Source organism: Psychrobacillus soli, assembly GCF_006861775.1.
GTDB lineage: Bacteria > Bacillota > Bacilli > Bacillales_A > Planococcaceae > Psychrobacillus > Psychrobacillus soli.
Map to the genome: position 1 here is coordinate 1 of NZ_VDGG01000022.1, position 57,671 is coordinate 57,671.

Here is a 57,671-nt window from a genome sequence, read left to right on the forward strand (position 1 = left end):
GAAACGAACTTTATCCTAAGTAAATACTCTACTTATTTGGAGAAAGCATTTTCTAATTAGCTTTAATAAATATTGCGTAGTGAATCTAATCAATTTAAAGCTCTGATAACAGTAGACGCAAAATTAGCAAGAAATTCCCATGGATTTTCGCTGTTGGGAGGCGACTCCAGTGGAGGCCAACAAGATGTTGGTCACGAAGGCGTTGCCACACGATGTGGCGTTTTTAGCCTTTGTTCCTCTGTGTGAGCAAAATGAGACTTCACAACGGACGCGCGCAGGCGCGGCGGTGAAGGCTCATCGCTCACCCCACGGAAAGCGTCCGCCCAGCAGCGAAAATCCTAGCGGTCACTTCCTTACCGCGCAGCATCCTAAACAGTCGAGTACTACCTACTCTATAATTCCCTATAAAAAAATAAACGCCTTTGCAACTGAACATTGCAAAAGCGTTTTAAGTTAAAGTTCAATTAAAAAATCAGCTGGCTTTTCTAAATGAAGTTTTAAATCGCCTAACACTTCATCTGGAAAAATATTCTCAGGCAAACTTCTCATTTCAATTCCATAACTAGTTTTGCCCATTTTATATAAAGACATGAGCACGCCATCTTCATAGTAGTCGGCATATGCTTCTACTTTTTTCGAAGTCAACTCTGGCAAAACGATGTTGTTCTTCTTCCGCCAAAAAGCGGTAGATTTAGCTTTTTCACTAATTTGTTGATTAAACACACTAGCGACCAGAAGATTAAAGTCTTCTGTATCACGGAAATAAATTTTGGTTATTTGCTCTCCCTCATCCGTTAAATAAACGAACCTATTTTGAAGGTGATGATAAAATGGCAAGCGCAACGTCTCTTTTTTATGAGCAATATACAACAACTCTGCTTGCTCTTGAGGTGACAGCATATTTAACTTACGCTCGTCCGTAAAATCCAATAAACATAAAGCAGTTGGTCGTTCAGTAAAATCCTTTAAAAAGCGATTATATTGACCATGCACGACAAACTCTAACTGTGTATGAATATTAAAAGACGCTTCTTCATATTGATGTTTTAGTAATAAAAGAGCGGACAAATCCGAGAATTGCCGTATAAACTGATGAACAGAAATACCGCTAAACAACACAAAATGCTCTATTTCATTTACATGCACATATAAATGCGTTATATAATCCTCTATTTCTTTCTCTTTTTTTGCCACTGAATTCACTCCTTTATTCTACAATTTATAATAGCATTATTCTTCCAATGAAACATCCTTATTTCAATCATCGTCTCTTATACCTATAAGCAAAAAGCATTTTTTTACGCTATAATGAATAAGTGAAATCAGAAAGAAATTTAGGTGACTTTTATGGAAAACAAAAAAGGCTTTGCCGATCGCTTCGATTGGACGCTTGCTTTTATTATATTACTATTTTTGATCGTTAGCTTACTTGCAATTTCTTCAGCAGTAACTACTGGTCAATACGCAGGATATAACTTTGTAGCAAAACAAGTTTTTTGGTACGGCGTCGGTGCCGTCATTATCGGGCTGGTCATGTTTTTTGAACCGGAGCAGTACAAAAAAATGTCTTGGATCATTTATGGGATAGGAGTTTTTCTCCTTGTTGTTCTTTTTATCCTTCCAGGAAGCTTATCATTAGTCGAGCCACGAAATGGTGCGAAAAGTTGGTTCCACTTACCTATCGGAGATATTCAACCCGCTGAGTTTATGAAAACCTTTTACATTTTGGCTCTCGCTCGATTAATTACAAAGCATCATGAAATACATTTGATAAAGAGCGTAAAGACAGATTTTGTATTACTCATTAAAATTGCAATCACCATGCTTTTACCACTTACCTTTATTCTGCTGCAACCCGACCTTGGAACTGCCCTTGTGTTTTTTGCGATTACAGCTGCTTTAATCATAGTGGCAGGGATTACTTGGAAAATTATTTTACCACTTTTTGTAGGTGGAGCTAGTATCGGTGCCTTGCTTTTATGGATGGCTCTTTATATGCAGGACTTTTTAGAAGCGAAATTTGGCTTACAGGCCTATCAGTTTGCTCGCATATATTCTTGGTTGGATCCATATTCCTATGCTTCCGATGAAGGGATGCACTTAATCACTTCTTTGAACGCAATTGGTTCAGGTGAAATTTTCGGAAAAGGTTATGGTGGACGAGTGGTGTATGTCCCCGAAAATCATACAGACTTTATATTTGCGGTTATCGGGGAAGAGTATGGATTTATCGGAACAAGTATTGTCGTCAGTATTTTCTTCTTACTCATTTTTCATTTGACGAAAATTACGCTTCAGTTAAAGGATGCTTATAGTACGTATGTATGTGCAGGAATAATTGCCATGATTACATTCCATGTATTCGAAAACATCGGCATGACGATACAATTACTACCGATTACTGGGATTCCATTGCCATTCATAAGCTACGGTGGTAGTTCGCTTATGGGTAATATGCTCGCACTCGGCTTAGTCTTTAGTATGAAATTCCACCACAAAACGTATATGTTTGCAAAAAATGAAGATGATGACTAAGAAAAGCAGATGCGCCTAAAAAGAGTGGCTCGAAAGTTCATGTTGATCAGAACTTTTCGAACCACTCTTTTTAACTTTGCGTGTGTGGAGTTTGTGCTGGTGGTGCTAACGCTTTAAGTATGTCAAGTCTCGATTTTGTCATTGTAACAGTAACACCCAGCTTTGAAAGATTACTTACAATTTTCTTTAAATCAACTTCCTTTGCCATTCTATCCACCTCGTCCTCTCCATTTATTATTACGATTAATTATTAAAAAAGTTTCTTCTTTTGATTTTGTTTTTATCATACCACTTTTTTATTCATTTTAAACTTACTTTTACATTACATATTTTAAACTTTTGTAAACCAAGCTAGTAATGAAAATTGCGAACAAAAAGGAGTGATTTCATGAACGTGAAAGACGTGATGAGCCGAGAAGTAGTGACATGTAATCCACAAGATTACGTAAATGAAGTTGCAGATCAAATGCGAACACTTGATATCGGTTGTTTGCCAGTTGTTAACGACAAAAAATTAGTGGGCATGATTACCGATCGAGATATTGTGACACGATCCGTTGCAAAAAACGTGCGCAGTAAAGTGGAAGATGTCATGACGAAATCTGTTATCTCCGTCTCCCCTTCCGATACGACCACAGAAGCTTCCATCGTAATGGCTCGCAATCAAGTGCGCAGACTCCCTGTAATGGAGAATGGATTACTTGTTGGGTTTGTATCATTAGCTGATTTAGCATTTCCTTTTCCACATGTGCAAGAAATTTCTAATGCTATGGAAAGCATCTCCGAACCACGAGATTATTAAACATAAGAGCTGTCCCCAAATTTTCGTGGGATGGCTTTTTTGAGTTTGTCACGTTCTCTACCTATTTTTGTCTTACTCAGCCAAAATACAGATTTATTTACTACGACGATTTTTAATGAATACATAATAAAGCGACTTCATTTCTGATGTGCCAAACTGTATGGAAACGTGTAATATAGAGAGTAGAAGATTTGCGAGAAGGCAGGTTTATGCATGAAAAAGACTCTTTTTATATTAATGTCCATACAGTTTTTAGTTTATTTAGGTTTCGGGATTATCATTCCCGTGTTACCCGAAGTAATTTTACAGCAAAATTATCATGAAGTTCATGTTGGTGGTTTACTAACTGTTTACTCACTGGCTTCGTTTTTCACTGCACCACTATGGGGAATGCTATCTGATCGTGTCGGTCGAAAAACACTTATTTTAGTTGGACTAGTTGGATTTAGCTTAAGTTTTTGGCTGTTTTCTTTATTTTTCGATTCGCTGTTTATGCTTTATTTATCTCGTGTAGTGGGTGGATTGTTTTCTGGGGCACTTTACGCAGCAGTGACTGGATTTGCGGCTGATTTATCAAATGAAGAAAATCGCAATAAGTATATGGGCTTTCTTGGGATGTCGATTGGTTTAGGGTTTATTTTCGGACCTGCAATTGGCGGCGTGCTTGGACATGTTAACTTGGCATTGCCGTTTACTGCTTCAGCACTATTATTACTTTTGATTTTTGTATATGCACTTATTATTTTGAAAGAGCCAGCGCGTACCGGGGAAGCAAATAAACGTGCACTTCTCCCAAAAGGTGCTGCTAGTCTTTGGAGCTACCGTATTAAGTATTTGTTCTTATTTTCATTTATGGTCACTTTTTTACTTGCTGGTCTAGAAGCAACTTTCCAATTGTTCCAAATCGAAAGAATTGAAATTACACCGCTCCAAATAGGGTACTTGTTTATGTTTAGTGGATTTGTCGATGCAGCTATCCAAGGTGGGGTTGTGCGCCGAATTAAAAATGGTACCGAAACAAAATGGCTTTTATATGCACAGATTATGACGGCAATCGGTTTGTTTATGACCGTATTTACGCACAGTATTTTCTGGGCAGGATTATCATTATGTGTGTTCACTGCAGGAAATGCATTAGCAAGAACAACGATTGTTTCGCTTACTTCAAAAGAGTCAGGGGGACGCTACGGAACGGCAGCTGGGATGGCGTATTCAATGGATAATCTCGGGCGAATCATTGGGCCGTTATTATTCGCTTGGCTGTTTACCGTTCAACCGGATAATATTTATGTAGTATCAGGTGTCTTAGCGGTTCTGTCTGTTGGATTGATTTTTTCATTCCGCAATTCCACGAAATCTTTGAAAAATGTATCGTAAGATGGCATGCCAAGGAGGCGAAGAGTCGCTCCTTGGCATTTTCTATTTCAATTCAGGATGCGCAGTCCGCATAACAGATGGTCTTGCCAGTATTAACACGACTACTATTAATAACAAACTCGATACGATGAGAATGCCTTCAGCTGGTAGCAAATCATATAAAAATCCATATATCACCGTACCCAGTGGCATCAACGCCATTGCCATCGTTTCGATAATAGAAAATACGCGACCTTTATAGTCATCCTCTATCATTTTTTGCATCATTACTTGCATTGGGGTATTTGTAATAATCACTGCGGATCCTAAACAAAACATTAATATAGCATAGTAGCTAAACGTAACAGAATAAGACATGCTAATGAGTAACGGTGTAGCTACTGCACCCATGAGTATACCCATTACGATAATGCTTCTTTTAGAGAGCAGTAAAGGATATTTCACTTCATTTCTAGCAGAGAAATAAATGGACATGAGCAACATTCCTACAGCAAAAGCACCTTCTGTCAGACCAAAATGTTCCGATGCCATTTTCAACTTTTCGATTAAAATAAAGGAATAGCCTACCATATAAGCTCCAAATAAAAAATTGATGAAAAGGGAAATCCACACAATCGCTTTCAAAATAGGTTCGTTATTCAGATAACGCAACCCTTCTTTCATACTTTGAAGCATTGGTTCTTTTTCTTCCCCTTCTACCATTTCTTTTCGCTTTGCATATAGCTTAAAATCCATCGTTGACTCCAAAATCACTGCAATAGCGGATGCCACCAAGTACATTATAAGAAATACTGGCATAGAAACTGCCCCATATAATAAACCACCTAGCGCAGGACTTCCGATTGCTGCAAACGAAATCGACATTTGGTTCAACGACATCGCTTTTTGAATTCTGCCTTCATCCACTAAACCTGTAATGGAGGAACTAAATGTGACACTAGAAAATGTGGACGTTATCGATAAAATAACCGTCGTAGTGTAAATCGCTACTAATGATAAATTATCTGCGTTCAAACTAACAATAAGTAGTCCGGTTATCGCTAAAGTCGTTGCAATTTGTGCGACAATGACAATCATTTTCCTCGAATATCTATCCGCAGCATATCCTGCAAATGGGGCAATTAATGTTCTTGGTAAAATACTGCAAATCAAATTCAACGCAAAATTGGAAGCGGATCCCGTCAACTGTAAAATATAAAAACTAATGGCGAAAGCATACACTTGTGCACCAAAACTAGAAATCATCTTACTAATCGTAAATGTCCACAAATGATAAGTAGCTCTTTTTAGCTTTAACACTTCTCCCATTTTTATTTCCCCTTTGAAATGTTTAATTTAATTAAACAAATAATAGCATAGCATCCCTTTCATTTCAATCAAAAGTTTAATATAATTAAACTAATTGAATGAGGTGAAGAAAATGCCAACATTAGGTGAGCGAATACGCAAACTAAGAAAACAACAAAAGATGACATTGGAAACTCTTGCGGGCACAGAGCTCACAAAAGGAATGCTTAGCTTAATCGAAAACAATAAAGCAAACCCATCTATGGAAAGCTTAAACTATATAGCAGAAAGACTAAATGTGGACGTGACAGACCTTTTAATAGTAGTTAGCACCATCGAATTAAGGGAGATACTTGAAAAAGCGGAAATCCTTTTTAGCACGACGTATGAGGACTTAACAGATGAGTATGAGCAATTGATTGAATTAGTAAAACCATATGTACCTAAGCTTACAAAAGGATATGAAGCTGCCCGTTTAATGGAAATGTACAGTCGCTGTTTATCTTTTACTAATAATGATGACTCCGAACATCTATTAAAACGAGTTGCCGTGATGTATGAACAATTAAACTTAACTACGAGGCGTGCAAGTATAGGGGCAGCCCTTGCAGTAATTCCATATCGGAAGCACCAATATCAAGAGTCTCTGGACATACTCCTTCAAGAAAGAGCAAAACTGGAAGCAAATCCATTATGGATAGATCCTCTATCTCGTCTAGATTATGATTACTTAGAAGCTACTTTATATTTTGCTGTCGGCAAATATGAAGATGCTATTCGTGTAATGGAACATGCAATTCGGTATTCCAATAAACATAAAATATTTAAACAAGTGGATAATTTATATAGACTAGCGGCCGCTCAGGCAATGATGGCGGAAGATGAGGTAAAAAAAGAGTATTATTTAAATAAGCTTCTTGCATATAGTGAATTTGCGGATGATGAAGATTCGAAAGTTTTCATCTATTACGCTAAAATTCATTTCTTAAATTCCTATAAAAAAATGTACGAGGAAGCGGATCGTTTATACAATACACTTGCGATTAAAAATATAAACAAAAAACTATTCACACCTTTTTTCCTACTTGAAAGAGGAAAAACATTATTTGGTTTGGGTCAATTCGAGCGGGCAATTGAAAAATTAGAGGAAGTTGTCATTCCCGAAATTCTTCATCATCCAATCGATTTATCGATTTTCTATGAGAAAGATGCCTATATGGCATTATGTTACTTAGAACTTGGACAGAAGGATAAAGCAACGAAAGCAGTACAAGTTGCTTTAGATAATATTAATAAAATGCCAGACACTCCCTATAAGAAGTTTATCGAAAAAGCCTATAAAAAAGTGTCGTCTCTCCATCATAACTGACTGGAAGACGACACTTTTTCACTCTGCATGATATGCCCAGTAATTATCCATCCAATCTGTAAACTTAGACCAAGCATCTTCAAAATCTGGTTGAATACAAGAAACTTGTATCAATCCTCGTTCTACCAAATAATCACTTTTGTAATGAAGATCGAATCCAGACATACGAGCATCTTCCGCTAAATAGGGAAACGTTTTTTCATGCCAAGTAAAAATCATTGGGTAAGGATCATCTGCTAATAAAGGGATTTGATGCTTTTCCACTTCTGCCTCGATAAACTTCATCCGTTCTCGTAAAAGTGTATACCTTGCTCCTTTTTCATATGCTTTTAGTGCATATTCTAAGCTTTGTACAAGCTGGGATGACATCGTAAATGGAATCATATGGCTAGCCGTCAATCCAATATCTAAGTATGCAGGTATGTTATCGCCCGTCACTATTTCCGAGTTTGAAAAGACAAATGCTAAACCACTCATTGTTCCAATAGCTTTTCCGCTCACTCCAGTTGCTAAATATACTCCATCCATTGAAAATGGAAGTGCACCAAATGAACTTACACAATCTGCACATAACAACACATTATACTTTTTGCATAGCTTGGCTATCTCTTCTAACTTATTTAGCATTCCCGTCGAGGTTTCTCCATGCGTCATGAGTAACCAACTATATTCACCAGTTGCAAGTTGTTTTTCAATCGCCGCCATATCAAATGACGTTCCCCACTCGTAAGCTTGTGACTTGTAGGAAAGTCCCCATCTTGCTGCTTGCTTTTCCAGACGTTCTCCAAAAGCTCCGTTTGTGAGGATTAACCCCTTCTCACCCAGGACGTGTAACTGTGCAATCATCGCTTCGTTCGCAAGCGTTCCACTTCCAGCTAAAAGGTGTACGTGGGTCGCTTCACTCATTGTCAAAAGTCTATTTTTTACCCGCTCAAGCATCACTTTAAATTCGTGTGAACGATGAGATATTGGTTTTTCTAGAAATGCTTGTTGAATTTGCTTTGATTGTTGAACAGGTCCAGGGTAAAACGAGTATCTTTTTTGCTTGAAACGAGCAGCAACGGAACGATCAAATCGTTCTCTCGTTAACACCATTGGGACAAAAAGTGCATCGCCTGTTCCTACTGTTTCTGCAAAAGGTTCAAAGCCTAGCTGATTATATAATTTTTGCTCTCGGATGGTGCCAGAGATAACCGCTGCCCCGTATCCGTTCTCATACGCATAATCAGATAATGCACGTGCTAAATAGTAAAATACTCGTCCATTCCGATGTGCCTTATCGACCGCCATTAACCGTACTTCACATAGTAGTCCCTGAAGGGCATCTTTCGGAAGTAGATTCTCCACCGGTCCAAGCTTTAAATCTAAGGAAAAAGGACGGATTGCACGAAAAGCAACCATCCCTGCGAGTTCCTGATCCTTCAGCACAATCACATAGACGTTTTCATGATGGAACGGATCAACCCGCATACCACTCGGATCCGGTTCATATTGCGGAATTTCTTCCACAAAAGTTTGATAGTTTAATTTAGCAATTGCTTCAAATTCTTTTTCCGTTCGCGCAATTTTACACCAGTACATCTAAACACCCCTATCTACTCACTAGAATGGTATCGCTCTGTTCTTTTTTCTAGTAAAGTAATACCAATTACGATTAATAATGTAGCTAAAAGTATCATCATACTTATATACGTAATGACGCCGCCTAAAGTTTCCCCATAAATGGTCACTCTTTTTAAAGCTTCCATTCCATAAAAAACAGGAGATATCCACTTCATCGCAAGTAAACCTTCTGACTGCACAATTTCCAGTGGCCAATACGCTCCACCGATCATGGCAAAAGCTACCGCTAGCAAGGAAATGATCACACTACTTTGACTCACTGTTTTCACAAGCGAGATGACAAATAAAGAAAATGCCAGCACAAGCAATACGTAAAAACTACAAATAATAACTACTTTCCAAAAACCTTCGTACATATTTGTGCCAATGAGAAATCGAAACACTAAAATGACTAACAGCATTTGAATGAGTCCGATTACATAACTAAACGATAAATGGCCGAAGTACAATTGGAATCTACTAATAGATGCCAGTTTTAACCGATTCCATACACCAGAACGCTTATCTTCTAATATAAACTGCACGTTGATCGAAATTGTATAAAAAACGAAATAGAGCATGAATCCAAACAAACTTTGTAGCGCCCCATCGTATCTAAAAACTTGCGATTCATCCATGGAAGATTTATTAACTTGAAAAGACTGAGCTTCCACTAAACCTTTTTCTACTTCATCCCACTTACTCTCTCCACCTAACGCGATAACTTGATCCTGAAAAGCAAGCTCATTGTAGATCGTTTCAATTTCAAGAGATAGCATTCTTACTATATCCGATTCCGTATCTGCTAAAACCGAAAACGTTTTTTCACGAAGCAATAATCCGGTTTTATCTCTCTTATCCTTCATTACTTTTTGTAATTCCGCTTCCGTTAAAACAGTTATCGTATAGCCATCCTCCTTTTCTAGGATTTCTAAAACCCGATTGCTCATGTCCGAATCATCCGTTGCAACTAATAAAGTCAAACTACTACCGACACCACCGCTTAATACATACGCAAAAATAACAGTCATCACAGTCATCGAAATAAGTACAAGCGGTTTTCTTTTTAAATTTTGAAGTCTTGCAAGCCATATTCCCTTCATGACGTCACCCCTCTTTTTGGAAATAAAATAATGGCAAGCAACACGCAAAGACCAAGCCAAGCATATAAAACAGGCAGATGTGACCATATTACCTCTAGCTCTCGACCTTTCTGGATCGACAAAATAGCAGTCATCGTCGCCCCATTAGGTGTGAAGTTTCCAATATTAGCAAGTAAACTAGAGACATCCCCTATATTGAAAAATGAGCCGCCTAAAAAAGAAAATACAGAAACGACAAACCCCGTAAATACGGTAGATGCTCCTTCCGATTTCGTTCGCAATTGGATCGTTGTTAAGAAAGCAGAAAGTCCCCCTACAAATAAGCTATAGCTTAAAACGATTACAAGCATTGCGTCTAGCCCAATCCAATCTATTCCTAATACAAATCGTCCAAATAGTAATAGAATAGCCTGCTGAATAACGGCCACTGCCGTTCCAGTTAGGAAAATCGAACAGGCATATAAAGTCGCTGGTATACCCGCTAAAATGAGTCGATCATACACTTTCCATTGTACTTCCTGCAATGCAAATCCAGATAAAAACGCAGGAGTATAGAGTGCAAACATTACAAGCATTCCAACTGTGTAATACATAGAAGCTGGGATTTTCCGCTCTCCTTCTTCCAATACTTGTTCTATTTTTTCAACAGCTTGATTGCTCTGTATTACGACGCTCGGGGCAATCCCTGCTTTTGATAAGGCAAGTGATTTTGTATAACCAGTTTGCCAACTGTCGATAATCGATTGAATAATCGACGCTCGTATTTCATTTTCTTGACTTAAAAGTAATTCTAATTCAGGTGTTTGGTTATCCTCAAAGTAAGCGGATTTTATATAATTTGAACGAAAGTTAGACGGAATAGTTAGTATTCCATCGATTTCCTTATCTTTTCGCATCTCTTTTAAAACTACAGTTTGTTTCTTCTCCAAAACGATATAGTTACTTACATCTTCAGATACTAATATAGAGTTTTCTAAAATATAAATAGGATCATTGCGTTTAAATTCGTTTATTACACCATCTAGCGCAGGCCCATTAAGCCCCTGTTTTGCTAGAAAGCTACGGATAGATGCTTCTTCTTGTTCCCAGCTTGATTCATCGACTAATACTAGTCTTGCCTGTATAGCCATTTCTTCTTCATTATTCATTACACTAGCAAGTGCTGTAGATAAAATCGTAATAAGTACGACTGGCATAACTAGTAAAATGATTAGCGGTTGCTTATTGCGCAAGAGCATTTTCATTTGTTTTCCGATTAAACTACTTAACATAACAATCCCCCCTAGTCTCTTAGTGCTCTTCCTGTTAAATGTAAAAATACATCTTCGAGTGAAGGGATTTTGATAACTGCAGAAGTAATTGTTATGTCATTGGAAGCTGCTAGTGCAAAAATTGTAGCAAGCGGTTCCTCGTTTTTAGGCAAGGAGATGGAGAGTGTCTGTTCCACTTTCCTAATAGTTGCAGTCGGAAATTTATTTTGGAGGACCTCTTCAAATTCTGAAGAGAGAAGATGTGCTTGGAGCTCAATCGTTTGATTGTCTGAAACGAGCGATTTTAGCGCTTCTTTTGTTCCGTATGCGATAATTTCTCCTTGATCCATAATATAAATTTTGTCACAAAGCAGTTCGACTTCTTCCATATAATGACTTGTGTATAATAACGTCATTCCTTCTTCTACTAATTGTTTAACTGTATCCAAAATGTACGCTCTCGATTGAGGGTCGATTCCTACTGTTGGTTCATCCATGATTAATATCGAAGGTTTATGTAAAAGAGCTGCTCCGATATTAAGTCTTCGCTTCATTCCACCAGAAAACGTTTTGACTATATCGTTTTGGCGGTCGGTCAAACCGATTTTCTGCAATACTTCTTCCGTACGTTTAGCGAGTAATTTTCCTTTCAGCCCATAAATACGTCCGAAAAAATGTAGGTTTTCTTTTGCGGATAGCTCTGGATACAAGGCTATTTCTTGCGGCACTACTCCGAGTACTTTTCGAAGTGCTTCCGGATTTTTATTAATCGATTGTTCGTCCCAGATTACTTCCCCACTAGTCGGCATGATCAGTGAAGAAAGCATGGAAATGGTTGTGGATTTCCCAGCACCATTTGGACCAAGTAAACCAACAGATTCTCCCGTCGCAAGTCTCATATTAATATGCCGTACTACTTCCTTGCTTTTGTATTTCTTATGTAAATTAATTGCTTGTAGCATCCAGCCAGCTCCTTATTTGCATAGTAGTATAAATTATATCAAACTATTTCCATAATTCCCGCACATCCACCCGTTAAGTTTATGTAAAAAGGACACATAATATTTTAGAGAATAACGATAAAAAACTAACATTGTAAATGGATAGTTTACGCAGTTCAGGGAAAATGCTTGGTAGTAAGTCGACTAGTGACCGCTATGATTTCCGCTGCAGTCGAACGCTTTCCGCCGGGTGAGCGATGAGCCACCCCCGCCGCTTAGGCGTCGTAGGGATGTCTCATTTGCCCACTCATGCGGCTGGAGTCGTCGCCTGCAGCGAAAATCAACGGAAATTGCTTACTTATCAGCTTCGGCTCGTAATAAACAAAATTTTTTACAGTTTTTTCGAATGTGTAAATCCAGTAAATGGTTTAGAGCAACTAATTGGTCATTGAAAGCAACCAATTCTTAAAATAACAAGTTTACTTGGAGTGAGACGACGATGAATACGAGGTGTCATACCAATAAATGGTTGTATGAAACGAACTTTATCCTAAGTAAATGCTCTACTTATTTGGAGAAAGCATTTTCTAATTAGCTTTAGTAAATATTGCGTAGTGAATCTGATCATTTTAAAGCTCTGATAACAGTAGATGGAAAATTAGCAAGAAATTCCGTTGATTTTCGCTGCAGGGAGGCGACTCCAGTGGGATCAAGTGAGCAAAATGAGACTTCACAACGTACGCGCGCAGGCGCGGCGGTGAAGGCTCATCGCTCACCCCACGGAAAGCGTCCGCCCTGCTGCGAAAATCACAGTGGATACTTCATTCAGCTCACTACGTCGCACTACCCATATAATGTGATATAAAATGCAAGTCTACTTTGTCTTTGTCAAGAATAAAGGTATACAAAAATAAAATATATTTGACAATTTTGTGAACAAGGTGAATAATATATATATAAAGAGAGGATGAGTGAAATGGAATCAAACGTGAAAATGTTTCATGCTACTAAATACGTAGGAGCGACAGTGCTCACTATTGGAATTGCCATTTTCTTATACGGGGCTTTTGTAAGCGAATACAGTACGATGATGGGAATAGGTATTGGAACAGTGATGGGGGCTGTATTTACCTTTTTGATAGGCATGTTTTTAGTAGCTTCTGAAGAAATGATTAATAACTCTAGAAAATGCAAAAAAGAGAGCGCCTAAAAGACGCTCTCTTTAAAACGATTATTTACATATCCCAAACTAGTATTAATAATGTACCAAAAATGGTGATAAGCGCAATGATTAAACCGTAATATACGTTTAAATAGATAGAGTTTTTGTCATTGGTCTCACCAGCATGCATGAATACAACTAGCTGAAGGCCAGCTTGTATAAATGCAGTAACTAGAAGAATCGTCATCCCAATAGAAAATGACATATCCGTGAAGTAAACCATAAGTGCCACTGCGGTAAGGATCAACGAAAAGACAAAGCCCATTACTTGTTTAACAGGGAATAATTCTTTCATCTTACATCATTCCTTTCAAGTAGATGAAGCTAAAGATGAAGATCCAAATAACATCTAGGAAATGCCAATAAAGCGAAAAGATGAACGATTTATTGGTTGTCTCAGGAGTCAATCCACGTTTTTTAATTTGAATTAGGATAGCTATTCCCCAAAATAAGCCAAATGTTACGTGCAATCCATGTGTTCCTAGTGTAGTTAACAGAGCAGCAGTAAATGCACTAGTTTGTAGTGTTGCGCCTACATGAATATAGTGAACGAATTCATATATTTCAAAGCCTAAGAATCCAGCACCAAGTAGTAGTGTGATTGAAAAGAAGATCATCATTGCCTTTTTGTTACCTAAACGCATAGCATGAATCCCAAGACCGATAACAAAACTACTTGTTAAAAGTAAAATTGTTTCAACTAATACTGGTGTAATTTCAAAGATTTCTGCACCCGAAGGTCCATTACCAATACGATTTTCTAAAGTGAAATACATAGTGAACAGTGTTGCGAAAAGCATTATTTCAGCACCTAGGAAGATCCAAAAACCTAAAATTTTCAAGTTATTCTCTTCCGTACTATATTCAAGCGGAAGCGAGTTATCTATCTTCATTTTTTTGCACCTCGCAATTTTGCTTCAGTTTCTTCAATTTCTTCAACAGAAATATATCGACCGTGATCCTTCTCAAACGAACGGTAAACCAAACAACCTAAAATACCGATTAAAGTGACGATAGCAAGTGGCCATATGCTAAATACCATCGCAAATCCAAAGACGAAGAAAATACAACCTAGGATAAATGGCCAGCCACTATTATTTGGCATATGAATTTTTTCGATTTTACCTTTAAATAATTCATGCCCATTTTTCTTCGCATCCCAAAATGCTTGAGTTGATGCAACTTGTGGTGTAATAGCAAAGTTATATTCTGGTACTGGAGTATGAGTAGCCCATTCAAGTGAACGTGCATCCCATGGGTCATTACCAATATCTCTTGAAGCATAACGAATACTATAGTAGATATTGTAAACAAGTAAAGCAAAACTGATTGCCATAATTCCCGCACCGATAAATGAAACCATATTCAACATACTAAAACCAGTAGATTCAGAGTATGTGTACATACGACGTGCTTGACCATCTAACCCAGTAATATACATTGGAATAAAGGCTAAGACGAACCCAACTGACATCAACCATGCCGTCCATTTTCCAATTCTCTCATTTAACATGAAACCAAACATTTTTGGCCAATAGAAAGTAAGACCTGCAATCATAGCGTAAACTACTCCTGGAATAATTACGTTATGGAAGTGAGCAACTAAGAACATCGTATTATGATATTGGTAATCAGCAGCTGACATCGCAAGCATAACTCCAGTAACTCCACCTAATGTAAACAGTGGAATGAAGAGCATGGAATATAACATTGGAGTTGTAAATATGATTTTCCCTTTCCAAAGCGTGAATAGCCAGTTAAATATTTTAACCCCAGTCGGAATAGCTATCGCCATTGTTGTGATAGAGAAAATACTGTTTGTGAATGCACCTTGACCCATTGTAAAGAAATGGTGAGTCCATACTAAAAATGAAAATACGGAAATGACTACCATAGAGACAACCATCGATTTATAGCCATAAAGATTACGACGTGCAAAGGTAGCGATTATTTCACTATATAGACCGAATGCGGGTAAGATTAAGATATATACTTCAGGATGTCCCCAAACCCAGAACAAGTTAGCCCAAAGCATATCCATACCACCATTATCGGTTGTAAAGAAGTTTGTTCCAAATAATCTATCCATTGTTCCCAATGCAAGAAGTACTGTTAATACAGGGAAAGCAAAAACAACGATTACGTTGGCGATAAATGCAGACCATGTGAACATTGGCATTTTCATTAACTTCATACCAGGTGCTCTCATTTTAAGAATAGTCGTTATAAAGTTAATACCAGATATCATTGTACCCAGACCAGCTATTTGAATAGCGATCATATAATAATTCGTACCTACTGATGGACTGAATTCATTGTTTGCAAGTGGAAAATAAGAAGTCCAACCTGCATCAGGTGATCCACCTACGATGAATGAGATGTTGAATAACCCCATACCCATAAAGAATAACCAAAAACTTAGTGCATTTAAACGAGGAAATGCCACGTCACGAGCTCCGATTTGTAACGGAATAAGGTAGTTAAAGAAAAACGTGATGAATGGCATCGCCATAAATAGGATCATTACAATCCCATGTGTTGTGAAAACTTCATTATAATGTTGCGAATCTAGAAATGTGTTATCAGGCATTGAAAGCTGATAACGCATCATTACTGCGTCTACTCCTCCACGGAATAGCATAAGTAAAGCAACTAGTAAATACATAATACCAATTCGTTTATGATCTACTGTGGTGATCCATTCGCGCCAAAGGTATCCCCATTTTTTAAAATAGGTAATACCTAAAACAATTGCAATCATTGTTAGACCAATACCAACCATGGATGCGTATATTAAAAAGCTTGGATGTGGTACTGCAAAACGATCAAAGAAATCCATACTTTTGTAACTCCTTTCGAAAATCTATTGTTTGTTACGATACTTAAACTCTTTTATCAATGATGAGCGTGATCTGATTCCTCATCAGAATGGTTAGAATCATGATTTTCATGTTCAGAGTGATCTACTTCAGACTCAGTTGAACCATGGTTATGTTCAGGAGCTGGTGAGAATTCTAAATGTGTTCCTGTATAAGTAGAACGTCCTAGATGTCCTGGTTCTAATAACTCCTCAAACTTGTCTTCTGTAAGAGGTGTAGCTGTTTCGTGAACTTCTTCTACCCATTCGTCAAAATCAGCTTGAGACATCGCTGTAACTTCAAATGTATTTTTAGCAAATCCAGCACCGCTGAAGTTTGCGTTTCTTCCCATGAATTCACCTGGATTGTCTGCTGCTAAGTGTAAAGTTGTTACCATGTCAGCCATCGCATATTTTTGTCCACCTAGTTGTGGAATCCAAAAACTAGTAATAGGTCCATAAGAATATAGTTTAAATTCAATTGCACGGCCTGCAGGGATATACAAGTAATTCACTGTCTCGATATCCTCTTCCGGATAACTAAAATGCCATTTCCAATTGGAAGTAGAAGCATAAACAATTAACGGTTCTGTATCCTCATATGCTGCTGGAGTTGCCTCTACCTCGTAATTACTTTTAACTGAAACAAAAGAAAGGAAAATGACGATAACAACTGGAATACCAATACAGATTGCTTCCACAAGTGCACTCCCTTCAATGTGCGGAGGCTCGTAATCGTCCTTTTGGTTGGAAGCGCGATATTTTATTAACACGAATACTAATATTGCAAGTACGACAATTACAATACCTGACATAAGCAAGATGGATAACATAATATCATCAGCTTGCGTTTTTGCTTGTGGGCCTTTCGGATCTAATACTAATAATGGTTCACAACCAGTTAGCACAGTGGCTATAGTGAAAATCATCGTAAGTAAAGCCCATTTCACTTTTATTTTCATAGTTGTACCCCTTTCGATTATTTGAATGTAATAAACATGTACGAAGTTATCCGTATTCCGTTGCCTCTATCATATTTACAAACTTGCTTAATAACAACAGCAAAAAGTAGGCTTCACAAAACGTTCATTTAGATTTCTTTATAAATTCAACATTTGTTAACAAAGTTGTAACGAACGTCAAAAAGTTGTCACGCCTATGGATGAATATGTAAATGCAAAAAGAGCTTGGAAACAATTCCAAGCTCTTTTCGTATTTAAAACATATGAGGAAATTGCATGATGATTGCATGGGAAATCATCGAACGGGTATTGTGAATATGGAGTTCTATAAATAGGATTCTGTGGGGGAGAGGAAAACTCATTTGAATAAAAGTGCATGCTAAGGTTGTCAATCCTTTTTCCCTTAGCTTACTTTCTATCATTAGTGTGATTGTTGTATTGTATTAAAAAATGAGCCCAGTGGTCCGAAGATTACTGGGCTCATTCCTCCATCAGGTTAAATATATCCGTTTATACGTGATTTAGCTTCTGCGAGTATTTCAGCTCGTAAACCATCAATACTTTCCTCGCGTCGTTCATTTTTCTTTTTAATGGCTGCGAGTTCTTCGCCATCTGCAAATTCCATTGCGATTTCTGCTGCTTCCTTATTACGGATAGTTTTCTTCAATCTTTCTGTGTTTTTCGCTGTATCATTCGGTCCAGGTCCGTGTATGGTCATTACTATCCCTCCTTCTTTGGTAATAATCTTTCAAGATTTAGTGTTCCCAATACCCACAAAATTATTGAAGGTTTTTATTTCAAAACGAATAAAATGATGTAGTTTTGCCATAGTAAAGACGTATTGGTTTCTAAGAAAAGTGAAGGAGGAATTCATATTGGAAGATCACACACAGATGAGTTGGAAGGAAGATAATGTAATTGCCCGATTGCATAATTCTGTAGATAATGTCTCGCTAGCTGTAGGGCAAGCGCTTACGAATCCCTCGGAGCAGTCTATTCAAAACGCACAAAATATGATTGAACGTGCGAATCGTTCTGTCACGATGGCTCTAGAAAGCAGAGGAGATTTGGAACCAATTCACATGCTTCAGGAGCAGTTAAACCAAGATAAGGAAAAATTAAATAGAATACATTAATGAAGAAATGTATAACTCCTATTATGGGGCTGTCTCAAAAGTCATTGTTGACTTTGGTACAGTCCCAGTTTGTTATAGTATATCGTTCAAGATGATTTTCCCTTGTTAGTTTCCAATGTTCCTATTTTCTTGCTCCCAATTAGATATAACAACAAAATAGCAATCATAAAAGCAGCAGAATAACTAAAAGTCATGCCGTAGCCGAAACTTTTTGCTACGAATCCAAGTCCAACTGATCCAATAGCCATACCAAAATCCAAAAAAATAAGAAGCATCGAATTGGCAGTTGCTTTTTTCTCGGGTGGAATAAGGGTTAATGCCCATGCCTGGATAATGGGCTGGAGTATGGCAAAAGCGATTCCGAATAATGCCCCTGAAACGAGAACCATCCACATACTTGTAGAGAATCCTAAGAAGATCAAACCTACTGCCCCTGAGATTGAGGCGGGAATAATAAGGATTCTATGGCCGAATCGATCAAAAATTTTACCGGAGAAAGCACGAACCAGTACCATGGCAATCCCTTGTGCGATGAAAAACTGTGAAATACTACTACCAACATTTATCTATTTCCCAAATGACCCATAAAATTGACAGTTCCTGCAATTGCCATATAATTTAGCGCTACTAAAATACTCGGAAGAAGGACACGCTTATCGAACATGTACTTATAAAAAGGCTCTTTAATTGGCGGCTGTGTATTTTCCGTTTCTTCTTTAATTGTATATTTGGTAAAGAGGCTACACACAAATGAAAAAAACATAAGACTTAGAGTTAGAATCATCATAGACTGGAATGAATAATTTGCAAGATAAGAAATAGCAATTAATGGACCAATTGTCGTTCCAACGCTCGTAGACATTGCGAAAAACACGATGCCCTCACCTAACCGTGATTTAGGAACGATACTACTTGATATCGTAAAGACTAAATTTGTAAGCATACAAAATCCAATCCCTTGTAGTGCTCTAATGAATATTAAAAATCCGATGGAGTCGTTAACAAACGTAAGACCGATTGTACCCATAAAATATACGAGTGAAATAATGAGGAGCAATTTCATATTTACTTTTTGAATAATTACACTTGCAAAGAACCGTGTAATTAGCGATGCGGTCATTAAGGTCGTCGTCATGATTCCTGCAATTGCTGGGTTATCACTAATAGTTGATACAAAAATAGGGAATCCAGCGGTAATCATATAAAAAGAAGCAAACATGACTAAAGCTAATAATACAATCACTATATATTGGTTTGTCCATAGCTTTGTTTTTTCATTATCCATGGTGTAAAGACCACCTTTCAATACGATTGTATTCTTCCCTGATTTTTATAAAATATTTAGGCCGCTTTTTGATGGAAGTAATTAATAATGAAAATGCTTTCGTAGATGGTACACTTAAAAAAAGTATTAAATTCGGAGGTATTTGGAATGGACAAAAAATTAGAAGATATAATGATAAATGAAATTATACTAGATGATACATTCATTAAAGTAAATCGTTATGATTCAAAAAAAGTAAATGATTTGTATCAAATTTCTGTTGTTTTTAATGTTACAAGTGAGGATTATCACGATATAGCCGTTTTACTTTATAAAGGTACGTTCGATGTGAAAGTACCGGCGCAACATCTGTCTTTTAGAGGAAGCATTCATCAATATTCCACTTCGATTACAAATTTATATGAAAAAGGGCAAGTTGGAGAGTATAAGCTGAGCTTACTGGAAGTACAAAACTAAAGAAGGAGACACGAGGAGATGAATTTAAGTATTTTGGATCAATCCCCAATTTCATCCAATCAAGCGGCAAAAGATGCATTACATGAATCGATGGAGTTAGCAAAATTAGGAGAATCGTTAGGTTATACTCGCTACTGGATTACGGAACACCATGATTTAACGGGACTCGCAAGTTCTGCTCCCGAAGTGATGCTAGCGTACATTGGAGCGAATACAAATACAATACGTATTGGCTCAGGGGCTGTTTTGTTGCCACATTATAAGCCATTCAAAATAGCAGAAGTTTATAACACATTAGCTACTTTATTTCCTGATCGTGTGGATGTTGGTTTAGGTCGGGCACCAGGTGGTTCTGCGGAAGCTACGAATGCTTTGTCGGATAATTTCTTACAAAATGTGTATAAAATGCCTAGTTTGTTGAAAGAGTTTCTTCATTTTCTAAATGGAGATTTTCCTAGTGACCATGAATTTTCGAAAATTTCTGCTTCACCAGTTCCGGCAGTATCACCAGTACCATGGCTTCTTGGGACAGGTAAAAAGAGTGCTCTGCTTGCTGCAGAAAATGGACTTGCCTACACATTCGGTCAATTTATGAGTGAGGAAGATGGAGTGGCTATCGTTCAGGAGTATTTGGATGCTTTTAAACCTAGAAAAAAGGGGCAAAAACCCGAAGTGATTGTAACGGTTTCGGTTATTTGTGCAGAAACGACTGAAAAAGCGAATGAGCTAGCGACAAGTACGCTAGTTTGGGCGTTACAAAGGGCGAAAGGGGAGGGAAAGAGCGGGGTTCCTTCTATTGAAGAGGCACGGGAATATCTATTAGATGATTTGGAAAAAGAAACATTAGAAAATATGAAAAAGAAATTAATTATTGGTAGTCCAACAGAAGTGAAGGCTGCGCTAATTGAATTGCAAACTAGCTATAAAGCAGATGAAATGATGTTGAATACGATAACCTATTCTACGGAAGATCGTTGTAATTCATATAGACTAATAGCGGCCGAATTGCTGTAGAACGGTCAAAGTACTTCCATTTCATTGAGTACTGTATGGACTTCATTTTCTTCTAATTTGTCCGTTATTTCGTCTATCAAGTGTTGAATGAAGGCTTCTTCGTCGAAGTCTTCTGGATCTACATTGAAACTATCCAATTCAATTTGTACATCTTCGCGAACGTCCGTATTTATTTCTACAAGCTCAGTGAAGAAGAGCCAATATCTATTTTCTTCAAATAGTTTTCCATTAATGTGGACAATCGTGGAAGTTATCGTGGAAGATGGAACGGAATAGTTGTTTTTTATACGGATGAAAGTTTCATTATTATTTGCTGCAAATATCATCTCTAAATATCCAATATCAAAAGCTTTTTTGAAATCTACTTTTTTCAAAACTATCCCTCCAAACCTAATTTAGCAATCTATATAGATAGTATATAAATCAGGAGGATAGATTATTACAGATCCAAATAACGATAGAAAAAAAGAGAAACAGTAAGCAAAGCTTGGCTGTCTCTCTTTCATTTGCTTAAATCGCTTTTTTAGTCGAAAATTGGCTGTTATATAAATCTGCATAAAAGCCATTTTCCTCGATGAGCTCCACATGTGAACCTTGTTCAATTACTTTACCTTCGCTCATCACCAATATCAAATCGGCATCTCTAATAGTAGAAAGTCGGTGTGCGATAACAAAGCTCGTTCTTCCTTCCATTAAGCGATTCATCGCTTGTTGGATAAGTAGTTCAGTTCGTGTATCTACACTTGATGTCGCTTCATCTAAAATCATTATAGGTGGATTTGCAAGAACAGCGCGAGCGATTGTTAATAATTGCTTTTGCCCTTGCGAAATATTCGATGCTTCTTCATTTAAAATCGTTTCGTAACCATCTGGTAAAGTACGGATAAAATGGTCAGCACGTGCCGTTGTTGCGGCTGCGAAGATTTCTTCATCTGTTGCACCATCTTTTCCGAATGCAATATTGTCTTTAATCGTTCCATTAAAGAGCCAAGTATCTTGAAGGACCATCCCAAATGTTGTACGAAGATCCGTTCGGGACATTTTTCTAGTATCGTGTCCATCAATAGTGATTTTCCCATTGTTTAATTCATAAAATCGCATCAATAAATTAATCAACGTTGTTTTACCAGCCCCAGTTGGTCCAACAATTGCTACCGTCTGACCTGGTAATACATCGATATTCATATTTTCGATTAATAGTTCATCTCCGTAACCAAAGTCCACTTGTTCAAATGTAACGGCGCCTTTTGCTTTAGATAAACTTTCTGTTGTTACTTCTTTTTCTTCCTCTTCTTCGTCCAGTATTTCAAAAACCCGTTCCGCTGCTGCAATTGTCGATTGGATGATGTTGGCGATATTTGCTGTTTGCATGACTGGTTGTGTGAACTGACGTGTATACGTAATAAAGGCCTGAATATCACCGATAGAAATGGCGCGTTGGGTAACTAATATTCCTCCGACAACGCTAATGGCAACATAGCTTAAATTACCGATAAAGGACATCATCGGCATAATAATACCAGATATAAATTGTGCTCTGCGACCAGCATCATATAATTGTTCATTCACTGCATCGAACTCAGCAACCGCTTTTTTCTCGTGGCCGAACACTTTAACTACTTGGTGCCCAGTATACATTTCTTCGATATGCCCATTCAATTGACCAAGTGTTCGTTGTTGATCGGCAAAATGCTTTTGTGATCTTTTTAAAATTGGTTGAATGACGAACATTGATACCGGTAAACTTACAATGGAAATTAACGTTAATAATGGGCTAATCGTTAACATCATGATGATAATACCTACGATGGTTACCACCGAAGTAATAAACTGCGTTAAGCTTTGCTGAAGTGTATTTCCGATTGTATCTAGATCGTTCGTAACACGGCTTAACGTTTCCCCGTTTGGTCGACCATCATAATACTTAAGAGGAAGCTTTTCTAGTTTGCCATTTACTTCTTCCCTTAAATCATAAACCGTTTTTTGTGCGACACTCGACATAATATATTGTTGGATATACGTAAACAAGCTACTAATCACATACAAAGCTGCTAATAGAAGGAGTAGTTTCCCAATTGCATTAAAATCGATTGCTGCTCCTGGATCCCCGGTCATTTTTGCGTATGCACCTTCGAATAGTTTTGTAATTGCATTCCCCATAATTTTAGGGCCAACAATTGCGAATACGGTACTTAAAATAGCAGCGATAAACACGGCAATTAATTGAGTGCTTCGAGGTTTTAAGTAAGCTAGTAACCGTCGTAAAGTACCTTTAAAATTCTTTGCTTTCTGTCCACCCATCATCATCATGTTTCCTCCGCCAGGTCCTATTGGATGTCCGCCTTGAGAATGCGATTTTTTTTGCTTACTCATGCGATTTCCTCCTCCGAGAGCTGTGATTCAACGATTTCTCGATATACGTTATTATTTTCTAAAAGTTCTTTATGTGTACCTATTCCTGCAATTTCTCCTTTATCTAATACGATAATTTGATCTGCATCTGCTACCGTACTCACTCGTTGTGCAACAATGACAACCGTTGCATTTTTTGTCTCACTTTTTAGTGCTTCTCGTAAGTTTGCATCTGTTTTGAAATCAAGTGCTGAAAAACTGTCATCGAAAATGTAAAGATCAGGTTTCCGAACGAGCGCTCTTGCAATCGAAAGTCGTTGTTTTTGTCCTCCAGAAACATTCGAACCGCCTTGCGAAATAACAGAACCATAGCCTTCTTCCATTTTAATAATAAAGTCTTCGGCTTGAGCAATGCGTGCAGCATGTTCAATTTCAGCTTCGGTTGCATCTTGTTTACCAAAACGGATATTTTCTTTAATCGTTCCAGAAAAGAGTAGTGCTTTTTGTGGAACGAATCCGATTTTCGAACGAACCTCCTCTTGGGAAGATTCACGAATATCGACGCCATTTACACGAATCGTTCCATTTGTCACATCATAAAAACGTGGAATCAAATTCACAAGCGTAGACTTACCAGCACCGGTGCCTCCAATAATTGCTGTAATTTCCCCGGACTTTGCTTGAAATGTAATATTAGATAATGCGGATTCTTCTGCTCCTGGGTAGCTAAAAGAAACATCATCAAATTCAAGTGTTCCTCGTTCTTTGTTTGCTAATTTCGTTCCTTCGTTTAAAGATGTTGGTTTTGTATTCAGAACCTCATTAATACGGTTTGCAGATACTGCCGCACGAGGTACCATAATGAACATCATAGAAGCCATCACAAGTGCAAACATAATTTGCATAACATATTGGATAAATGCCATTAAATCACCGATCTGCATAGACCCTCCATTAATACGAATTCCACCAAACCAAATGATTAGTACTACGGTGATGTTCATGACCAACATCATAACGGGCATTAAAATTGCCATCACTTTGTTTACTTGAATAGAGACATCAGTCAATTCTTTGTTTGCTTTTTGAAGTCGAACTTTCTCTTGTTTTTCCCGATTGAAAGCACGGATAACACGAATCCCGGTTAAATTTTCACGTAATACAAGGTTTAACTGGTCTAATTTCGTTTGAACCGTTTTGAAAAGTGGTACACCTTTATACATGATTAATAATACGGCCCCAACTAACACAGGCGTTGTAAGTACAATGACAAGTGATAATTTAGCATCTTTAGATACGGCCATAATAATCCCACCAACTAACATGATAGGAGCGCTAACGACCATACGTAGCATCATGATGACCACTTGTTGCACTTGCGTTATATCATTAGTCGTTCTTGTAATAAGCGATGCTGTACCAAACTCATCGAAATCTTGAAGGGAAAATTGCTCTACATGCTTGAACACTTTACGGCGAATATCCCTACCAAAACCCATTGCAGCTTTGGAGGAGTAGAAGCTTGCTGTAATGGATGCGACAGCTCCAAGTGCAGCAACTAGAAGCATTAATCCTCCAATTTTCCAAATATAAGCTGTATCGCCAACTACTACACCTTTATCGATAATATCTGCCATTAGCGTTGGTAAATAAAGGTCAGCCATTGATTGTATAAAAACTAACCCTAACACGGAGAGAATAATCCACTTATACATAGTTAAGTTTTTCATGAGTTTAATCATTTTGGTTGTTCTCCTCTGAATTAGTTTCGTTTTCTAAAAAATCAGCGATATGAAGCAGTGTGGCTTGAAATTCCTCGAATTGTTTTTCAGTAAGTGTGTCCATAATGGATTCGATTGTACGATGAATGCTTCCTTTTTGTTGACTTATTTTTTCAAACAAGTTGATTCCTTTTTCACTGAGTATTAATTGCATTTTACGTCGATTGTCCGGAACGGGCTGTCTATGGAGCCATTCGGTTTGTACAAGTCCATCGACTGCCGTGCTTAACGTACTTTTTGGAATTTGTAATACTTCACCTAATTGTTTTTGCGTCATTTCTTTACGTGGCGCAATGGTCATTAGGATAGAATATTGTGGAATAGATAACTCATTTTCTAGTGCAGTTTTATGTATAAACCGCATCATATTTCTATTTACACGCCAAAAAGTATGCAAGAATTTTGTAGATCTACTATCAGGGGGAATGTTGCAATTCATTGTTATCACTCCGTTCTTTTTAGGATTGTTCATTTGTGAACAGTTCTATAGTGTTTAGTAAATTTACTCCTTGTTTGGAGAGAAGTCAACTAGAAAGATGAGGGGTTTTGCAAGAAATTATTGGAGATTAGAAATAGCTAGCTTTCATGCAACAAGATTAGGTATGGCGTTGTTTAGGGATACTGCGACGTAGTGAGTTGAATGGAGTATCCACCGGGTAAGCGATGAGCCTTCACCGCCGCTTAGGCGGACGCCCTGAGAAGTCTCATTATGCTCACTTATCCCACTGGAGTCGCCTCCCAGCAGCGAAAATCCATGGGAATTGCTTGCTAATTTTGCGTCTACTGTTATCAGAGCTTTAAATTGATCAGATTCACTACGCAATATTTATTAAAGCTAATTAGAAAATGCTTTCTCCAAATAAGTAGAGTATTTACTTAGGATAAAGTTCATTTCATACAACCATTTATAGGTATGANCAGAGCTTTAAATTGATCAGATTCACTACGCAATATTTATTAAAGCTAATTAGAAAATGCTTTCTCCAAATAAGTAGAGTATTTACTTAGGATAAAGTTCATTTCATACAACCATTTATAGGTATGACACCTCGTATTCATCGTCGTCTCACTCCAAGTAAACTTGTTATTTTAAGATTTGGTTGCTTTAAATGACCAATTAGTTGCTCTTCGCCATTTACTGGATTTACACATTAGAAAAAACTGTATAAAATTTTGTTTTTTTACGAGCCGAAGCTGATAAGTAAGCCATTTCCGTTAATTTTCGCTGCAGGAGGCGACTGCAGCCGGATGAGTGAGCAAATGAGACATCCCTACGACGCCTAAGCGGCGGGGATGGCTCATCGCTCACCCGGCGGAAAGCGTACGACTGCAGCGAAAATCACAGCGGATACTTTACTTCGCAGTATCTCTATACTACGTACAATATAAAAAATGCCATACCTTGTATTACTAAAAAAAGTTATACACATGTTTTAACTTTTGTAGCTTCCTAGGCAATAAAAAACCGTGAGCATATGTTGCTCACGGTTTTACTTTTAGTCTCCCTATTACTTTCACCGATAATTGCGTAATAATCTCTGCAAAAACTAAGCCCATCGCAATGGAGCCTGAAATGATAAGGGCAACTGATCCATATTCCACTGCCACGCTATAATCCTTCTCTATTACATTTCGCATCGCATTATAGGCTGATCCACCAGGAACTAGCGGAATAATGCCCGCTACACTGAAAATAATCATCGGCATTTTAAACTTTTTGGCCATCAAATGCGCAACAAACGCGACTGTAAATGCACCGGCGAATGAGGATTTTGCAGGGTCTTGACTTAAATCGTCTACATAAGCATATACAAGCCAGCCCGTCATACCAACAATGCCACAATAAAAAAGTGATTTTTTCGGCGCGTTAAATATAATCCCAAATCCAGCTGCTGCTGCAAAACTTAATATCCCCTGTAAAAAATATGACATAGCTAACCCTCCTCAAAATGACAAACCTAATGCAACCCCAGCACCAATGGCAAAAGCCGTAAGAAACGCTTCTGCTCCTTTTGATACTCCGGAAACAAAATGGCCAGCCATCAAATCACGTACGGCATTGGTTATGAGTAATCCCGGAACAAGTGGCATGACAGAACCGATAATTATTCTGTCGACTTCATTTCCTAATCCCCATGCAACCGAAAAAATCGCGATCAAACAAATAAATAATGCTGCCAAAAACTCTGCAAAAAACTTTACCCTCGTTTTCATTTCTAACAGCGTTGAAATAGAAAACCCAACACCCCCAGCTATCAATGCCGTCGGAACATCCTTGAATGTTCCGCCATATAACAAAAGAAATGAAGCAGATGCAACGGATGCAGCTACTATTTGTATCCACAATGGGAGCGTTTTATGTTCTTTTTCTATATTAACTAGCTCCGAATACGCTTCTGGCAAGGTAATATCCTTGTTAACGAGCTTTCTTGAAACGCTATTTATGAGCGCTATCCTTTCTAAATTGGTCGACCTATTGCTAATCCTTACTAGCCTAGTTGGAAGGCTATTACTTCCTGCAAATATGATGCCAGTAGGTGTTACAAAACTTTGTGATTGAGTTAGTTGCTGTGAAATCGCCATCCGATCCATTGTATCCTCGGCTCGGTACGTCTCCGCCCCACTTTCCATCATTAAACGACCCGCAAGTAAACAGCATTCTACGGCTAATTCAGTGTCTTGCGTCAATCGGAACACCTTCCTTTGTATAGTAAAATTCGGCTACGATAATCTTATCGAACGTTTAAAATAAATACAATGAAAACTAAAACTTTATTACCTATTCATCCGTCTAATCTAATATAATAAATAAGTACTAGAAAAGGAGAATCATTACCATGCCGGCGCATCCAAGATCCCAAAAAAGAGGACGTTGGATTGATATTACATTTATCATTACCATTCTTGCATTAAGTAGTTTAATGGTTTTTCTTCTGTTGCTTCCCAATCTTGCAAAAAAAGAAGTAGTATCAGCTAACCTTCCAACTGTTTCTAAAGAACAAATTAACGAAAGTGATTCCGTTTATCCAGGAATTCGTATTATTACGGAAACATCTAACGACGAAAAAACTCCGTATGCAATTCAATTTCCACAAAGTAATGTTCCAGAATTCAACGACATTGTAAAGTCTTATACAAAGGATTTAAAAGCATTATATTTAAACGAAACGGATTATTTAAATGAATCGAATATGCATCGCCATGGCGAACTGAATATTTCATTTGAAGTTTTACAGCATACAACAGGATATTATTCATTTGTTATTCATTCGTACATGAATACAGGTGGAGCAAACGGATTATCAGAAACAAAAGTTTTCCGTCTACATAATCAGTCTGGTCACATGCTCACTATTAATGACTTGCTCGCAAACAATGAAAAAGCACTTGTAAAACTTGCTACAAAAGTAAAGGATTCTATAATATCCGATGAACAATTGAATTCCTACTTACTTCAAGATAAATTTATCGAAAAAACAGCGCCTAGCTGGGATAATTATTCGAACTTTGCCCTAAAGAAAGATTCTATCGAATTTTACTATAATGAATATGAAATTACAGCTGGTGCGGCAGGATCTCCAATTGTTTCTATTCCACTAGAGGATATGAACAATATTTTTACTGACAGTTTTAAACTTCCAGAGGTCGCTATTCAACCACCACCTTCTATAACTGTAAAAGAAAATGAAAAACATTCAGAGGATAAACAGTACGAAGATACAGGAGTAAATCCATCCAAAAAAGTAGTTGCACTTACATTTGATGATGGACCAAATCCAGAGTCAACTAAACTGATACTTGATACACTAAAGAAGTATAATGCAAAAGCCACGTTTTTTATGCTTGGAAGTCGTGTTTCTTTCTATCCTGAAATTGTAAACGAAATGAAGGAAGCAGGACATGAGTTAGGCAATCATACTTGGAATCACGTAGACTTAACAAAAGCTTCTTCTGAAAAAATTGCTTTAGAGATAAATAATACGAGCGATGCAATCGAACAAGCAGCGGGTAGCAAACCAACCGTATTCCGTCCACCATACGGGGCTGTCAATAATACGGTTCGTTCTCAAACTTCCCTTCCGGTCGTTTTATGGGATGTGGATACGCTCGATTGGAAATATCGTGACGCTAATCATTTACTTACACATGTGAAAAAGCATGTAAAGGAAGGTTCCACTGTTTTAATGCATGATATACATATGTCTACGGCAGAAGGACTAGACGCTGTTCTTGCGTACTTGCAAGAGGAAGGATATTCGTTTGTCACTGTATCCGAGTTGAAAGGTTACAGCAATTGACGAAGCCTAACTAATTACACCATCGTATTAACTATATTTTACGCCGCTGAATATTGTTTAATATTCAGCGGCGTCTCACATCAAGTAAACCTTTTACTTTGAGAATTGATTGCTCTCGGCAATTGGTTGGTTGCTTTCAAGAGTAATTTAGTTGCTCTCGGGATAGAATTGATTGCTTTCGAGGGCGAGTCTGTTGCTCTAATCCATATACTGGAATAACCTTGCAAAAAAGAACGCATAAAATTTAGGATTTAGCGCAGCGGCGTAACTTTAACGCCCGCAGCACTAAATCCTATTAATTTATACCATTTTATTTATAGGTCAGTTTACTCAATTGGTCAAACGAGTTTAAATTGTAGCTTTTGATTTCTTTCATCGCAATTGTGTATAAAGAATCCTCCACATAAATCATTCGCTGAATGCTGCTTTCCCAATCTTCGTATGCTTGCGCAGGATTTTCTGGGTTTAATAAGTCCCCTTTTAGAACAATTCCATTTTCAGGTGTAATTTCATAGATCAATGCCCCATCTTGCTTAAACTCTGCATATTCTTTCCCTTTTCCATAAATAGATATAGGGAATCCATACAATCCTTTTTCTTGGTGCTCAAATAACGCATGGTGATCATATTGAACCGGAGAGTATGTTCCTTGATCTCCAATTATTTCTGTATCCAATTCTTTCGGTTTCGTAAAATCACTAACATCGAAAAGGGAAACCTTCATGCCTCCTGTCATTATAAGTGGTTGCTTACCACCTGACTGCGTATCTACAATTGTTTCATAGCCAAAACCGATTAAATGATCTTCGTCTAACGGGTGCAAGTAATTACTAAAGCCTGGAATCTTTAGTTCTCCTAATACTTTTGGTGCGGTAGGTTTTGCCACGTCAATAACGAATAATGGATCGGTTTCTTTAAACGTTACCATATATGCTTTATCTCCCATAAATCTTGCAGAATAAATTCGCTCGTCTTTTGCTAAACCTGTTATCGAGCCTACTGTTTTCATCTTATCATCGAGTATAAATAAATTATTTTCGGATACTTTATTTTCATCCCAGCTATTCCCTTTTGTCGTTACAGCACGGAAATAACCATTATGCTCATCCATCGAAAACTGATTTAATATCGTTCCTGTTAAACGACTCGACTCTACGAATTTGACAGATGTTTCGTTTAATGCAAACTTAAATACTTCCGTGTCCATTTCCCCTGGATTCCAAATCATTTTTTTCGCATTGGAATTGTTAGACTCATAAATAGTAGAAGTTAAGTATAGGTTATCTTTTGACATGTACAATTGCTCACTACCGCCAAGATATCCCTTCGTTTTCATTTCATTTTCTGCGGGATTGGATACATCGATAGCCGAAATAATACTGTAATTGCCTTCCATCGAGCTTGGTAGGATTGCGAGGCTATCGTAGCTCATCGGTTTTGCTTCCTTATCGGATTTGGAGTCAAAAGTAAACGGGCGTAACTCAGCATCTACGTTTTCATCCATCATCCAAAACTTCGGATAAACTGTAGTTACATAATACAAAGTGTTGCTCGTTAGCCGTGCACCATTCATATATCCTTCTGTCGCAATTTCTCTCGTTAGTCTTGGTTTTGCAGGGTTTGAAATATCATAAAAATATACAGTTGTCATGGAATCCATCGGCATCATGAGACTATCCATCTTTTGTGTACTTTCCGTCTCTAGCGTACGAAAGACGTTTTTCTGACCGATCACCATTAATGTTTGATCTGAAAGTAATAACTGTGTTGGATAAAAATCATTTTTAAAAGAGATTTTCGTTTCTTCTTTCATCTGCTTTGGATTCTTTACGTTTAAGATAACCACATTATTTTCAATTACGGAAAATATATGTGTACCATTTGTTTTTACTGTATCTGCTTCATCGACACCTTCTACTTGGTTGTTCGTTGTAGAGTAATCGCCCCCTTGGCTATTAGCGGTATCTTTAGCTTCCATCGTAGCAGTTTCTTCAGTTACCATTATCTCTCCATATTGTTTCTTTTGTAACTCTTTTACCTTTTCAAAATAGGCTTTTAATTGTTCTTTGGATTGAACAGTTTGAATTTCACTACTTTCTTTTAATGGTTGATTGGTTAATACGTTACGCTGGGCACTTATCTCTGTTTTAGATAAATAAAATGTACTTACCATTCCAACTATTACTAAGAAAGCAATACTAGATATAAACCACTTTTTCATTTTAATCTTCCTTTCTTATATTCATTGTTAATCCATTAGACTCAAATTTCTCCAATTGGTTTCACTCCAACAATTATTTTTTGATTTATTAAATTATTGTAAATTTAATAGTGTATTTTCTACCATTCAGCTATCATATAGTGTGAAGGGGATATATGAATAAACAAAGGGGATTTGTTGTGAAAACACTAACACGTTTTTCAAATGCTTTAATGGAAAGGTATTTACCGGATCCATATATTTTCGTAGCAATACTAACATTATTAGTTTTTTTACTTGGAGTAACGTTAACAGATTCGACACCGATTGAAATGGCAACTTATTGGGGAGACGGTTTTTGGGGTTTACTTTCTTTCACTATGCAAATGGTTGTCGTTCTTTTGGCAGGACATGTTTTAGCTAGTAGTCCTATATTCAAAAAATTACTTAGCGCGATGGCTAGTACGGCAAAATCACCTGGTTCTGCTATTATTCTTGTAACTGTCGTTTCTTTAATCGGATGTTGGATTAACTGGGGCTTCGGTTTAGTCATTGGTGCTTTGTTTGCAAAAGAGATAGCACGTAAAGTGAAAAATGTCGATTACCGATTACTTATCGCAAGTGCTTATTCTGGATTCATCGTGTGGCATGGCGGTTTAGCAGGTTCTGTTCCACTTTCCATCGCAACAGAAGGGCATCCTTTCGCGGAAAAAATGGGTGTTATCCCAACTACCGAAACATTATTTTCTACATATAACTTAGTTATAGTTATCGCACTATTCATTTCGGTCCCTCTATTAAATAGATGGATGATGCCTAGAAAAGAAGATACTTTCTCCATTGATCCTTCCTTAATAGAGGAAGATACGGAAGTTGTACAAGAAGAAAAAGAAAAGAAAACACCAGCTTCTCGATTAGAAGGTAGTTATATTTTAACTTTTTTAATCGGTTTACTTGGAGTTGTGTATCTTGTCCAACATTTCATCACAAAAGGTTTTGACTTAAACTTAAATATCGTTAATCTCATATTTATTACACTTGGTATTATTTGTCATGGAACACCTAAACGTTTCCTTGTTGCCGTTAAAAATGCAGCAAAAACAGTTGGTGATATTGTTATTCAATTCCCGTTTTACGCAGGTATTATGGGGATGATGGTCGCTTCCGGTCTAGCAGGAGTGGTATCCGAAGCATTCATCAACATCTCTAACGAGCATACTTTCTATTTATTCACGTTTTATGCTGCTGGAATTGTAAACTTCTTTATCCCATCAGGCGGTGGACAATGGGCTGTTCAAGCTCCAATTATGTTAGATGCTGCTTCCGCTTTAGATTTGAGTTACGCTAAAACGGCGATGGCTATTGCATGGGGTGACGCTTGGACGAATATGATTCAACCGTTTTGGGCACTTCCGGCATTAGCAATTGCTAAAAAGGGTTTTCTTGATATGCTCAAGAAAACCCTTTTTCCTATTCCTCAAACGGCCATTTAGGTAGCATATGGGAAAGCACTTTATCTTCCCTATACCCAAGCACGTATTCCGCTTGCATTATTGTGTGGATTTCTCTTGTTCCTTCGTATATAACAGGAGCTTTTGAATTCCGTAAAAATCTTGCCACTGGGTATTCATCTGAATAACCATATGCGCCGTGAATTTGCACTGCATCGTCCGCTGCTTTATTGGCAAAGTCACATGCTTGCCATTTCGCAAGAGACGTTTCCCTTGTGTTTCGTACCCCTTTGTTTTTCAATTCTCCAACTCGGTACACAAGTAAACGACTCATTTGAAGGCCAGCTTCCATCTTCGCAATCATTTGTTGTACAAGCTGATGCTTGCCTATTTCTTTTCCGAAGGTTTCTCGCTCATGGCAATACTTCACACTTGTCTCTAAGCACGCTAGGGAGAGTCCGACTGCTCCGGCTGCGACGGTGAATCTGCCATTATCAAGGGCGGACATGGCGATTTTAAAGCCTTCCCCTTCTTTTCCTAGAAGGTTCTCTTTCGGCACACGCATTTGGTCAAAAAACAACTCTCCTGTATTACCAGATTTAATACCGTATTTTCCTTTAATTGCTTTCGAAGAGAAGCCAGCCATCGTACGCTCTACGATAAATGCACTTATTCCATGATGTTTTTTCGATTTGTCCGTATAAGCGAATACGATAAAATGGTCTGCGATATCACAAAGGGAAATCCATGTTTTTTGGCCATTAATAACATAGTCATCTCCGTCACGTACTGCGACCGTTGACATTGCTGCAACATCAGAACCTGCTCCTGGTTCCGTTAATCCAAAAGCCGCTATTTTCTCCCCTTTTGCTTGAGGCGTTAAATACTGCTCTTTTTGTTGTTCCGTTCCCCATTGCATAAGCGTCATCGAATTTAACCCGGTATGCACCGAAACAGCTGTCCGAAAAGCAGTGTCCCCGCGCTCTAGCTCTTCACATACAATTGCAAGTGAATTATAATCCATGCCGCTCCCACCGTATTTTTCAGGAACGCATACCCCCATCAATCCAAGATCCGCCAAGCGTTTCCATACACTTTGATCAAATGCACCTTGTTCTTCCCATTTTGCTATATGTGGAATAATTTCTTGATCTACAAATTGTCTTACTGTTTTACGAAGTAATTGTTGTTCCTGGGAAAATTCAAAATTCATACGCGTTCACCTCTTAATATCGTTTCCACAATATTTACATCACGGGCAGCCATTTCTCTTATATATAATTCTCCCGGTACGATGAGTTCTGGAGGATAGACGCCTCGTTTTGTAATAACATTATTTCCAATCATTTGTGCAACCGCGGAAACCGTGTTAGCTGTCGCCCTTGCCATTGCGGTGGTCCCAGATATTCGATCTTTTTTCGTTGCTAATTCATATGTGTACGTAACATTTTCCTCATTTTCTATACCTGTTATGATGGCTCTGAGTAAAACAACATCCTCTTTATTACCTAATGATAATTGCGGCATCAATACTTCTCTTAATACGTCCCGTGCCTTTATTATATTTCCATTCAAATTGACTACTGTGTTTTTGTTAGTCAGCCCTAAGTCTACTAGCAGTTTAAATTTATCTGCATGCCCTTTGTATCGAATCGTTTTATATTCCAACGTATCTACGTTTGGAAAAGATTTCGCCAACGTAGATGTGCCACCTGCAGTATGGAATGCCTCCAGCTCACCATACTTTTTAAAGAAAATAGGTTCAATTTCCGAGAGTGATTCTACTTCTTGCAGCTTTCCATTCCGAATCACATGAGAGGGATCTGTATAATGATCAAATACGCCCTCTAAAGAAAAGACGACATTGTACTCAAAAATTCCTTCAGGTTTCTCTGGAATTCCACCAACGTACAAATGAATTCCTGATACTTCATCCAATTTACTTGCTCCGTAACCAGTAAGAATATTAATCATTCCAGGTGCTACCCCTAAATCAGGGATCAATGTGATACCTTTCTCTTCAGCCTTTTTATGAAGTGCAAGCACTGCATTTGTTGCTCCACCTATATGTCCACCTAAATCGATGGAATGCACACCAACCTCTACTGCAAGCTCTGCAATTTTTTCATTGAATGTATAAAAAAGCGCATTGATGACAACATCGACCCTTTTCATAATTTGTCGTATGCTATCGTCCTCATTTGCATCTAATCTGCACACTTCAATTTTGGCATTTTGGAGTCTTTCTCGGAACATATTTGCTTGTCCCACATCTAAATCACATAATAATACTTTTTCCACATTAGGACTTTTTACTAAATCACGTGCTGCTTCTTTCCCCATTAAACCTGCACCTAATACAGCAACCTTCATGTTGAGAACCCCCTATTATTTACGTGTCTATTTGTGCTCGTTGCAATTTCCCACTATAGTCGATGTAAATACTCTTCCACTCTGTATATACATCGAGTGCTGCAACTCCAGAATCTCTATGTCCATTACCCGTCCCTTTCGTCCCTCCAAATGGCAAGTGAATTTCAGCACCCGTCGTTCCTGCATTGACGTACACAATTCCTGTGTCTAGATCACGCTGAGCTCTGAATATCTTGTTTACATCTTGAGAAAAAATAGAACTAGATAACCCGAATTTCACCCCATTATTCACTTCAATCGCCTCTTCTAACGAGCTAACTTCAATGAGCGAAACAACCGGACCGAAAATTTCTTCTTGTGCAATTCGCATATTCGGAGCTACATCCGTGAATAATGTAGGCGCATAGTAATTCCCTTTTGCTAAATCTCCTTCTTTTAGTATATGCCCACCAACGAGTAGTTTTGCTCCTTCTTCTTGTCCTATTTTTGTATAGGAATGAATTTTCTCAAGTGCTTGTTTATTAATGACAGGACCGATTTTAACGGCTTCATCTAAGCCATCCCCGATTGTTAAATTTTCCATTTGTGCAAGCAGCATGTTTTCTAAATCACTCTTTACATCTTTATGCACAATCACTCGACTACATGCCGTACAACGTTGACCCGCTGTTCCGAATGCACTCCATAAAATACCCTCTACTGCAAGATGAAGGTCTGCATCATCCATTACGATAACTGCATTTTTTCCACCCATTTCAAGTGATACTTTCTTTAAATGACGACCTCCGAGCTCTGCTACTTTACTTCCTGTTTCTGTAGAACCTGTAAACGAAATAACTTTCACATCTGGGTGCTCTATCATTGCAGTACCGACTTCTGAGCCAGAACCAAACACAACGTTTGCAACTCCTGGTGGTAATCCGACTTCCTCGAAAATTTTCGCCATTTCATAAGCCATCATGGGTGTTTCCGTTGCAGGTTTCCAAATGAATGCATTACCCGCTACAATTGCAGGGAATGATTTCCACGTTGCAATTGCTACTGGAAAATTCCAAGGTGTAATAAGCCCAACTACTCCGATAGGTGCTCGGACGCTCATCGCAAATTTATCCGCAAGCTCAGATGGAGTCGTTTCTCCAAATAGCCGACGCCCTTCTCCTGCCATATAAAAAGCCATATCTATTCCTTCTTGTACTTCTCCTCGTCCTTCTTCTATCACTTTTCCCATTTCTTTCGTTAAAACTTGCGCTAAATGTTCCTTCTTTTCTTTCATTAGTCTACCAATTTCATATAAATAATCTGCTCGTTTTGGAGCTGGTACAAGCGCCCATTTCTTTTGCGCTTTCACTGCAGCCACAACCGCTAAATCCACTTCTTCTTTTGTAGACATTCTAACTTCCGCTAATCGTTCCCCGTTCGCTGGATTCAAAACTGCTGTATATTTTTCTTGTCCAGCCTCTTGCCATTTTCCATCAATAAAATTAGTTAACTTCATCTGTTTACCTCTTTTCTTATTCATTGAAAATGCTTACATTATTAATACATTCTATAATCTCTATTGAATCCCTTTAATATTGCGAAACTTTTTCTTTTGCTTTTCGTATACATTATTAATTCAACCAAGGAGGAAATAAAACATGAATAATCACGAAATTGACTACAAATTATATGGTGACGACATGCAATTTGTAGAAATCGAATTAGACCCACAAGAAACTGTAGTTGCTGAAGCAGGTAGTTTAATGATGATGGAAGATGGCATTTCCATGGAAACTATTTTTGGCGATGGTTCAAGTTCTTCCAATAGTAGCGGACTAATGGGAAAATTAATGGGTGCAGGTAAACGTATGCTTACGGGCGAAAGTTTATTCATGACTACATTTACAAACACTGGTAGTGGGAAAAGACATGTTTATTTTGCTTCTCCGTATCCTGGAAAGATTATTCCGATGGATTTGAGCAAATATCGCGGCAAAATTATTTGCCAAAAAGATGCCTTTTTAGCAGCAGCTAAAGGAGTTTCCGTTGGGATCGAATTTCAACGTAAGCTAGGGGCTGGATTTTTTGGTGGAGAAGGATTCATCATGCAAAAGTTAGAAGGTGACGGTTTAGCTTTCGTTCACGCTGGTGGTACCATTCACCGAAAAAGCTTACAGGTAGGAGAAGTTTTACGAGTAGATACAGGGTGTTTGGTTGCGATGACTTCTGATGTGGATTACAATATCGAGATGGTAAAAGGAGTAAAAACGGCACTGTTCGGTGGAGAAGGCTTATTCTTCGCAACACTACGCGGACCAGGTACTGTATGGATTCAATCGTTGCCATTTAGCCGTTTAGCTAGCCGCGTGTTTGCAGCTGCTCCTCAAACTCCAGGCGGTGGCTCAAGAGATGAAGGAAGTATCACAGGTGGACTATTCAACCTTTTAGGCGGGAAGTAATAGAGAAGAAAGGTACAAGTGACTGCTTGTACCTTTTTTTGTCGCTTTGGCAGATGTTTTGTCGTGTTGGCTGCGGTTTTGTCTCGCTTAGGCATATGCTGTAAATTCAATATGCAGTCAACAGTCCTTTCGACCTACAAAGGGTTTTCTTTTAGTTAGATATTGCTATTCGACTTGGAGAAAAGTTCTACTTTTGATGAATAGTTTGACGTACTCTAATGCTATTTTAGGCGTGCCCTTCTCTTTAATTTATACTCTATTATTCTTCGATATCCTCCAAATTGTTTATGATTTATAGACCCTCCCTTCATATACTAGTAAAAAGAACAATGGTGTCGTTTTTTAGCATTTTATTGTTCTTTCCAATAGCGAAAAGGAGGTGTTTGTGATGAAAGCTTCTTTAGGTAGTTGGATTGGCTGGATAGGAATTGTGCTGGCAATTGTAGGGTTCTTCTATTATCCATTATGGTTTGGTGGAGCTGCAGTAGTATTAGGCTTATTCGGTTTAACATTCCCTCAAAAATTCCTAGCTTGGATTTCCATTGTACTTGGAGCAATTGCATTCTTTCTTCCCATGTTGCAGTAACTGCTGGCTAATATATATTAAAAAGCTCGAGAAGTATTAACACTTCTTCGAGCTTTTTTGTATTTTTATTTACTTGCTTGATAAGCGTCCAAGAATTCTTGTACTTTTGCCGCATCTGAAACTAAGGAAAAGCGCCAATAAGAGAGGAAAAATTACTTATGATGGTTGGCTTATAACAACGTCATGCGATGCGTTATCCACCTCGTTTAAGACTTACCTATCTGTTTATTGTGCATAACTTATCGGTGGTTAAGCATATAAGTAATAGAGTTGCAGTGATGTATGCTGGAAAAAACATCATCGTCTCACTACAAGTAAACTTTCTATCTTGAGAATTGGTTGCTTTCACTGGCAATTTGGTTGCTCTCGTGCTGATTTGATTGCTTTCAGACTAGAACTAGTTGCTTTCAATGANCTAATTGGTTTCCCTAAGCCATTTACTGGATGCACGCAATAGAAAAACTGGCCAATATTTTGTTTGTTAGCGGATCCGCCCTGATAAGTATGCATCTCAGTTTGTCGTCTCACTCCAAGTAAACTTGTTATTTTAAGAATTGGTTGCTTTCATCGGCATTTTGGTTGCTCTCGGATTTGATTTGATTGCTTTCCGAATAGAACTGGTTGCTTTCACTAACAATTTGGTTACTCTCGGATTTGATTTGATTGCTTTCCGACTAGAACTGGTTGCTTTCAATGACCAATTAGTTGCTCTAAACCATTTACTGGATTTAAACATTCGAAAAAACTGTATAAAATTTTGTTTTTTACGAGTCAACGCGGATAAGTAAGCCATTTATGTGGATTTTCGCTGCAGGCGTCGACTCCTACCGAGGCTAACAGGATGTTGGTCACGAAGGCGTTGCCACACGATGTGGCGCTCTTAGCCTTTGTTCCTCGTGAGCAAATGAGCCACCCCTACGTCCGCCTAAGCGGCGGTGAAGGCTCATCGCTTACCCGGTGGAAAGGGTACGACTGCAGTGAAAATCCTAGCGGTCACTAGTCGACGCACTACCACGCAGTATCCCTATTATGTACGACATTACATTTATATCGTTGCCATTTGCTAAATCGGGCCAGAGACAGACACTTTAGCGCCTTTGTTCTGTTACTGAGTCAGCGTGGCTATAGGAAAAGCAGAAGTTATACACATGTTTGTGGACAACTTGTTATTAACTTTATTAATGTGCATGATAATTAACTATATTATTGATTTTTCTATGTGTATAACTTTATCCACAATTACACAAAGTATGAATAATGTCGAAATATATTTGAAGATAATTGAGTTGTAATGGATGCTATGCTAAAAAAAGGCATAAAAAAAGACACCCCTTAAATTCAACGGTTTAGTAGGTGTCTTGTAGAAAAGATATAATTTTTCTCAATAGATTGGTTAAAACTACTTGGAAATTATGAATAGACGATTAATGAGCGTCGGCAAATTTCATTTTCCAAGAGAGATATAAAATCAATAGAGAGTTTCAGCTCTTTTGCCCGTTTATAAGACTCTAATAATAATTCATCTGACATTTTACTCATTCTAATAACACCTCCTAATTATTTTAATCTCACTAAAATCTATTAAGAAAAATAAAAAAGAATAGTTTTTTCTATAATCTAAATTTAACAAAAATTATAGTTAAGAACAACCGTTCTATTGTCCACAGGCAAAGGTGGATAACCTGTTAGCAATTGTTAATAAGTTTACCTAAGTGGTTACATAGCGGTTGATATTTTGTGAATAACTTTATCCACAAAAGTAAATAACTCGAATTTTGTCGAAACATTTTTATAGAAACAAGCTACATATTAGATTCTAAATTAATCTTCTTGTGCATAAAATGCATTGGTTGTTACATTTATTAACTTTTTTCTATAAGTCTAACTTATAATGGTAAAATTAATGTGTATGCGTAGTGCTTATCCACAAGAAAGATATTATCCTTTCTTGCTTGTGAATATAATTTAAGTTATTCGCGATTTTTATCCATTACCTCTTCATCCGTATCTTCTACATCTTCTTTATCTACGTTTGTATCTTCTACTCCATCGTCCTCATTTTCAACATCCACATTTAAATCTACATCTTCTTCTACTGGATCATTCAGATCATTATCATCTGGATCGTCACCACAAGCGGCTAGTAATCCTACTGAAAGAAAAGTTGCTGCCCCGATTTTCCACCATTTTTGTCCTGCGATTGAATTCGTCGTCATCTTAAATTCCTCCCACTTATAGTTTTTGTTCTGCCGTACTAAGTTAGTATGTACCCCTTATTAACTGAAATATAAACTTGTCCAATGTACCATATGCAAAATAGGATAAAACTTACAGTTATAATTTGATTCATTATATAATAGTTCGGTTATTGTTTGTTTTAATGGATTTTATATGGGAATGAAATGTTTTTTTTATCAAAATCCGAATAATATATTGTGAAATTGATAAATGGTATGTATAATTTAAATTTATAAATGAGATTGGTGGTGATCCTAATCAATTCATTAGACGTCAACGAAACGAAGAAAAAGCTTTCGCATCTTTATAATGATTTATCGAAGGAACTTTTTGGATTTGGTACTTCACTGTTGAAAGTGACGATAGAGAATAATGTGATCACGTTTCAAGCCAAACATCGACGTGCTCCTAGGTCAGCTGCTTTAGAGGGGGAAGCTCCCAGCTTGAAGCAGGAGGTCGATTTTCATATGTCGCTTTTGTTTAAAAAGAAATTGAAGCAAAAGTTAGAAAAAGAAATGAATTGGAAAATTGAGGCTGTACTTAGGGATTATGATTCTACGACGCAACTAGCATTTACCAATATTGTAATAAACGATTAGCTTTTGGATTTCATACTCGGATTTATCTGAGAGAACGCCAAAAAATATAACCATTGGGATACATTTCTCTTTGTTTACAAAGAAAAGATGATCTTAGGTAGACTTTAATGTTCTATTTAAGATTGTCTTTTTTTCGTTTTTTAACACATACTAATAAAAAAATGGAGGTTTTACAAATGAAAAAATTATTGAAAAGTATTTTAGTTATGTCAGCTTTAACATTAGTCCTCGCGGCTTGTTCTTCAAAGGAAGGCTCAAAAGAGGAAAAGGAACCGGAAGCGGAACTTATTGTTTCAACTTGGGGATTCTCGGAGGACTTCTTCCGTGAAAATGTGTATGCACCATTTGAAAAAGAGCATAATGTCAAAATCGTTCTTGATACTGGAAACAATGCAGATCGTTTAAATAAAGTTCGTCAAGGAAACTCAGATGTGGATGTCATTTTCTTATCTGATTACTATGCACAGCAAGGTGTGGCAGAAGACCTTTTTGAAAAAATTGATAGTAGCAAAATTTCAAACTTAGATAAAATATATGATGTGGCAAAAGCTCCACTTGGTGAAGGCTTTGGACCAGCTTATACAATTGCACAATTTGGGATTGCTTACAATGCAGATGAAGTGAAACAACCGATAACAACTTGGAAAGATCTTTGGAATAAAGATTTAGCTAACAAAATTACAATTCCAAGCATTACATCTACTACAGGACCTATGTTCTTGGATGCTGCTTCTAAGATTAGTGGAAGTAAAGAATTTAATGAAGATCAAGCATTTGCCGAAATGAAGAAAATTATGCCAAACGTTGTGAAAGAATACGGACAAACTTCTGAATTCGTGAATATGTTTTCTCAGGGTGAGATTGTAGCAGGACCAATTATGGGAATGTACTTTGCTAGCTTACAAGAAGCAGTACCGAATGCAAAATTTGTTACACCGGCTGAAGGTGGATATGCGGTTATGAACACGGTGAATGTTGTGAAAGGTAGCGATCAAAAAGAACTTGCACAAAGCTTTATCAACTTTATGCTTAGCACAGAAGTACAGGAAAAATCTGCGAAAGCGAAAATCGATTCTCCAGTAAATACAGAAGTTGTATTGACAGAAGAAGAAGCTACAAATATGACGTATGGTGAAGAGCTCGTCAATAGCTTGATCACACTTGATATGAAATTTGTAAATGAGAAATCAAAAACTTGGATTGATCGTTGGAATAGAGAGCTTGTTCAGTAAGAAATGCGTAAGCACCTATGTCTGCCCCGACAGGCAAATGGGGGAAAGCGAGGAGGCGGCTCCACAGCCACCACAAGCGATTTTGTTTGCGACGAGCTTTGCGCAGGAGCAGCTTTTTCACATCTGACCCCGAGGGGCAAGGTGCTGGAGCTAGACAGTTACTAAGTAGAAAAGTTTATACTTCTTTTCTCTAAAAAAAAAGAGGTGTTCAATTATGAAACAAAAAATGATTCTTGATGTAGATACTGGAGTGGATGATGCAATTGGCATCATCCTTGCTGTAAAGAGTCGACAATTTGATGTGCTTGGCATCACAACGGTAAATGGGAATGTGTCCCTCGAAACAGCTACACGGAATACTTGTAAAATTCTAGACTTGCTAGATGAACAACATATTCCAGTGATTAAAGGGATGAACACTCCGCTTTTTAGAGAAACTTTTTTTGAGCATGCGGTTCATGGAGAAGACGGATTAGGTGGAGCATTGGTAGATATGGAACCTAAAAAAATGTCAGATGAAGGATTTGCACCTGATTTCATCATCCACTCGGTTTTAGGATTCCCTGGAGAAGTAACCCTTATTATGACGGGCCCATTAACGAACTTGGCGCTTGCTATTAAGAAATGTCCAGAAATGGTGAAGCATGTTAAAGAGGTTATTTTCATGGGCGGCGTCATCCAAGGTCCTGGAAATGTTACACCTACAGCAGAATATAACACGTACGTTGACCCGGAAGCAGCACGAATCGTATTAAAAGCTGGTTTTGAATCTATTACGCAAGTCGGACTGGATGTAACGAGGAAAGTGCTTTTGAAGGATGAACATATTGATGAACTTGAGAACGCAATGCTTGCTTCATATATAAAAGAAAGTACGGCTGATTATCGCAAAAGATACTTCGAGCGTAATAACATATCCGGCTGTGCGATGCATGATCCGTTAGCAGTAGCAGTGGCGATACAAAAAAGTCTAGTTGTGACAAAAGGATATTTTGTTGATGTTGAAACGAAAAGTGAACTCTGCGATGGACAGTTAGTTTGTGATTTTCAAAATAGGCTACAACAGCCTGCCAATTTAAGCGTGTGCGTCGATGTTGATGAACAAGCATTCTTTGATCTGTTTATTCGTATCATCAATTCGTAAAATCAACGATCAGGGGGGTTATTATGTCAAAAAAGTATATATATTTACTCCTTTTACCGGGCGTTCTATTTTTAACGATATTTATGCTCGTTCCTATTTTTATGACAATGGGGACAACTTTTTTTAGAGAAGACGGATTTACGGTAGAAGGTTATTTGCAATTTTTCAAGGATCCTTATTTCATGGGAATCTTATTTACAACGCTCCGTGTTAGTGTAATCACAACTATTATTAGTATTTTTCTTGGTTTCCCAGTAGCTTATTTTGTCTCTAAGATGGGTCCACGAAAAAAAGCATTTCTTCTTTTATTAACCATTTTCCCACTATTAACAAGTCCGGTTGTGCGTTCTTTTAGCTGGATGATTATTATTGGTAAAAATGGTGTACTGAATAATATCTTAACAGGAATTGGTTTGATAGAAGAGCCACTTTCTATCTTGTACACGCCGACAGCCATTATTATAGGGCTTGTCCATTTGTTCCTTCCTCTTATTATTATTACACTTGTTGGGGTAATGGAAAATATAGAACCTGATTTGTTAACAGCTGCGGAAAGCCTAGGTGCTTCTAAACTAGGTGTGTTTGCAAAAGTAGTCGTGCCTCTTTGCGTACCGGGACTTGTCATCGGAAGTATTCTTGTATTCGTAGGAAGCTTTACTGCTTATACAACTCCAGCTCTTCTAGGGGGCAAGCAGCGTGTAATTTCGACTTTCCTATACCAAAACGCTATCACGTTGAATGACTGGCAAGTGGCGTCTATTGTCGCAGTCATCATGATTGTAGTGACAGTTTTAGTTATTTCACTCATGAATGTACTTGCAAAAAAATTAAATCCGAGGGGGTAGAAGTGTATGCAGGAGAAAAGTAGAGGATTGGCCCTGTTTACATTCCTAGTATTTTTGTTTTTATTGGGGCCCTTGCTTATCATATCAATCACATCATTTGAAGGCGGCAATATATTAAAGTTTCCACCAGAAGAATTTTCCTTTAGATGGTACGAAAATATCTTTAAAGTAAAAATGTTCTTTATTACATTTAAGACTTCTATTTTCGTATCACTTGCGGGAAATTTACTTGCCCTTTTGCTTGGAATACCAGCAGCTTATGCGTTAAGTAGATACGATTTTAGAGGGAAGAATGTGTTGAATTTAATATTCGTTTCACCGATTTTAATACCAGGAATTGTTCTCGGTTTTGCCTTATTACGTTATGTTGTAGTTGCTTACGAGTTTTCAATTTACACAAGTCTATTCATCGGTCATACAATCATCATGCTTCCATTTGTTGTTCGAGTTATATCATCGAGTTTATCGAACTTTGACTTTTCAATCGAGGAAGCTGCTCAAAGCCTTGGATTAAGTAAGGTAGGGGCATTTTTTAAGGTCGTTCTCCCAAATATTAAATCAGGAATCATAGCAGCTGTCATGATCGCATTCTTGGAGTCCTTTAATAATGTTGATATTTCCGTCTTTATGACAGGTCCTGGGGTAAGTACCCTACCAATCCAAATGCTGACGTATGTTGAAAATTATTTTGATCCGACAATTGCGGCTATTTCCGTTTTACTCATGATTATTACAGCAATATTTATGTTTATGGTTGAACGGTTGATGGGTCTGTCTTACTTCACAAAACGATAAAGGAGGGCGATGAGTGATGTCTTTATTCACTTTAGAAAATATAGCAGTTTCTTACAATAAACAGCATGTATTAAAAGATTTTAATTTGGAAATTGAAAAAGGGAAGCTAGTCTCTCTTCTTGGGCCAAGTGGCTGCGGGAAAACAACGACACTCCGTTTAATTGCTGGTTTTTTGCAATCAGATGAAGGGAAGTTTTTATTCCAAGAGAAAGATTATACGAAAGTGCCGGTAAACAAACGAAATTTCGGCTTCGTATTTCAAAACTATGCGTTGTTTCCGCATTTAACGATATTCGATAATGTTGCTTTCGGGCTTAAATTGAGAAAAGTAGGGAAAGCGGAGATTGAAAAGCGCGTTATGAATGTACTTGATATCGTAAATCTTCAAGGTTTTGAGAAAAGGTACCCTAAAGAGCTATCAGGTGGTCAAAAGCAGCGTGTAGCAATTGCGCGTGCACTTGTTATTGAACCAGATCTTCTATTATTTGACGAGCCTCTAAGTAACTTGGATGCGAATTTAAGAGAAAGTATGCGAGTAGAAATCCGTCGTATTCAACAAGAACTTGGAATCACTACTGTGTATGTATCACATGACCAGGAAGAATGTTTTTCTATTTCTGATCAGGTTGCAATCATGAATAAAGGTGTTATCGAACAACTAAGTGATCCAGCTACTATTTACAAGTATCCATCAACAAAATTCGTTGCCGACTTTATTGGATTCAAAAACTTCATCGATTTTGACACTGTAGCAGAACGAGAGGGTCAAATAGAGCTTAAAAAAGGCGACTATACATTTGTTATTCAAAAGGATGGGGAAATGAAAAACATATCCGGAAAAACGGGCGCAATCCGTCCAGATAACTTGCAAATTCGTGCGAAAAGTGCTGCAGATCCATTGCCTCCAAATGGTCTTTTTGGGCAAGTTAACGTGACGACTTTCCTTGGTAGAAGCTATCAATACGTTGTTGAAACAGCTATTGGTAACTTTGTAGTCAATCAGGAAATGGCTCAGCCACTAAGTATGGGGCAGGAAGTGATACTGGAATTCCCTAAAGACGAAATGGTATTAGTCGACTAAGCGAGGAGATGTTTGCGTGAAAATTGATTTACTTATTACAGATGTACACGTATATAACAGCGCATTTAAAAAGTTTATAAAAGGCAATGTAGCCATTGTAGATAAAAAATTTTTATATATCGGCGACCGAGTACTTGAGACGTTCAAAGCTGCGCAAATTGTTGCTGGGGAAGGGAAGTATATGATTCCTGGACTCATTGACATTCATTTGCATATTGAGAGTACGATGGTGACACCTTCTACTTTTTCTTATGGGTTGATTAAGAATGGCGTAACGACTATTGTTCCAGAACCCCATGAGATGGCTAATGTATTTGGTTTACTAGGTGTTCAGGAAATGATTAAGGCGAGTAAAGATTGTGTTGCAGATATGTTTTATGCGATTCCAAGCTCTGTTCCTGCAACGTCGATGGAAACAACAGGTGGCTCGATTGAAATAGAAGATATGGATGATCTACTGCAAACGGAAAACATTGCATGCCTCGGTGAAATTATGAACTTTTATGATGTTATTTCGAAACCAGAAAGTAAAACAAATAAAATTCTCAATCACATCCGCAAGCAATATCCAGATCTTATTATCGAAGGACATGTACCAAAATTACTCGACCTTGAATTGCAGCGAATCATCTTTGCTGGTGTAAATTCTGATCATACGCACCAAACTGTTGAAGGGATGGAGCAGAGAATTGCTGCTGGTATGTTCGTTGAAATTCAAGAGAAATCGATGACTCGTGAAGTGGTTGATTACTTGATAGACATGCAAGTAGATGAGCATTTCTGCTTTATTACCGATGATATTATGACCGATGATTTTCGAAAAAGAGGTCAGTTGAATAACATTCTTAAAAAGGCTATTGGCATGGGTATGTCTCCAGAGAAGGCGATTTACGCATGTACATACACACCTGCAAAAAGGATGAAATTATATGATCGTGGTTCTATTTCGCCAGGAAAAATTGCAGATTTTCTTCTAGTGTCTAATGTAGAGAGCTTAGCGATCGATTGTGTTTATAAAAATGGAAATCTTGTTTTTGACGCTACCGAGAAATACGAACAACAAGTGATAGGTCGTCAATTTCCTGCTTCTTTCTATGAAAGTGTAAAACTTGAGCAGTTAGAGGTATCTGATTTTGATGTGAAAGTTCGAGCAGAAGATGGTTTACACAAGTTCCGCGTAATGAAGGTTCAGAATGGATCAACATTTACGGAAGAACTTCATGAAGAGCTAGACGTTCGAAGTGAATTGCTTCTTTGGGAAAAAAGTTCTTACGCAATGATTGCTACTTTCGAGCGGTATGGCAAGAACGGCAATCGCTCACATGGTCTCATTACAGGGGACATATTAAAAAAAGGGGCAGTCGCTACGACTTATTCACATGATAACCACAATCTTCTCGTTGTCGGTCGAAATAAGCAGGATATGCTTATCGCTGCTAATGAAGTAATCAAAGGTCAAGGTGGGATGTGTTGTGTCCTAGATGGTGAAATTCTTTCAACGGTGCCGCTTCCTGTAGGAGGTATCTTATCTGAAGCGCCGCTTGAAGTAATTGCAGATGAAGTGGAACACTTTACAAAAAATCTTAAATCTTTAGGTTACGATCACTACAACGTTATCATGTCGTTAAGCACGCTATCGCTTCCGGTGAGCCCAGCATTGAAAATTACAGATCAAGGCTTAATCCAAGTGAATGAAGGAAAGATAGTGCCATTTATGGTCGAAGAATAATAGGCGAACAGAACATAGCCGATTCAGCAATTATTGTTGAATCGGCTATTTTATATGAAGCTATTCCGTATTTATGATAAAACTCGCTTCCCTTTTTCATTCACAGTTTCTTCCTTCAAATAAGTATTCAATTTTTCCACATCCACACTGAAGATACGATCTTCTGTAATAGAGGGGATAAAGACTCGCATATCATGCCATTTTTCCAATAGGGAAGGGGACATTAGGTCAATGCCACGGTATTCGACTCCCTGCATTGCACATAATGCTTCAATCGCAAGCACTCGGCGTGCATTTTGAATAATTTGAAAGGCGTGTCGTGCGCCGATTGTTCCCATACTGACATGATCTTCCTGATTAGCAGAGGAAGGAATAGAATCCACAGATGCTGGATGGGCAAGTGTTTTATTTTCAGATACTAAGCTCGCTGCGGCATATTGCAAGATCATTGCACCCGATTGAAGACCAGGCTGCGGACTTAAAAAAGCAGGTAAGCCTTCGTTCAATTGTGGGTTTACAAGTCGTTCAATCCTGCGTTCGGAAACGTTTGCTAGCTCTGCAATGCCGATTTTTAAAAAGTCCATTGCAAATGCAATCGGCTGGCCATGAAAGTTCCCGCCTGATATAACAACTGCTCCGTCTTCAACAATCAATGGGTTATCGGTTGCCGCATTCATCTCGATTTCCAACTTTTCTTTTACATATGAAAGGACCTGCCAGCTAGCACCATGAATCTGGGGAATGCAGCGTAGAGAATAAGCATCCTGTACACGTTTCTCTCCTTGTTTTGTAACAAGATGACTTCCTTTTAACCATTCAAGTATGCGCTTGGCAACAGCGGTCTGCTCAGGATAGCCTCGTGCTTCGTGAATTGCAGGATGAAAAGCATCTGTGATTCCATGTAAAGCTTCCATTGACATAGCCGCGATCCATTCGCTTTGATAGGCAAGTGTTTCCGATTCTAACCAGTTAACAACTCCTTGAGCAGTCATCGCTTGTGTTCCATTTATAAGTGCAAGACCCTCTTTAGCTTCTAGTACAACTGGTTGTAGATTATGTTTAGCCCATATTTCATGGGAAGGAATATGTTTTTCCTCTTGCCAAACGAGCCCTTCACCAATAAGGACTAATGCTAAATGGGAGAGGGGAGCTAAATCACCCGATGCACCTAGGGATCCTTGTTGAGGGATTACTGGATGAATTCGGTTGTTTACCATGTATGCCAGTCGCTCAAGAACTTCCAGTCGAATACCCGAAAATCCTTTTAACAGCGCGTTCAATCGTAATACAATCATTGCACGTGATACCGTTTCCTCAAAAGGCAACCCCATACCACAAGCATGCGAGCGAATGAGGTGAAGTTGGAGTGTGCGAACATCACCTTCTTCAATACTTACATCACTAAATTTTCCGAAACCTGTGTTAATCCCATAAACTGTGCGTCGATCTTTCACTATTTTTTCTACTGCTTTTCTACTGTTAACAACTGCGTCTTTTGCTGTTTTTTCAAGCTTTACTTGTTCATTCTGATATAAAATGGCCCGCATATCTTCAAGGGTTAGTCCACTTCCTTTTAAACTAATCATTCTTCTTCACGTTCTTTCTTTGTAGAATTTCTACTTTAACCAATGACCTGCATCCCTTTTTTCCACACTGTTTTCACATGATTCACACCAAATAAATATTGTAGTTGTTGATAACTTTGGACGTTCCAAAGAACGACATCCGCTTGCTTACCAACTTCTAAAGAACCAACTTTATCCTCCATTTGAATCGCACATGCTGCATTATAAGTAGCGGCACATAAACTTTCAGCGGGTGTAAGTCGCATGGAAATACAAGCTAAATTCATCACGAGTGGCATGGAAGTAGTAGGGGAAGAGCCAGGGTTGCAATCGGTAGATATCGCAACTGGAACGCCTGCATCGATCATGGCTCTTCCTTTCGCGGCATCTTCTCGTAAATACAATGCAGTAGCTGGCAATAAACAGGCGATAACTCCTTTCTCCGCCATTGCTTGAACACCTTCTTCGGATGCTTTCAATAAATGCTCCGCAGAAATTGCTCCGACTTTAGCAGCAAGTTCTGCTCCTTGATAAGGTTCAATTTCATCGGCATGTATTTTCGGAATCAGTCCGTATAATTTTCCAGCTTCTAAAATGCGTTCGGATTGTTCCGGTGTAAAGACGCCGACTTCGCAAAAAACATCATTGAATTTTGCGAGCTTTTCTTTAGCAACTACGGGTAACATTTCATAAATAATGAGATTTACATATTCTTCTTCCCGACCTTTAAACTCTGTTGGAACGGCATGTGCTCCCATAAACGTCGGAACAATATCCATTGGATGCTCTTTTTGTAATCTTTTCATTATGCGAAGTTGTTTTAACTCGGTTTCTAAATCTAGACCGTAGCCGCTTTTGCCTTCAATAGTAGTAACGCCATGTGCTAAAAACGAATCCAGTCTTATAGTGGTTTGACGGACAAGTTCATCTTCTGTCGCATTACGGGTCATTCGTGTCGTCGCATGAATTCCTCCGCCAGCATTCATAATATCCATATAAGTTACACCTTCTAAACGCATTTCAAATTCTCGTTCACGGCTACCTCCAAATGCAATATGGGTATGCGGATCTACAAGCCCGGGGGTTACGAGATGACCCGTTGCATCGATAATGTCTGCTTCTGTCGCACGACTTGCATACTCCACTTCTAGCTCTTTGGTAGTTCCTACTGCTTGAATAATCCCATCCTCCAGCCAAACACTTCCATTTGCAATAATCGCTAAATCGCTCATTGCTTCTTTTATACGGGGACCTGTCACTTTATTTGCTAATGTAACAAGCTGTGCGGCATGCTTAATCCAAACTGCTTTTACCATTGCTGCTCAGTCCTCCCGTTTCATCATTGGAATGTGAATGCTTTTATTACGAGCCGTTTTCGCCGCATGCTCATATCCTGCATCAACATGGCGTACAATTCCCATTCCTGGGTCTGTCGTTAGCACTCGCTCTAGTCTTGCTCCTGCTTCTTTCGTCCCATCTGCGACTATTACCATTCCCGCATGTATGGAATAGCCCATTCCAACCCCACCTCCATGGTGAACAGAAACCCAAGTTGCCCCTCCAACTGCATTTATCATCGCGTTTAAGATCGGCCAGTCTGCTACTGCATCCGAACCATCTTTCATCGCTTCTGTTTCACGGTTAGGAGAAGCAACTGATCCTGAGTCTAGATGATCTCGACCAATGACGATTGGAGCTTTTAATTCACCAGAAGCGACCATATCATTAATAATCTTTCCAAAGCGTGCCCGTTCGCCGTAGCCTAACCAACAAATGCGAGAAGGGAGACCTTGGAACTGTATTTTTTCACGAGCCATTTTAATCCAGTTACATAAATGGGTGTTATAGCTAAATTCGCGTAAGATGACTTCGTCTGTTTTATAAATATCTTCAGGATCGCCAGATAATGCAACCCATCGGAAAGGTCCTTTACCTTCACAAAACTGTGGACGAATGTAAGCAGGGACAAAACCAGGAAAGTCAAATGCACGTGTGAATCCTTCGTCTTTTGCAACTTGACGAATATTATTCCCATAATCGAAAGTCACGGCTCCTCTATCCATCATGCCGACCATCGATTGGACATGTTTTGTCATCGATGCCTTAGAACGTTTTACGTATTCTATCGGATTACTATTTCGCAAGGCAGTTGCTTCTTCTAAAGACATAAAAGAGGGGATATAGCCATTTAAAGGATCGTGGGCAGATGTCTGATCTGTTAACACATCTGGGAAGAAACCACGTGCGATCATATTTGGTAGAATATCCGATGCATTTCCTATAAGTCCAATCGATAAAGCTTTACCTGCTTGTTTCGCATCTTCAGCTAATCGGATGGCTTCATCTAATGAATGTGTTTTCACATCTGTGTAGCGTGTTTCAATTCTTCGATCAATACGCGTTTCATCTATTTCAATAGCGATACATACACCGCCATTCATTGTCACTGCAAGTGGTTGAGCAGCTCCCATACCTCCAAGACCAGCAGTAAGTGTAATAGTGTGTTTCAATGAGCCGTTAAAATGTTGTTTAGCTAGTTCCGCAAATGTTTCATATGTTCCTTGAACGATTCCTTGTGAACCAATGTAAATCCAACTGCCAGCGGTCATTTGTCCGTACATCATGAGTCCTTTTTTATCGAGTTCGTGGAAATGCTCCCATGTTGCATAAGCTGGAACTAAATTAGAATTTGCAATAAGAACACGGGGGGCGTCTGCATGGGACTTAAATACAGCGACAGGCTTTCCGGATTGAACTAATAATGTTTCATCATTTTCTAGCTCTTTTAACGTACGAACGATGGCGTCGAACGCATCCCAGTTACGTGCTGCTTTGCCGATTCCACCATATACGACTAATTCATCAGGATGCTCTGCAACTTCTGCGTCTAAATTGTTCATTAGCATGCGGAGTGCGGCTTCTTGCAGCCAACCTTTTGTATTCAATTTTGTTCCTGTGTATCGGATTATTTTTTCATTTGCTTTCCCCATGTAAATTCCTCCTCCAATTCTTATCTCTATATTATCTAAAATTTCTAATAAATTAAGTGTTTTTGAGAAAAAAGTAAAAATTTCTCATCTGCTAATAGAATGTTTCATTAGCATGATAGAACAGTAAAATGGAATTATCCGAATTTTTGTAACTCTTTTTTAAAGTAACCGTCTGTTTATATATAGACAGGGAGGGAAGGAAAAATGAAAAAAGTGCTTTTCTATTTTCTACTACTCGCACTTTTAGGTTTACTTGTTGCATGCAGTGCAAATGAAGAAAAATCGAGTGTTTCTGAAATGGACATGGCAAATAATTCTGCTAGCTACACAGAAAAAGAGGAAATTGCTACGATGGAAGAGGAGGCGAGCAGTGCTGAAACTCCTTCAGAGACGAATGAAGAGCGTATGATTATTCATAATGCTATCATCCGAACGAATGTAAAAGAACTGGCACAGGCACAAAGTAATATGGAGCAGAAGGTGAAGGAATATGGTGGCTACATTGTTGAATCGAATGTATATAAGGAAGATGACGAGACGAGTAGAGGCCATATGATAGTGCGAATTCCAGAAAAGCATTTTGAACCATTTTTGTCCGATGCAGAAGGGGAAGCATCAAAAGTGCTAGAACGTAATGTTACTGGGCAGGACGTTACGGAGCAATATATAGATTTAACATCTCGGCTGAAATCCAAACGAGTAGTGGAGGAACGTTTACTCACGTTTATGAAAGGTGCAGAGAAAACAGAAGATTTATTGAAAATTTCTACTGATTTAGCAAAAGTCCAGGAAGAGATTGAAGTAATAGTTGGTAAGATGAAATATCTTGAAAACCAGTCTTCCTTTTCAACAATAGAACTGACGATGATTGAAAATAGGGTTATTATTCCCGGAATTGAAAATAATGATTTAAATACTTGGGAAAAGACGAAGAAACAGTTGGTTACAAGTACGAATGCTTTGCTTGCTGCAGGCTCCGCTATTGTAGTGTTTTTCATCGGTAATCTACCGGTCTTTCTAATAGTAGGTGTCATTGCATTTGCTGTGTATTGGATGATTAAAAGAAGACGACTAGATCAGAATAAGTAGAGAAATATAAAAGCACACTTGTTGATTAATCAAAATTATCCAGTAATTGGATTGTTAAGAGCGTGATACCACCCAAGGCACTCTAAGTATAGGTGGTGCTTTGGGATTGCTTTGAACTGAACGAATTCTACACCATTACAGAAAATTCTTGATGCGTAGGGATGGGACTTTGTCACATCCCTACGCATTTTTTTCGATAATCATATGGTCGTCGTTTGTCCGTCGCTCTCCAAAAGCACAGGTAATCAAAGTGCCAAAGTTGTTGGGAATGAAAGAATAGCTACTTTCCTATCTAAATAGTATGTGACCGACAAATATCCACAACAAGATAATCGAAAATGGTGAAGCAGGAAGTGACGTAGTCACTTCCTGCTTCACTTCTTCCGCGGTAACGATGTAGTGATTATTTTGTCCAAAGCGAACCGAAAACGTACAAGTGGAAAATGGGATCCATGAGCATTTCTTATTAAATTTCAATGGTGGAAATATATTAGAACACTTTTGGGGGAGTTTTCCACTTTCGAAAAATTAGCCAGACAACAACGAAAATACTAAAAGCTACAATTTCTAAAGAAACTATATACCAAGGAAACGGTCCTAAGAAATCTAGTAAACTACCATTAATCGGTTTTTCTCTTAAAAACATATAATTACCTTGAATAAGGATATTCAGTACAAAAATGAAAGGAAAGATGATATTTAAGACAACCATTGTCTTTATAACGCTTTTGAAAGTAGGTTGATAGCTTTTTACCCAAAGAATATAAAATGCGGTTAAAATAATTCCAATATGCACATAAAAGAATTGGATAAATTTAAAGTCTGGAAAATTTACGATAATAGAAGGAGTTAGCACCGCTTGAAGTGCACCTCCCATGCCGGCAAAAAAGATAAAGTCATACAGTCGTTTGCTGCCAGTCCATAAGAGGAAACACGAACAAAATAGGCTAATACTGCATAAATGAAGAGGGAGTGATTCACTTAAACTCCATATTCCCTCCAAGATCAATACAAGATGGTAGGAAATTTCCATTGCCAATAAAGAAAGCGCAAATAAACGTTCGAAGAGAAGTGTGTGGTTAAATGGACGAGCCAATACGTTTCTTACCATAAATAAGATTAATAAACAGATGAACAGCACAGCAATTGCGACTAAATGTTCGAGCGAAAACAAGACGAATGTATTCATAGTATTTTCCTTCACATTCTACCCCTCATTTCGTCTTCCCATCTTATTTGTGAATATATACATTGGTACTCGTTGGAACCATAGAGGAAAGTTCCAATACGTCATCATTATGCATCCGGATGCAGCCATGCGAAACTTCCTTCCCGATGGATGACGGGTCGTTAGTACCGTGAATACCATAATGTGGCTTGGATAAACCCATCCATAAGGCGCCAAAAGGTCCCCCGGGGTCCAGTTCCTTGTTAATGATAATGTAATTCCCTGTTGGGGTAGGTGTCAATATTTTCCCAACAGCAATCGGATATGTCTTTAACAATACACTAGCATCGTACAACTTCAATTGCCGCTTTCTAACGGATACATCAATCCATAGGGTCATGAAATCATCTCCTAATAAGTCTGCCTTTATAATATGGGAAGATGACGGATATGTGTGCGTGACAGTCATTTGACGAGAGTCACAAAACTTGTCCTATTGTTACAAGAAAAAAATTTCCATGTTCATGTATTGGACAATCATTCATATCCATATACTTTATTAATTAACTAAAGGAGTGAGTGAATGGCAAAACAAAAATGTAAAAAATGCGATAAAACGGGTGCTGGTACTTGTAAATGTAAGTAACGTGGATATATAATCCAATATCCATTTTATACTTATATGAACCTGAAAATTAATTCATACAAACAAGCCATTCTCTTAAACTAGAGGATGGCTTGTTTGTATGAAGGAACCTTTTTTAGAAAAAACAATAAAATATATCTTGCAGGTGATTGTAAAAGGAACCTGTTAAAAAAACAACATTTGTCGTATGAAGGGATTAGTTCATCTTTTTCAATCAGCCAAGGAACGTTGATTAACCTCAATAGCTAATACAAAAATGAGCTGATTGCTAAAAGTATTATGTATCATAAACTCTCTTCTTTCATACTATGTATAAAATAGAGCCCTGAATGGAGGGAATGGATGGATATTTTAAGTAAGGTGAAGAGCTACCGCGAAGAGGAAAATCAGTTGAAGTGGGAAGGCAAGTTCGAGGAATATTTAGACATGGTGAAAGAAAGACCGGAAATTGCCCAAACTGCTCATTCACGTGTTTATAGTATGATTAAGAGCTCCGGTTTGACTGAAAGAGACGGGCAAAGAATGTATCACTTTTTTGGAAAAGAAATATTTGGGCTTGAAACAGCACTTGAACGACTTGTAGAAGAATATTTTCATCCTGCAGCCAAGAGACTAGATGTTCGTAAGCGAATTCTATTACTGATGGGACCTGTGAGTGGAGGGAAGTCTTCCATTGTTACTTTGTTAAAACGTGGACTGGAGCAATATTCAAGAACGGATGAAGGGGCTGTATACGCCATAAAAGGCTGCCCAATGCATGAAGATCCCCTACATCTAATTCCACAACATTTACGCGGAGATTTTGCAGAAGAGTTTGGTATCCGCATTGAAGGTAGCTTATCTCCACTCAATACAATGCGGTTGGAAAAGGAATATGATGGACGTATCGAAAATGTTTTGGTAGAACGAATCTTTTTCTCAGAAGATAAACGGGTTGGAATCGGAACTTTTACGCCGTCTGATCCAAAATCACAAGATATTGCAGATTTGACTGGAAGTATCGATTTCTCGACGATTGCTGAATTCGGTTCGGAATCCGACCCAAGGGCATATCGTTTTGATGGGGAACTAAATAAAGCGAACCGTGGAATGATGGAATTTCAAGAAATGTTAAAACTGGATGAAAAATTTCTGTGGCATTTATTGTCCTTGACGCAGGAAGGTAATTTCAAAGCAGGAAGATTCGCCTTAATAAGTGCGGATGAGTTGATCGTAGCGCATACAAACGAAACGGAGTACCGTTCATTTATATCCAATAAAAAGAATGAGGCACTTCACTCTAGAATTATCGTTATGCCGATTCCATATAATTTGAAAGTAAGTCAAGAAGAACGAATTTATGAAAAAATGATTAAAGAAAGTGATATGACCCACGTCCATATTGCACCGCATGCACTAAGAGCAGCCGCTATTTTCTCTATATTAACAAGATTGGAAATACCTAAAAAACAAGGCGTTGATATTGTTAAGAAGATGCGACTGTACGATGGTGAAAGTGTAGAAGGGTTTAACGAAATTGATCTGGAAGAATTAAAGAAAGAATCGTTAAACGAAGGTATGAACGGGATCGATCCCCGTTATGTGATCAATCGAATTTCTTCCGCCATCATTCGTAAAGAAATACCGTCGATCAATGCATTAGATGTATTACGTGCTTTAAAAGAAGGTCTAGACCAGCATGCATCTATCTCGCAAGAAGACCGAGAGAAATACATGAACTACATCGCAATTGCCCGAAAAGAATATGATGAAATTGCGAAAAAAGAAGTGCAAAAAGCGTTCGTCTATTCGTATGAAGAGTCAGCAATTACACTAATGAATAATTATCTCGACAACGTAGAAGCATTTTGTAATAAAAACAAAATGAGAGATC

Annotated in this window: 53 protein-coding genes (1 of these 53 running past the window's edge); 22 read left to right on the forward strand and 31 right to left on the reverse strand. The window is 38.1% G+C overall.

The window, feature by feature from the left end:
- The first annotated feature begins 169 nt into the window (after positions 1-169).
- Positions 170-457 (forward strand): hypothetical protein, encoded by a 288-nt coding sequence (locus FG383_RS11725; RefSeq protein ID WP_142607580.1) that lies wholly within the window; start codon positions 170-172, stop codon positions 455-457.
- Here the strand turns inward: FG383_RS11725 and FG383_RS11730 are convergent.
- Positions 454-1,194 carry a hypothetical protein gene (locus FG383_RS11730; protein ID WP_142607581.1) on the reverse strand — a complete coding sequence of 247 codons (741 nt, stop codon included), beginning with the start codon at positions 1,192-1,194 and terminating at the stop codon, positions 454-456. The genes FG383_RS11725 and FG383_RS11730 overlap by 4 nt on opposite strands.
- Positions 1,195-1,347: 153 nt before the next feature.
- Between FG383_RS11730 and FG383_RS11735 the strand changes: the two genes are divergently transcribed.
- Entirely contained in the window at positions 1,348-2,535 is a 1,188-nt protein-coding gene (locus FG383_RS11735) for an FtsW/RodA/SpoVE family cell cycle protein (protein ID WP_142607582.1), read from the forward strand.
- A gap of 70 nt (positions 2,536-2,605) precedes the next feature.
- On the opposite strand, the gene FG383_RS20925 is transcribed toward FG383_RS11735, so the two are convergent.
- Positions 2,606-2,743, reverse strand: a complete 138-nt coding sequence (locus tag FG383_RS20925) for an Lmo0850 family protein (protein ID WP_170206517.1) — start codon at positions 2,741-2,743, stop codon at positions 2,606-2,608.
- A gap of 180 nt (positions 2,744-2,923) precedes the next feature.
- Here FG383_RS20925 and FG383_RS11740 point away from each other — a divergent pair, with 180 nt between their 5' ends.
- Positions 2,924-3,337, forward strand: a complete 414-nt coding sequence (locus tag FG383_RS11740; RefSeq protein ID WP_142607583.1) for a CBS domain-containing protein — start codon at positions 2,924-2,926, stop codon at positions 3,335-3,337.
- 213 nt (positions 3,338-3,550) lie between these two features.
- Positions 3,551-4,714, forward strand: coding sequence for an MFS transporter (locus FG383_RS11745; protein ID WP_142607584.1), 1,164 nt, complete (start codon positions 3,551-3,553; stop codon positions 4,712-4,714).
- Between the two features lie 42 nt (positions 4,715-4,756).
- Here FG383_RS11745 and FG383_RS11750 read toward each other — a convergent pair whose 3' ends face one another.
- Entirely contained in the window at positions 4,757-6,022 is a 1,266-nt protein-coding gene (locus FG383_RS11750) for an MFS transporter (protein ID WP_142607585.1), read from the reverse strand.
- Between the two features lie 112 nt (positions 6,023-6,134).
- Here FG383_RS11750 and FG383_RS11755 point away from each other — a divergent pair, with 112 nt between their 5' ends.
- On the forward strand, positions 6,135-7,370 hold the full coding sequence (locus tag FG383_RS11755) for a helix-turn-helix domain-containing protein (protein WP_142607586.1): 1,236 nt from the start codon (positions 6,135-6,137) through the stop codon (positions 7,368-7,370).
- Positions 7,371-7,388: 18 nt separating this feature from the next.
- Here FG383_RS11755 and FG383_RS11760 read toward each other — a convergent pair whose 3' ends face one another.
- From FG383_RS11760 to FG383_RS11775, 4 genes are read right to left on the reverse strand one after another with little or no spacing between them, the layout of a single operon-like run.
- A complete protein-coding gene (locus FG383_RS11760) occupies positions 7,389-8,951 on the reverse strand; it encodes an aminotransferase class V-fold PLP-dependent enzyme (protein WP_142607587.1) in 1,563 nt (520 codons plus the stop codon).
- Positions 8,952-8,965: 14 nt separating this feature from the next.
- Positions 8,966-10,075, reverse strand: coding sequence for an ABC transporter permease (locus FG383_RS11765; RefSeq protein WP_185907924.1), 1,110 nt, complete (start codon positions 10,073-10,075; stop codon positions 8,966-8,968).
- Positions 10,072-11,346, reverse strand: coding sequence for an ABC transporter permease (locus tag FG383_RS11770; RefSeq protein ID WP_142607589.1), 1,275 nt, complete (start codon positions 11,344-11,346; stop codon positions 10,072-10,074). The genes FG383_RS11765 and FG383_RS11770 overlap by 4 nt, the downstream gene beginning before the upstream one ends.
- A gap of 11 nt (positions 11,347-11,357) precedes the next feature.
- Complete coding sequence (locus FG383_RS11775) at positions 11,358-12,287, reverse strand: ABC transporter ATP-binding protein (protein ID WP_142607590.1); 930 nt, start codon at positions 12,285-12,287, stop codon at positions 11,358-11,360.
- A 955-nt stretch (positions 12,288-13,242) separates the two neighbouring features.
- On the opposite strand from FG383_RS11775, the gene FG383_RS11780 reads away from it, so the two are divergent.
- Positions 13,243-13,476 (forward strand): hypothetical protein, encoded by a 234-nt coding sequence (locus tag FG383_RS11780; protein WP_142607591.1) that lies wholly within the window; start codon positions 13,243-13,245, stop codon positions 13,474-13,476.
- 25 nt (positions 13,477-13,501) lie between these two features.
- Here FG383_RS11780 and qoxD read toward each other — a convergent pair whose 3' ends face one another.
- The 5 genes from qoxD to FG383_RS11805 form a co-directional block, all read right to left on the reverse strand.
- Positions 13,502-13,783, reverse strand: a complete 282-nt coding sequence (gene qoxD, locus FG383_RS11785) for a cytochrome aa3 quinol oxidase subunit IV (protein WP_093267254.1) — start codon at positions 13,781-13,783, stop codon at positions 13,502-13,504.
- A gap of 1 nt (position 13,784) precedes the next feature.
- Positions 13,785-14,381, reverse strand: a complete 597-nt coding sequence (gene qoxC, locus FG383_RS11790; protein ID WP_093267257.1) for a cytochrome aa3 quinol oxidase subunit III — start codon at positions 14,379-14,381, stop codon at positions 13,785-13,787.
- Positions 14,378-16,327, reverse strand: a complete 1,950-nt coding sequence (qoxB, locus tag FG383_RS11795) for a cytochrome aa3 quinol oxidase subunit I (RefSeq protein WP_142607592.1) — start codon at positions 16,325-16,327, stop codon at positions 14,378-14,380. Before qoxB ends, qoxC begins: the two co-directional genes overlap by 4 nt.
- Positions 16,328-16,383: 56 nt before the next feature.
- On the reverse strand, positions 16,384-17,307 hold the full coding sequence (qoxA, locus tag FG383_RS11800; RefSeq protein ID WP_142607593.1) for a cytochrome aa3 quinol oxidase subunit II: 924 nt from the start codon (positions 17,305-17,307) through the stop codon (positions 16,384-16,386).
- Between the two features lie 496 nt (positions 17,308-17,803).
- Complete coding sequence (locus FG383_RS11805; RefSeq protein ID WP_142607594.1) at positions 17,804-18,025, reverse strand: small acid-soluble spore protein Tlp; 222 nt, start codon at positions 18,023-18,025, stop codon at positions 17,804-17,806.
- Positions 18,026-18,182: 157 nt separating this feature from the next.
- Here FG383_RS11805 and FG383_RS11810 point away from each other — a divergent pair, with 157 nt between their 5' ends.
- Positions 18,183-18,443 carry a hypothetical protein gene (locus tag FG383_RS11810; protein WP_142607595.1) on the forward strand — a complete coding sequence of 87 codons (261 nt, stop codon included), beginning with the start codon at positions 18,183-18,185 and terminating at the stop codon, positions 18,441-18,443.
- An 86-nt stretch (positions 18,444-18,529) separates the two neighbouring features.
- Here the strand turns inward: FG383_RS11810 and FG383_RS21330 are convergent, their stop codons facing one another.
- Both FG383_RS21330 and FG383_RS21335 read right to left on the reverse strand, forming a co-directional pair.
- Entirely contained in the window at positions 18,530-18,958 is a 429-nt protein-coding gene (locus FG383_RS21330; protein ID WP_246096980.1) for an MFS transporter, read from the reverse strand.
- A 47-nt stretch (positions 18,959-19,005) separates the two neighbouring features.
- Positions 19,006-19,728, reverse strand: a complete 723-nt coding sequence (locus tag FG383_RS21335) for an MFS transporter (RefSeq protein ID WP_246096981.1) — start codon at positions 19,726-19,728, stop codon at positions 19,006-19,008.
- Positions 19,729-19,899: 171 nt separating this feature from the next.
- Between FG383_RS21335 and FG383_RS11820 the strand changes: the two genes are divergently transcribed.
- Positions 19,900-20,184: a DUF3219 family protein gene (locus tag FG383_RS11820; protein WP_142607626.1), complete on the forward strand. Its 285-nt coding sequence runs from the start codon at positions 19,900-19,902 to the stop codon at positions 20,182-20,184.
- Between the two features lie 18 nt (positions 20,185-20,202).
- The gene (locus FG383_RS11825; RefSeq protein WP_142607596.1) at positions 20,203-21,198 is read left to right on the forward strand and encodes an LLM class flavin-dependent oxidoreductase; all 996 of its coding nucleotides are present in this window, start codon (positions 20,203-20,205) and stop codon (positions 21,196-21,198) included.
- Positions 21,199-21,203: 5 nt separating this feature from the next.
- On the opposite strand, the gene FG383_RS11830 is transcribed toward FG383_RS11825, so the two are convergent.
- The 6 genes from FG383_RS11830 to FG383_RS11855 all read right to left on the reverse strand — a co-directional run bounded on the left by FG383_RS11830 (position 21,204) and on the right by FG383_RS11855 (position 28,019).
- A complete protein-coding gene (locus tag FG383_RS11830) occupies positions 21,204-21,572 on the reverse strand; it encodes a hypothetical protein (protein ID WP_142607597.1) in 369 nt (122 codons plus the stop codon).
- Positions 21,573-21,708: 136 nt separating this feature from the next.
- Positions 21,709-23,571 (reverse strand): ABC transporter ATP-binding protein, encoded by a 1,863-nt coding sequence (locus FG383_RS11835; RefSeq protein WP_142607598.1) that lies wholly within the window; start codon positions 23,569-23,571, stop codon positions 21,709-21,711.
- The gene (locus FG383_RS11840; RefSeq protein ID WP_142607599.1) at positions 23,568-25,292 is read right to left on the reverse strand and encodes an ABC transporter ATP-binding protein; all 1,725 of its coding nucleotides are present in this window, start codon (positions 25,290-25,292) and stop codon (positions 23,568-23,570) included. The genes FG383_RS11835 and FG383_RS11840 overlap by 4 nt, the downstream gene beginning before the upstream one ends.
- The gene (locus tag FG383_RS11845; protein WP_142607600.1) at positions 25,285-25,770 is read right to left on the reverse strand and encodes a MarR family winged helix-turn-helix transcriptional regulator; all 486 of its coding nucleotides are present in this window, start codon (positions 25,768-25,770) and stop codon (positions 25,285-25,287) included. Before FG383_RS11845 ends, FG383_RS11840 begins: the two co-directional genes overlap by 8 nt.
- Before the next feature lie 1,043 nt (positions 25,771-26,813).
- Positions 26,814-27,263 carry a threonine/serine exporter family protein gene (locus FG383_RS11850; RefSeq protein ID WP_142607601.1) on the reverse strand — a complete coding sequence of 150 codons (450 nt, stop codon included), beginning with the start codon at positions 27,261-27,263 and terminating at the stop codon, positions 26,814-26,816.
- 12 nt (positions 27,264-27,275) lie between these two features.
- Entirely contained in the window at positions 27,276-28,019 is a 744-nt protein-coding gene (locus tag FG383_RS11855; protein WP_281285309.1) for a threonine/serine exporter family protein, read from the reverse strand.
- A gap of 149 nt (positions 28,020-28,168) precedes the next feature.
- Here FG383_RS11855 and FG383_RS11860 point away from each other — a divergent pair, with 149 nt between their 5' ends.
- The gene (locus FG383_RS11860; protein ID WP_142607602.1) at positions 28,169-29,629 is read left to right on the forward strand and encodes a polysaccharide deacetylase family protein; all 1,461 of its coding nucleotides are present in this window, start codon (positions 28,169-28,171) and stop codon (positions 29,627-29,629) included.
- Between the two features lie 310 nt (positions 29,630-29,939).
- Here FG383_RS11860 and FG383_RS11865 read toward each other — a convergent pair whose 3' ends face one another.
- Positions 29,940-31,850 carry a beta-propeller domain-containing protein gene (locus FG383_RS11865; RefSeq protein ID WP_142607603.1) on the reverse strand — a complete coding sequence of 637 codons (1,911 nt, stop codon included), beginning with the start codon at positions 31,848-31,850 and terminating at the stop codon, positions 29,940-29,942.
- Positions 31,851-32,029: 179 nt separating this feature from the next.
- Here FG383_RS11865 and FG383_RS11870 point away from each other — a divergent pair, with 179 nt between their 5' ends.
- Positions 32,030-33,322, forward strand: coding sequence for a short-chain fatty acid transporter (locus tag FG383_RS11870; protein WP_142607604.1), 1,293 nt, complete (start codon positions 32,030-32,032; stop codon positions 33,320-33,322).
- Here FG383_RS11870 and FG383_RS11875 read toward each other — a convergent pair.
- Genes FG383_RS11875 through FG383_RS11885 form a run of 3 tightly spaced genes read right to left on the reverse strand, consistent with a single transcriptional unit; the run spans position 33,300 to position 37,148 of the window.
- Entirely contained in the window at positions 33,300-34,493 is a 1,194-nt protein-coding gene (locus tag FG383_RS11875) for an acyl-CoA dehydrogenase family protein (protein ID WP_142607605.1), read from the reverse strand. The genes FG383_RS11870 and FG383_RS11875 overlap by 23 nt on opposite strands.
- Positions 34,490-35,653 carry a saccharopine dehydrogenase family protein gene (locus FG383_RS11880; protein ID WP_142607606.1) on the reverse strand — a complete coding sequence of 388 codons (1,164 nt, stop codon included), beginning with the start codon at positions 35,651-35,653 and terminating at the stop codon, positions 34,490-34,492. The genes FG383_RS11875 and FG383_RS11880 overlap by 4 nt, the downstream gene beginning before the upstream one ends.
- A 19-nt stretch (positions 35,654-35,672) precedes the next feature.
- Entirely contained in the window at positions 35,673-37,148 is a 1,476-nt protein-coding gene (locus tag FG383_RS11885; RefSeq protein WP_142607607.1) for an aldehyde dehydrogenase family protein, read from the reverse strand.
- Positions 37,149-37,290: 142 nt separating this feature from the next.
- On the opposite strand from FG383_RS11885, the gene FG383_RS11890 reads away from it, so the two are divergent.
- The gene (locus FG383_RS11890) at positions 37,291-38,091 is read left to right on the forward strand and encodes a TIGR00266 family protein (protein WP_142607608.1); all 801 of its coding nucleotides are present in this window, start codon (positions 37,291-37,293) and stop codon (positions 38,089-38,091) included.
- A gap of 388 nt (positions 38,092-38,479) precedes the next feature.
- Positions 38,480-38,677 carry a C4-dicarboxylate ABC transporter gene (locus FG383_RS11895; protein ID WP_142607609.1) on the forward strand — a complete coding sequence of 66 codons (198 nt, stop codon included), beginning with the start codon at positions 38,480-38,482 and terminating at the stop codon, positions 38,675-38,677.
- Positions 38,678-40,087: 1,410 nt separating this feature from the next.
- Here the strand turns inward: FG383_RS11895 and FG383_RS11905 are convergent.
- Together FG383_RS11905 and FG383_RS11910 are read right to left on the reverse strand one after the other, a co-directional pair.
- Positions 40,088-40,216 (reverse strand): sporulation histidine kinase inhibitor Sda, encoded by a 129-nt coding sequence (locus FG383_RS11905; protein ID WP_142607610.1) that lies wholly within the window; start codon positions 40,214-40,216, stop codon positions 40,088-40,090.
- Positions 40,217-40,647: 431 nt separating this feature from the next.
- Positions 40,648-40,893, reverse strand: a complete 246-nt coding sequence (locus FG383_RS11910) for a hypothetical protein (protein WP_142607611.1) — start codon at positions 40,891-40,893, stop codon at positions 40,648-40,650.
- Between the two features lie 279 nt (positions 40,894-41,172).
- On the opposite strand from FG383_RS11910, the gene FG383_RS11915 reads away from it, so the two are divergent.
- From FG383_RS11915 to FG383_RS11945, 7 genes are all read left to right on the forward strand, one after another.
- Positions 41,173-41,514 carry a DUF2294 domain-containing protein gene (locus tag FG383_RS11915; protein WP_185907925.1) on the forward strand — a complete coding sequence of 114 codons (342 nt, stop codon included), beginning with the start codon at positions 41,173-41,175 and terminating at the stop codon, positions 41,512-41,514.
- Positions 41,515-41,690: 176 nt separating this feature from the next.
- Positions 41,691-42,746 (forward strand): ABC transporter substrate-binding protein, encoded by a 1,056-nt coding sequence (locus FG383_RS11920; protein ID WP_142607613.1) that lies wholly within the window; start codon positions 41,691-41,693, stop codon positions 42,744-42,746.
- A 214-nt stretch (positions 42,747-42,960) separates the two neighbouring features.
- On the forward strand, positions 42,961-43,890 hold the full coding sequence (locus tag FG383_RS11925; RefSeq protein WP_142607614.1) for a nucleoside hydrolase: 930 nt from the start codon (positions 42,961-42,963) through the stop codon (positions 43,888-43,890).
- A 23-nt stretch (positions 43,891-43,913) separates the two neighbouring features.
- Positions 43,914-44,735, forward strand: coding sequence for an ABC transporter permease (locus FG383_RS11930; protein WP_142607615.1), 822 nt, complete (start codon positions 43,914-43,916; stop codon positions 44,733-44,735).
- Between the two features lie 6 nt (positions 44,736-44,741).
- A complete protein-coding gene (locus tag FG383_RS11935; RefSeq protein WP_142607616.1) occupies positions 44,742-45,530 on the forward strand; it encodes an ABC transporter permease in 789 nt (262 codons plus the stop codon).
- Positions 45,531-45,546: 16 nt separating this feature from the next.
- Positions 45,547-46,611, forward strand: a complete 1,065-nt coding sequence (locus FG383_RS11940) for an ABC transporter ATP-binding protein (RefSeq protein ID WP_142607628.1) — start codon at positions 45,547-45,549, stop codon at positions 46,609-46,611.
- 16 nt (positions 46,612-46,627) lie between these two features.
- Positions 46,628-48,340, forward strand: coding sequence for an adenine deaminase C-terminal domain-containing protein (locus tag FG383_RS11945; protein ID WP_142607617.1), 1,713 nt, complete (start codon positions 46,628-46,630; stop codon positions 48,338-48,340).
- Between the two features lie 71 nt (positions 48,341-48,411).
- Here FG383_RS11945 and hutH read toward each other — a convergent pair whose 3' ends face one another.
- The 3 genes from hutH to hutU are packed head-to-tail and all read right to left on the reverse strand — an operon-like array spanning position 48,412 to position 52,895.
- Positions 48,412-49,926 (reverse strand): histidine ammonia-lyase, encoded by a 1,515-nt coding sequence (gene hutH / locus FG383_RS11950; RefSeq protein ID WP_142607618.1) that lies wholly within the window; start codon positions 49,924-49,926, stop codon positions 48,412-48,414.
- A gap of 35 nt (positions 49,927-49,961) precedes the next feature.
- Positions 49,962-51,221 (reverse strand): imidazolonepropionase, encoded by a 1,260-nt coding sequence (hutI, locus tag FG383_RS11955; RefSeq protein ID WP_142607619.1) that lies wholly within the window; start codon positions 51,219-51,221, stop codon positions 49,962-49,964.
- A 6-nt stretch (positions 51,222-51,227) separates the two neighbouring features.
- Positions 51,228-52,895: a urocanate hydratase gene (gene hutU, locus FG383_RS11960; RefSeq protein ID WP_142607620.1), complete on the reverse strand. Its 1,668-nt coding sequence runs from the start codon at positions 52,893-52,895 to the stop codon at positions 51,228-51,230.
- 204 nt (positions 52,896-53,099) lie between these two features.
- Between hutU and FG383_RS11965 the strand changes: the two genes are divergently transcribed.
- A complete protein-coding gene (locus FG383_RS11965) occupies positions 53,100-53,984 on the forward strand; it encodes a DUF4349 domain-containing protein (protein ID WP_142607621.1) in 885 nt (294 codons plus the stop codon).
- A 490-nt stretch (positions 53,985-54,474) separates the two neighbouring features.
- Here the strand turns inward: FG383_RS11965 and FG383_RS11970 are convergent, their stop codons facing one another.
- Together FG383_RS11970 and FG383_RS11975 are read right to left on the reverse strand one after the other, a co-directional pair.
- Positions 54,475-55,188 carry a YwaF family protein gene (locus FG383_RS11970; protein ID WP_246096982.1) on the reverse strand — a complete coding sequence of 238 codons (714 nt, stop codon included), beginning with the start codon at positions 55,186-55,188 and terminating at the stop codon, positions 54,475-54,477.
- Between the two features lie 28 nt (positions 55,189-55,216).
- The gene (locus FG383_RS11975) at positions 55,217-55,552 is read right to left on the reverse strand and encodes a L,D-transpeptidase (RefSeq protein ID WP_142607622.1); all 336 of its coding nucleotides are present in this window, start codon (positions 55,550-55,552) and stop codon (positions 55,217-55,219) included.
- Between the two features lie 588 nt (positions 55,553-56,140).
- On the opposite strand from FG383_RS11975, the gene FG383_RS11980 reads away from it, so the two are divergent.
- Positions 56,141-57,671 carry the 5' portion of a PrkA family serine protein kinase gene (locus FG383_RS11980; RefSeq protein WP_142607623.1) on the forward strand. It continues 365 nt past the right edge of the window, so only the first 1,531 of its 1,896 coding nucleotides appear in the window; the start codon lies at positions 56,141-56,143; its stop codon lies beyond the right edge, outside the window.

Excerpts from the sequence above, each read along its gene's own strand:
- FG383_RS11895 (WP_142607609.1), top strand. The coding sequence starts at position 38,480 with ATGAAAGCTTCTTTAGGTAGTTGGATTGGCTGGATAGGAATTGTGCTG.
- FG383_RS11885 (WP_142607607.1), bottom strand. The coding sequence starts at position 37,148 with ATGAAGTTAACTAATTTTATTGATGGAAAATGGCAAGAGGCTGGACAA.
- FG383_RS11765 (WP_185907924.1), bottom strand. The coding sequence starts at position 10,075 with ATGAAGGGAATATGGCTTGCAAGACTTCAAAATTTAAAAAGAAAACCG.
- FG383_RS11875 (WP_142607605.1), bottom strand. The coding sequence starts at position 34,493 with ATGAATTTTGAATTTTCCCAGGAACAACAATTACTTCGTAAAACAGTA.
- FG383_RS11805 (WP_142607594.1), bottom strand. The coding sequence starts at position 18,025 with ATGACCATACACGGACCTGGACCGAATGATACAGCGAAAAACACAGAA.
- FG383_RS11775 (WP_142607590.1), bottom strand. The coding sequence starts at position 12,287 with ATGCTACAAGCAATTAATTTACATAAGAAATACAAAAGCAAGGAAGTA.
- qoxA (WP_142607593.1), bottom strand. The coding sequence starts at position 17,307 with ATGAAAATAAAAGTGAAATGGGCTTTACTTACGATGATTTTCACTATA.
- FG383_RS11740 (WP_142607583.1), top strand. The coding sequence starts at position 2,924 with ATGAACGTGAAAGACGTGATGAGCCGAGAAGTAGTGACATGTAATCCA.
- hutI (WP_142607619.1), bottom strand. The coding sequence starts at position 51,221 with ATGGTAAAAGCAGTTTGGATTAAGCATGCCGCACAGCTTGTTACATTA.
- FG383_RS21335 (WP_246096981.1), bottom strand. The coding sequence starts at position 19,728 with ATGGATAATGAAAAAACAAAGCTATGGACAAACCAATATATAGTGATT.
- qoxD (WP_093267254.1), bottom strand. The coding sequence starts at position 13,783 with ATGAAAGAATTATTCCCTGTTAAACAAGTAATGGGCTTTGTCTTTTCG.
- FG383_RS11840 (WP_142607599.1), bottom strand. The coding sequence starts at position 25,292 with ATGATTAAACTCATGAAAAACTTAACTATGTATAAGTGGATTATTCTC.
- FG383_RS11975 (WP_142607622.1), bottom strand. The coding sequence starts at position 55,552 with ATGACCCTATGGATTGATGTATCCGTTAGAAAGCGGCAATTGAAGTTG.
- FG383_RS11920 (WP_142607613.1), top strand. The coding sequence starts at position 41,691 with ATGAAAAAATTATTGAAAAGTATTTTAGTTATGTCAGCTTTAACATTA.
- FG383_RS11965 (WP_142607621.1), top strand. The coding sequence starts at position 53,100 with ATGAAAAAAGTGCTTTTCTATTTTCTACTACTCGCACTTTTAGGTTTA.
- FG383_RS11780 (WP_142607591.1), top strand. The coding sequence starts at position 13,243 with ATGGAATCAAACGTGAAAATGTTTCATGCTACTAAATACGTAGGAGCG.
- FG383_RS11735 (WP_142607582.1), top strand. The coding sequence starts at position 1,348 with ATGGAAAACAAAAAAGGCTTTGCCGATCGCTTCGATTGGACGCTTGCT.
- FG383_RS11860 (WP_142607602.1), top strand. The coding sequence starts at position 28,169 with ATGCCGGCGCATCCAAGATCCCAAAAAAGAGGACGTTGGATTGATATT.
- FG383_RS11745 (WP_142607584.1), top strand. The coding sequence starts at position 3,551 with ATGAAAAAGACTCTTTTTATATTAATGTCCATACAGTTTTTAGTTTAT.
- FG383_RS11760 (WP_142607587.1), bottom strand. The coding sequence starts at position 8,951 with ATGTACTGGTGTAAAATTGCGCGAACGGAAAAAGAATTTGAAGCAATT.
- FG383_RS11755 (WP_142607586.1), top strand. The coding sequence starts at position 6,135 with ATGCCAACATTAGGTGAGCGAATACGCAAACTAAGAAAACAACAAAAG.
- FG383_RS11865 (WP_142607603.1), bottom strand. The coding sequence starts at position 31,850 with ATGAAAAAGTGGTTTATATCTAGTATTGCTTTCTTAGTAATAGTTGGA.
- FG383_RS11935 (WP_142607616.1), top strand. The coding sequence starts at position 44,742 with ATGCAGGAGAAAAGTAGAGGATTGGCCCTGTTTACATTCCTAGTATTT.
- qoxB (WP_142607592.1), bottom strand. The coding sequence starts at position 16,327 with ATGGATTTCTTTGATCGTTTTGCAGTACCACATCCAAGCTTTTTAATA.
- FG383_RS11905 (WP_142607610.1), bottom strand. The coding sequence starts at position 40,216 with ATGAGTAAAATGTCAGATGAATTATTATTAGAGTCTTATAAACGGGCA.
- FG383_RS11925 (WP_142607614.1), top strand. The coding sequence starts at position 42,961 with ATGAAACAAAAAATGATTCTTGATGTAGATACTGGAGTGGATGATGCA.
- FG383_RS11770 (WP_142607589.1), bottom strand. The coding sequence starts at position 11,346 with ATGTTAAGTAGTTTAATCGGAAAACAAATGAAAATGCTCTTGCGCAAT.
- FG383_RS11850 (WP_142607601.1), bottom strand. The coding sequence starts at position 27,263 with ATGTCATATTTTTTACAGGGGATATTAAGTTTTGCAGCAGCAGCTGGA.
- FG383_RS11940 (WP_142607628.1), top strand. The coding sequence starts at position 45,547 with ATGTCTTTATTCACTTTAGAAAATATAGCAGTTTCTTACAATAAACAG.
- FG383_RS11825 (WP_142607596.1), top strand. The coding sequence starts at position 20,203 with ATGAATTTAAGTATTTTGGATCAATCCCCAATTTCATCCAATCAAGCG.
- FG383_RS11880 (WP_142607606.1), bottom strand. The coding sequence starts at position 35,653 with ATGAAGGTTGCTGTATTAGGTGCAGGTTTAATGGGGAAAGAAGCAGCA.
- FG383_RS21330 (WP_246096980.1), bottom strand. The coding sequence starts at position 18,958 with ATGGTACTGGTTCGTGCTTTCTCCGGTAAAATTTTTGATCGATTCGGC.
- FG383_RS11820 (WP_142607626.1), top strand. The coding sequence starts at position 19,900 with ATGATAAATGAAATTATACTAGATGATACATTCATTAAAGTAAATCGT.
- FG383_RS20925 (WP_170206517.1), bottom strand. The coding sequence starts at position 2,743 with ATGGCAAAGGAAGTTGATTTAAAGAAAATTGTAAGTAATCTTTCAAAG.
- FG383_RS11845 (WP_142607600.1), bottom strand. The coding sequence starts at position 25,770 with ATGAATTGCAACATTCCCCCTGATAGTAGATCTACAAAATTCTTGCAT.
- hutU (WP_142607620.1), bottom strand. The coding sequence starts at position 52,895 with ATGGGGAAAGCAAATGAAAAAATAATCCGATACACAGGAACAAAATTG.
- qoxC (WP_093267257.1), bottom strand. The coding sequence starts at position 14,381 with ATGAAGATAGATAACTCGCTTCCGCTTGAATATAGTACGGAAGAGAAT.
- FG383_RS11910 (WP_142607611.1), bottom strand. The coding sequence starts at position 40,893 with ATGACGACGAATTCAATCGCAGGACAAAAATGGTGGAAAATCGGGGCA.
- FG383_RS11930 (WP_142607615.1), top strand. The coding sequence starts at position 43,914 with ATGTCAAAAAAGTATATATATTTACTCCTTTTACCGGGCGTTCTATTT.
- FG383_RS11835 (WP_142607598.1), bottom strand. The coding sequence starts at position 23,571 with ATGAGTAAGCAAAAAAAATCGCATTCTCAAGGCGGACATCCAATAGGA.
- FG383_RS11750 (WP_142607585.1), bottom strand. The coding sequence starts at position 6,022 with ATGGGAGAAGTGTTAAAGCTAAAAAGAGCTACTTATCATTTGTGGACA.
- hutH (WP_142607618.1), bottom strand. The coding sequence starts at position 49,926 with ATGATTAGTTTAAAAGGAAGTGGACTAACCCTTGAAGATATGCGGGCC.
- FG383_RS11890 (WP_142607608.1), top strand. The coding sequence starts at position 37,291 with ATGAATAATCACGAAATTGACTACAAATTATATGGTGACGACATGCAA.